The 57,671-nt window shown below is 65.8% G+C and carries 46 protein-coding genes, 1 tRNA gene and 2 riboswitches (2 of these 49 only partly in view); of the genes, 32 read left to right on the top strand and 15 right to left on the bottom strand.

Annotated features, from left to right (window positions below):
* The 3 genes from EA795_RS00265 to EA795_RS00275 all read left to right on the top strand — a co-directional run.
* Positions 1–615: the 3' portion of a FecR domain-containing protein gene (locus EA795_RS00265; RefSeq protein ID WP_014854621.1), read on the top strand. 342 nt of this gene lie to the left of the window's left edge; 615 of the gene's 957 nt are visible here — the last part of the coding sequence; its start codon lies beyond the left edge, outside the window; its stop codon occupies positions 613–615.
* Between the two features lie 110 nt (positions 616–725).
* Positions 726–3,215 (top strand): TonB-dependent siderophore receptor, encoded by a 2,490-nt coding sequence (locus EA795_RS00270; RefSeq protein ID WP_122074929.1) that lies wholly within the window; start codon positions 726–728, stop codon positions 3,213–3,215.
* A gap of 69 nt (positions 3,216–3,284) precedes the next feature.
* Positions 3,285–4,466: a PepSY-associated TM helix domain-containing protein gene (locus EA795_RS00275; RefSeq protein WP_014854619.1), complete on the top strand. Its 1,182-nt coding sequence runs from the start codon at positions 3,285–3,287 to the stop codon at positions 4,464–4,466.
* Positions 4,467–4,648: 182 nt separating this feature from the next.
* On the opposite strand, the gene EA795_RS00280 is transcribed toward EA795_RS00275, so the two are convergent.
* The 3 genes from EA795_RS00280 to EA795_RS00290 form a co-directional block, all read right to left on the bottom strand.
* Complete coding sequence (locus EA795_RS00280) at positions 4,649–5,038, bottom strand: DUF1850 domain-containing protein (RefSeq protein ID WP_014854618.1); 390 nt, start codon at positions 5,036–5,038, stop codon at positions 4,649–4,651.
* The gene (locus EA795_RS00285; RefSeq protein ID WP_014854617.1) at positions 5,035–7,059 is read right to left on the bottom strand and encodes a TRAP transporter permease; all 2,025 of its coding nucleotides are present in this window, start codon (positions 7,057–7,059) and stop codon (positions 5,035–5,037) included. Before EA795_RS00285 ends, EA795_RS00280 begins: the two co-directional genes overlap by 4 nt.
* Positions 7,060–7,199: 140 nt before the next feature.
* Positions 7,200–8,153, bottom strand: a complete 954-nt coding sequence (locus tag EA795_RS00290; protein WP_058077782.1) for a TAXI family TRAP transporter solute-binding subunit — start codon at positions 8,151–8,153, stop codon at positions 7,200–7,202.
* A 373-nt stretch (positions 8,154–8,526) separates the two neighbouring features.
* Here EA795_RS00290 and EA795_RS00295 point away from each other — a divergent pair, with 373 nt between their 5' ends.
* The 3 genes from EA795_RS00295 (at position 8,527) to EA795_RS00305 (ending at position 10,089) form a co-directional block, all read left to right on the top strand.
* Positions 8,527–8,763, top strand: a complete 237-nt coding sequence (locus tag EA795_RS00295) for a hypothetical protein (protein WP_014854615.1) — start codon at positions 8,527–8,529, stop codon at positions 8,761–8,763.
* Between the two features lie 50 nt (positions 8,764–8,813).
* Complete coding sequence (locus EA795_RS00300) at positions 8,814–9,578, top strand: SDR family oxidoreductase (RefSeq protein ID WP_058073753.1); 765 nt, start codon at positions 8,814–8,816, stop codon at positions 9,576–9,578.
* Between the two features lie 73 nt (positions 9,579–9,651).
* Positions 9,652–10,089, top strand: coding sequence for a YqaA family protein (locus EA795_RS00305; protein WP_115028490.1), 438 nt, complete (start codon positions 9,652–9,654; stop codon positions 10,087–10,089).
* On the opposite strand, the gene EA795_RS00310 is transcribed toward EA795_RS00305, so the two are convergent.
* A complete protein-coding gene (locus EA795_RS00310) occupies positions 10,050–13,208 on the bottom strand; it encodes a transglycosylase domain-containing protein (protein ID WP_122074931.1) in 3,159 nt (1,052 codons plus the stop codon). The two genes, EA795_RS00305 and EA795_RS00310, sit on opposite strands and share 40 nt — an antisense overlap.
* Positions 13,209–13,406: 198 nt before the next feature.
* Positions 13,407–13,501, top strand: a riboswitch (glycine riboswitch).
* Between the two features lie 4 nt (positions 13,502–13,505).
* Positions 13,506–13,601, top strand: a riboswitch (glycine riboswitch).
* 62 nt (positions 13,602–13,663) lie between these two features.
* Here EA795_RS00310 and EA795_RS00315 point away from each other — a divergent pair.
* A complete protein-coding gene (locus EA795_RS00315; protein ID WP_058073756.1) occupies positions 13,664–14,926 on the top strand; it encodes a D-amino acid dehydrogenase in 1,263 nt (420 codons plus the stop codon).
* 86 nt (positions 14,927–15,012) lie between these two features.
* On the opposite strand, the gene EA795_RS00320 is transcribed toward EA795_RS00315, so the two are convergent.
* Both EA795_RS00320 and EA795_RS00325 read right to left on the bottom strand, forming a co-directional pair.
* Positions 15,013–15,357 carry a con-10 family general stress protein gene (locus EA795_RS00320; RefSeq protein WP_122074933.1) on the bottom strand — a complete coding sequence of 115 codons (345 nt, stop codon included), beginning with the start codon at positions 15,355–15,357 and terminating at the stop codon, positions 15,013–15,015.
* A 207-nt stretch (positions 15,358–15,564) separates the two neighbouring features.
* Positions 15,565–16,689 (bottom strand): DUF1615 domain-containing protein, encoded by a 1,125-nt coding sequence (locus EA795_RS00325; protein WP_122075276.1) that lies wholly within the window; start codon positions 16,687–16,689, stop codon positions 15,565–15,567.
* A 218-nt stretch (positions 16,690–16,907) separates the two neighbouring features.
* On the opposite strand from EA795_RS00325, the gene mdcA reads away from it, so the two are divergent.
* The 11 genes from mdcA to EA795_RS00380 all read left to right on the top strand — a co-directional run bounded on the left by mdcA (position 16,908) and on the right by EA795_RS00380 (position 28,178).
* Complete coding sequence (gene mdcA / locus EA795_RS00330) at positions 16,908–18,569, top strand: malonate decarboxylase subunit alpha (RefSeq protein ID WP_122074935.1); 1,662 nt, start codon at positions 16,908–16,910, stop codon at positions 18,567–18,569.
* Positions 18,569–19,438 (top strand): triphosphoribosyl-dephospho-CoA synthase, encoded by an 870-nt coding sequence (locus tag EA795_RS00335; RefSeq protein ID WP_122074937.1) that lies wholly within the window; start codon positions 18,569–18,571, stop codon positions 19,436–19,438. Before mdcA ends, EA795_RS00335 begins: the two co-directional genes overlap by 1 nt.
* 2 nt (positions 19,439–19,440) lie before the next feature.
* The gene (locus tag EA795_RS00340; protein ID WP_058077775.1) at positions 19,441–19,740 is read left to right on the top strand and encodes a malonate decarboxylase subunit delta; all 300 of its coding nucleotides are present in this window, start codon (positions 19,441–19,443) and stop codon (positions 19,738–19,740) included.
* A complete protein-coding gene (locus EA795_RS00345; protein WP_122074939.1) occupies positions 19,733–20,599 on the top strand; it encodes a biotin-independent malonate decarboxylase subunit beta in 867 nt (288 codons plus the stop codon). Before EA795_RS00340 ends, EA795_RS00345 begins: the two co-directional genes overlap by 8 nt.
* Positions 20,596–21,381 carry a biotin-independent malonate decarboxylase subunit gamma gene (gene mdcE, locus EA795_RS00350; protein WP_122074941.1) on the top strand — a complete coding sequence of 262 codons (786 nt, stop codon included), beginning with the start codon at positions 20,596–20,598 and terminating at the stop codon, positions 21,379–21,381. The genes EA795_RS00345 and mdcE overlap by 4 nt, the downstream gene beginning before the upstream one ends.
* 105 nt (positions 21,382–21,486) lie before the next feature.
* A complete protein-coding gene (locus EA795_RS00355; RefSeq protein ID WP_122074943.1) occupies positions 21,487–22,107 on the top strand; it encodes a malonate decarboxylase holo-ACP synthase in 621 nt (206 codons plus the stop codon).
* Positions 22,104–23,039, top strand: coding sequence for a malonate decarboxylase subunit epsilon (gene mdcH / locus EA795_RS00360; protein ID WP_122074945.1), 936 nt, complete (start codon positions 22,104–22,106; stop codon positions 23,037–23,039). Before EA795_RS00355 ends, mdcH begins: the two co-directional genes overlap by 4 nt.
* 115 nt (positions 23,040–23,154) lie before the next feature.
* On the top strand, positions 23,155–23,550 hold the full coding sequence (madL, locus tag EA795_RS00365; RefSeq protein WP_058073764.1) for a malonate transporter subunit MadL: 396 nt from the start codon (positions 23,155–23,157) through the stop codon (positions 23,548–23,550).
* 3 nt (positions 23,551–23,553) lie between these two features.
* Positions 23,554–24,318: a malonate transporter subunit MadM gene (gene madM, locus EA795_RS00370; protein ID WP_014854600.1), complete on the top strand. Its 765-nt coding sequence runs from the start codon at positions 23,554–23,556 to the stop codon at positions 24,316–24,318.
* A 72-nt stretch (positions 24,319–24,390) separates the two neighbouring features.
* The gene (locus EA795_RS00375) at positions 24,391–26,307 is read left to right on the top strand and encodes a methyl-accepting chemotaxis protein (RefSeq protein ID WP_122075278.1); all 1,917 of its coding nucleotides are present in this window, start codon (positions 24,391–24,393) and stop codon (positions 26,305–26,307) included.
* Positions 26,308–26,711: 404 nt separating this feature from the next.
* Positions 26,712–28,178 (top strand): carbon starvation CstA family protein, encoded by a 1,467-nt coding sequence (locus tag EA795_RS00380; RefSeq protein WP_058073765.1) that lies wholly within the window; start codon positions 26,712–26,714, stop codon positions 28,176–28,178.
* Positions 28,179–29,036: 858 nt separating this feature from the next.
* Here the strand turns inward: EA795_RS00380 and EA795_RS00390 are convergent.
* From EA795_RS00390 to EA795_RS00405, 4 genes are all read right to left on the bottom strand, one after another.
* Entirely contained in the window at positions 29,037–30,353 is a 1,317-nt protein-coding gene (locus EA795_RS00390; protein ID WP_122074947.1) for a TRAP transporter large permease, read from the bottom strand.
* Positions 30,350–30,919 carry a TRAP transporter small permease subunit gene (locus EA795_RS00395; RefSeq protein ID WP_058073767.1) on the bottom strand — a complete coding sequence of 190 codons (570 nt, stop codon included), beginning with the start codon at positions 30,917–30,919 and terminating at the stop codon, positions 30,350–30,352. The genes EA795_RS00390 and EA795_RS00395 overlap by 4 nt, the downstream gene beginning before the upstream one ends.
* 92 nt (positions 30,920–31,011) lie before the next feature.
* Positions 31,012–32,004, bottom strand: coding sequence for a TRAP transporter substrate-binding protein (locus tag EA795_RS00400; protein WP_058073768.1), 993 nt, complete (start codon positions 32,002–32,004; stop codon positions 31,012–31,014).
* Positions 32,005–32,177: 173 nt separating this feature from the next.
* The gene (locus EA795_RS00405) at positions 32,178–33,119 is read right to left on the bottom strand and encodes a LysR family transcriptional regulator (protein ID WP_058077767.1); all 942 of its coding nucleotides are present in this window, start codon (positions 33,117–33,119) and stop codon (positions 32,178–32,180) included.
* 178 nt (positions 33,120–33,297) lie between these two features.
* Between EA795_RS00405 and recC the strand changes: the two genes are divergently transcribed.
* The 5 genes from recC (at position 33,298) to EA795_RS00430 (ending at position 43,830) form a co-directional block, all read left to right on the top strand.
* Positions 33,298–36,741 (top strand): exodeoxyribonuclease V subunit gamma, encoded by a 3,444-nt coding sequence (recC, locus tag EA795_RS00410; protein ID WP_122074949.1) that lies wholly within the window; start codon positions 33,298–33,300, stop codon positions 36,739–36,741.
* Entirely contained in the window at positions 36,738–40,394 is a 3,657-nt protein-coding gene (gene recB, locus EA795_RS00415; protein ID WP_122074951.1) for an exodeoxyribonuclease V subunit beta, read from the top strand. Before recC ends, recB begins: the two co-directional genes overlap by 4 nt.
* Positions 40,391–42,487, top strand: a complete 2,097-nt coding sequence (gene recD, locus EA795_RS00420; RefSeq protein WP_122074953.1) for an exodeoxyribonuclease V subunit alpha — start codon at positions 40,391–40,393, stop codon at positions 42,485–42,487. Before recB ends, recD begins: the two co-directional genes overlap by 4 nt.
* On the top strand, positions 42,472–43,266 hold the full coding sequence (locus tag EA795_RS00425) for a hypothetical protein (protein ID WP_240644973.1): 795 nt from the start codon (positions 42,472–42,474) through the stop codon (positions 43,264–43,266). Before recD ends, EA795_RS00425 begins: the two co-directional genes overlap by 16 nt.
* 171 nt (positions 43,267–43,437) lie before the next feature.
* Complete coding sequence (locus tag EA795_RS00430; protein WP_065984613.1) at positions 43,438–43,830, top strand: hypothetical protein; 393 nt, start codon at positions 43,438–43,440, stop codon at positions 43,828–43,830.
* Between the two features lie 87 nt (positions 43,831–43,917).
* Here EA795_RS00430 and EA795_RS00435 read toward each other — a convergent pair.
* Positions 43,918–43,994, bottom strand: a tRNA-Arg gene (locus tag EA795_RS00435).
* Between the two features lie 212 nt (positions 43,995–44,206).
* On the opposite strand from EA795_RS00435, the gene EA795_RS00440 reads away from it, so the two are divergent.
* Positions 44,207–44,902: a cytochrome b/b6 domain-containing protein gene (locus tag EA795_RS00440; protein WP_058073771.1), complete on the top strand. Its 696-nt coding sequence runs from the start codon at positions 44,207–44,209 to the stop codon at positions 44,900–44,902.
* A 34-nt stretch (positions 44,903–44,936) separates the two neighbouring features.
* Here EA795_RS00440 and EA795_RS00445 read toward each other — a convergent pair whose 3' ends face one another.
* On the bottom strand, positions 44,937–45,392 hold the full coding sequence (locus tag EA795_RS00445; RefSeq protein WP_177331124.1) for a c-type cytochrome: 456 nt from the start codon (positions 45,390–45,392) through the stop codon (positions 44,937–44,939).
* 309 nt (positions 45,393–45,701) lie between these two features.
* Between EA795_RS00445 and gabD the strand changes: the two genes are divergently transcribed.
* The 5 genes from gabD (at position 45,702) to EA795_RS00470 (ending at position 53,218) form a co-directional block, all read left to right on the top strand.
* The gene (gene gabD / locus EA795_RS00450; protein WP_122074957.1) at positions 45,702–47,150 is read left to right on the top strand and encodes an NADP-dependent succinate-semialdehyde dehydrogenase; all 1,449 of its coding nucleotides are present in this window, start codon (positions 45,702–45,704) and stop codon (positions 47,148–47,150) included.
* 204 nt (positions 47,151–47,354) lie between these two features.
* Positions 47,355–48,557, top strand: a complete 1,203-nt coding sequence (locus EA795_RS00455) for an HDOD domain-containing protein (protein WP_122074959.1) — start codon at positions 47,355–47,357, stop codon at positions 48,555–48,557.
* Between the two features lie 180 nt (positions 48,558–48,737).
* Positions 48,738–50,849 carry a 3-hydroxyacyl-CoA dehydrogenase NAD-binding domain-containing protein gene (locus EA795_RS00460; RefSeq protein ID WP_122074961.1) on the top strand — a complete coding sequence of 704 codons (2,112 nt, stop codon included), beginning with the start codon at positions 48,738–48,740 and terminating at the stop codon, positions 50,847–50,849.
* Between the two features lie 17 nt (positions 50,850–50,866).
* Positions 50,867–52,063 carry an acyl-CoA dehydrogenase family protein gene (locus tag EA795_RS00465; RefSeq protein ID WP_115028472.1) on the top strand — a complete coding sequence of 399 codons (1,197 nt, stop codon included), beginning with the start codon at positions 50,867–50,869 and terminating at the stop codon, positions 52,061–52,063.
* Positions 52,064–52,075: 12 nt separating this feature from the next.
* A complete protein-coding gene (locus EA795_RS00470; RefSeq protein WP_122074963.1) occupies positions 52,076–53,218 on the top strand; it encodes an acyl-CoA dehydrogenase family protein in 1,143 nt (380 codons plus the stop codon).
* Positions 53,219–53,319: 101 nt separating this feature from the next.
* On the opposite strand, the gene EA795_RS00475 is transcribed toward EA795_RS00470, so the two are convergent.
* Positions 53,320–54,183: an alpha/beta hydrolase family protein gene (locus tag EA795_RS00475; RefSeq protein ID WP_014854581.1), complete on the bottom strand. Its 864-nt coding sequence runs from the start codon at positions 54,181–54,183 to the stop codon at positions 53,320–53,322.
* 95 nt (positions 54,184–54,278) lie between these two features.
* On the opposite strand from EA795_RS00475, the gene EA795_RS00480 reads away from it, so the two are divergent.
* Positions 54,279–54,860: a TetR/AcrR family transcriptional regulator gene (locus tag EA795_RS00480; RefSeq protein WP_058073778.1), complete on the top strand. Its 582-nt coding sequence runs from the start codon at positions 54,279–54,281 to the stop codon at positions 54,858–54,860.
* A gap of 178 nt (positions 54,861–55,038) precedes the next feature.
* On the opposite strand, the gene EA795_RS00485 is transcribed toward EA795_RS00480, so the two are convergent.
* Complete coding sequence (locus EA795_RS00485) at positions 55,039–55,821, bottom strand: IclR family transcriptional regulator (RefSeq protein ID WP_014854579.1); 783 nt, start codon at positions 55,819–55,821, stop codon at positions 55,039–55,041.
* 378 nt (positions 55,822–56,199) lie between these two features.
* Between EA795_RS00485 and rpmB the strand changes: the two genes are divergently transcribed.
* Together rpmB and rpmG are read left to right on the top strand one after the other, a co-directional pair.
* Complete coding sequence (gene rpmB / locus EA795_RS00490; protein WP_014854578.1) at positions 56,200–56,436, top strand: 50S ribosomal protein L28; 237 nt, start codon at positions 56,200–56,202, stop codon at positions 56,434–56,436.
* A gap of 11 nt (positions 56,437–56,447) precedes the next feature.
* Positions 56,448–56,603 (top strand): 50S ribosomal protein L33, encoded by a 156-nt coding sequence (gene rpmG, locus EA795_RS00495; protein ID WP_014854577.1) that lies wholly within the window; start codon positions 56,448–56,450, stop codon positions 56,601–56,603.
* A 131-nt stretch (positions 56,604–56,734) separates the two neighbouring features.
* Here the strand turns inward: rpmG and aptA are convergent, their stop codons facing one another.
* Positions 56,735–57,671 carry the 3' portion of an omega-aminotransferase AptA gene (gene aptA / locus EA795_RS00500; RefSeq protein WP_122074965.1) on the bottom strand. The gene runs 380 nt beyond the window's last position, so the window shows 937 of its 1,317 coding nt (coding positions 381–1,317); its start codon lies beyond the right edge, outside the window; it ends in the stop codon at positions 56,735–56,737.

A 57,671-nucleotide genomic window follows, 5' to 3' on the forward strand; every position in this document is an offset into this window, starting at 1 on the left:
GTCCGCGATCTGCGCCTGGCGGACGGCTCGCAGCTGTGGCTGAACACCGACAGCGCGGTGGACGTGGCTTTCGATCGGCATGTTCGCCAGCTGTCGCTGTACCGCGGCGAGCTGCTGCTCGATATCCCCGATGAGTCTCGTCCCTTGCGGCTGCTCACGGCCGAAGGCCGCCTGCAGGCCCGTCAGCACGCGCGTTTCGCGGTGCGCCAATACCATGGGCTGACCCAGCTCAACGTCTTTGCCGGTGCGGTGGAGATTCAGCCGACCAGCCTCGGCGCGTCGCAGACGATCGCCTCGGGGCAGCAGACCAGCTTCGGCAGCGACTTCGTTCAACCGGCGCAAGCCGTTCAGGCTGCCAGCCAGGCGTGGGCCGACGGCGTGCTGCTGGCCGACAACCAGCGCCTCGAAGACTTCGTGGCCGAACTGGGCCGCTATCGTCGCGGCTACATCGGCTGCGATCCGCGCATCGCCGACTTGCGGGTGGTGGGCGCCTTTCCGCTGGCGGATACCGAACGGGTGCTGGATGCGCTGGCAAGCACCTTGCCGCTGCGCATCAACCGGCGCCTGCCCTGGTGGATCAGCCTCGAACCCTCGGGGCGAACAGGCGACGCCTGAGTTCGCCCTTAACGCGAATAAAAAAGATTCCTGTTCGGGTTCCCTTTTTGCGAGCTGGGCGGGCATAGGGTCACTGACCGTGAATTTGCCCTCCGCAAAAAGGATCACTCATGCCCTTCCAAGATCGTCCGTATCACCGTTCGCGTCCCCTGGCGCAGGCCATTCGCGCCGCGCTGTTCTGCCTGCCACTGGCGACCCTCGTCGCTGCGCCTGCCGCGATGGCGCAGTCCGCCGTCAGCGAGCAATCGGTTCGCAGTTATGAAATTCCCGCAGGCCCGCTGTCCAGCGCCCTCAGCCGCTTCGCCGGTGAGGCGGGCGTCATGCTCTCGGTGGATGGCAGCCTGCTCGAGGGTCGCCAGTCGGGCGGCCTGAGCGGGCAGTACGGTGTGGACGAAGGTTTCGATGCGCTGCTGCAGGGCAGCGGCCTGCAGGCGGTACGCAACGCGCAGGGCACCTATTCGCTGGCGCCGCGTGCCGAACAGGCCAGCACGGTCGAGCTCAAGCCGATGGTGGTCGAAGGCTTCGCCCTGGGTAACGCGCTGGGCGAGGTGGAAGGCTACAACGCCACCCACAGCAGCGTGGCGACCAAGACCAGCATGCCGTTGGTGGAAACCTCGCAGACCGTGTCGGTGGTGACCCGCCAGCAGATCGAGGATCAGGGTTCGCGCTCGATCGCCCAGGCGGTGCGCTACACCCCGGGACTGATGAGCTCGCCCTATGGTGCGACGACCCGTTACGACTATGTCGCCATGCGCGGCATCAACGACGGCTCGGTGGACAATCTCTATCTCGATGGCCAGAAGCTGCTGGGCGACAGCGGCACCTACAGCAGCCTGCAGGTCGATCCGTACTTCGTCGAACGCATCGACATTCTCAAGGGTCCGTCCTCGGTGCTCTACGGTCGCAGTCTGCCGGGCGGGCTGGTGGCGATGACCACCAAGAAGCCGCAGTACGAGACCCGCCGCCAGTTGCAGCTTTCCTATGGCAGCAACGATTACAAGCAGGTCGCATTCGACCTCACCGGGCCGCTGGAGGACGAGCGGATCGCCTACCGCCTCGTCGGTGTGGCCAAGGATGCCGACAACCAGGTCGATGGCATCGAGGAAAAGCGCTATGCGGTCATGCCGTCGCTGAGCATCGATTTCACCGAAGATACCCGCCTGACTTTGCTGGCCATGCTGCAGCACGACCCGGAGAGCGGTTACCACGGTGGGCTGCCGGCAGTAGGTTCGGTGAGTTCCTTCAATGGTCAGCGAATCTCTCGTAGCTTCTTTGAAGGTGAAGAGGAACACGAGCAATTCGAACGCGATCAGCAGATGATCGGTTATCAGTTTGAGCACCGTTTCAACGATGTGGTGTCCGCTCGGCAGAACTTCCAGTATCTCGATTCACGTGTCGAGTCGGAGCAGGTCTATCAGTATGGCTATACCACCAACGGATTGCCTGGCGACTTATATCGCGAATACACCGGAGCGGACGAAGCGTTGCATGCCTGGAGCATCGACAACCAGCTGCAGTTTCTCTTCGATACCGGTGCTCTCAGTCACACTCTCGTTACCGGTCTCGACTATCAGAGACGTAAGACGAAAGTTAGCTATGACGGGGGTTATGTAAGCAGTGTTAACCCATACACAGGTGCGCGTCCGACGGCCAGCTACAGCTTCTATCACCAGTACGACGAATCTCGGAAGTTGGAGCAGACCGGGCTCTACGTTCAGGATCTGATTGGCCTCGGAAACTGGCGTTTCTCTCTCGGTGCTCGTCAGGACTGGGTGGATGTATCCTTTGATCACGTCGATGATGCGACATACGGATCTCACAAAGACGAGGCCAAGCTAGAGCAATTCACCGGGCGTATCGGTGTGCTGTACGCGTTTGAAAATGGTGTTTCGCCGTATGTGAGTTATTCCGAGTCGTTCAACCCGAACACAAGTAGTGCTTATAACCTCACCGCCAATGGCTGGGATATCTCTCTTCTAGACCCGACTGAAGGCGAGCAGATCGAGGCCGGTATCAAGTATCAGCCGCTGGGAACCGATGATCTTTACACAATCTCCTTCTTCGATCTGAAACAGTCGAATCTATCAAGCAAGGATTCCAGCGAATACTTCTTCCGTTCGGTGGGTGAAATCACTTCCAAAGGTGTTGAATTCGAAGCTCGTGTCAGCCCTATGGAAAATTTGAATGTGCTGGCCAGTTACACCTACATGGATGTCGAATACAGCAAGGACTATGTTGGTCGTCCGGGAATCAACAATCGCGGCAATACACCCAACGCAGTGGCCCGCAACATGGCTTCGCTGTGGGCCGACTACACCTTCGCCCAGGGACCGCTCGCCGGCCTGCAGATTGGTGGCGGTGCGCGCTATTTCGGCAAGAGCTGGGTCGATGCGGAGAATACCCTGCGCATTCCGTCCTACACGCTGTACGACGCCATGCTCGGCTACGACCTGTCGCGCGTGGGCCTGCAGGGTGTCGGCGTGCGTCTGAACCTCAACAACCTCACCGACGAGAAGTACGTGGCCGCCTGTAACAGCCTGAGCCAGTGCTACTACGGCGAGGCGCGCAATGTCATGGCGACCCTGACCTACGACTTCTGAGTCGTCACCGTGCCGCCGGCCTTCACGGGTCGGCGGCTTCGTGCTTTCTGAATCAACGGAAAACCGACGATGCGTTCTATCCTCGTTCTCCTGCACCGCTACATCGGCCTGGCCACAGCGTTGTTCCTGTTCCTGGCGGGCATCACCGGCAGCATCCTGGCCTTCCATCACGAGCTGGACGAGTGGCTGAATCCCGAGTTCTACCACACCACCAGCGAGGGGCCGGTGCTGGCGCCGGGCGATCTGGTCGAGCGGATCGAGGCGGCCAATCCGCGCATGCAGGTCTGGTACATGGAGTTCCCCGACGAGCCGGGCCATGCCGCGTTGATGGCGCTGGTGCCACGCAAGGACCCCGCGACCGGCAAGCCTTTCGATATCAGGCCCGTGGTGCATTACCTCGACGCGGTGACCGGCGAGCCGGTCGGCACACGCTATTGGGGCGAATGCTGTTTCTCGCGCAAGAACTTCGTGCCCTTCATGCTCGAGTTCCACTACAACCTGTCGCTGCCGGGCAACTGGGGGCTGTGGCTGATGGGCATCGTGGCGATCGCCTGGGTGATCGACTGCTTCGTCTCGCTGCTGCTGACGTTCCCGCGGGGGCGGCCGTTCTTCGGCAAGTGGTGGACGTCGTGGAAGATCAAGCGCCAGCGCATGAATCATGACGTGCACCGCGCGGGCGGCCTGTGGCTTTGGCTGCTGCTGCTACCGGTGGCCGTGAGCAGCGTGGCCATGAACCTGCCTGAACAGGTGTTCAAGCCGGTGGTGTCGCTGGTATCCAAGGTGGAGCCGAGCGTCTACGAAGCCCGTGGCCGGCTGCCGGCCGAGCAGTTGGGCACCACCGCCTACGATTTCCACCAGGCCTACGACTACGCCATGCAGCATGCGGCCGATCTCGGTCTGAGCGAGCCCATCGGCGAGCTGTACTACAGCTTCGAATACAACTTCTACGGCGCCGGCTTCGGCGACCACGACAGCAACCAGGGCAATGCCTGGCTGTTCTTCCACGGCACCGATGGGAGCCAGTTGCTGGGCCAGGAAATACCGGGGCAGGGCACCCTGGGCCAGCAATTCCACATGCTGCAGCCGGCGATCCATGGCGGACGCATCCTCGGCATGCCGGGGCGCATCCTGATCGCGGTGCTGGGCGTGGCGATTGCGGTGCTGTCGGTGACCGGCGTGGTGATCTGGTGGCGCAAGCTGCGCGCGAGGAGGGCGGCAGCGCTCAGGCGGGAGGTGGAGCTGGCGGTGTGATTGAGTTGTGCATGTGATCGTGCCCACGCTCCCGCGTGGGCGGTTTGCGTCTCGATCAAAGGCGTCGGGTTGGGGATTCCCACGCAGGAGCGTGGGAACCATCGGACCATCAGGGAAGAGAATCGTCTGCGTAGGGTGGATCACGCTTCACCGATCCACCGTGCGGTGGTCGTGGCGTGCGTTCAGTCCGCCTGGGCGCAGCTCCACAGCTCCAGTGCGGGCCGCTCCGCCGTCGGCGGGCCGAGCCATTCGCTCAGCGCGTGGCAAGTACCTTCGAAGCACAGCTGGTAATCCCCGGCTTCGGGGGTGCGCCCTACGCGCAGTGGCTGCATCGGTGGCAGCTGGCGCCGGTAGTGCCAGCTGCCGTCGCGCAGTTCGGCGTCGTCCGGGGCATCCATTCCGGCGCCGCTGCCCTTGATCCGCGCTTCGCCGAGCAGCAGGCCGTCCGGCGTCACGCGGTAGTCTTCTTCCCAGCGGATCTTCTCGATCGTATGGTTCCAGGCCAGGGTGAAGGTAGGTGTGGGCACCTGAGCCCACACCACGCCCGCCAACCCCAGGCAGAGCCCGATCACGCCACCGCCGGCTCGGCACGACGGGCGCGCCAGATGTGCTGTGCGACCAGGGCGATGCCCAGTACGAAGCCGATTTCATCGCTGATCGGCAGCGCCAGGATCAGCGCGACGCCAGCGGCGAAGGCCCACAGGCGTTCCCAGATCGGCATGCGCAGGTTCAGGTGGCCGGTCACCGCCATGCCCCACAGGCACACCGCAAAGACCGTCTTGACCACCATGTACGCCGTGGCCAGCCAGCTATCGCCCTGCATCATCAGCGCCGGGTCGTAGACCGCCATGAACGGCACGACGAAGCCAGCGGCGGCGATGCGGATCGCCCAGAGGCTGATCTTGAAGCCGTTCTCCCGTGCGATCGGCGCCGCGGCGAAGCAGGCCAGCGCCACTGGCGGCGTCAGGTCGGCCATCAGTCCGAAGTAGAAGACGAACATGTGCGAGACGATCAGCGGCACACCCAGCTGCTCCAGTGCCGGTGCGGCGATGGCGCTGGTGATGATGTAGTTGGGGATGGTCGGGATGCCCATGCCCAGCACCAGGCAGGTGATCATGGTCAGCACCAGCGAGAGGAACAGGTTGTTCTCGCCGATGGCCAGGATGTAGCCGGCAAAGGTACTGGCGATGCCGGTCAGCGAGACGATGCCGATGATCACCCCCACCAGCACGCAGGCGATACCCACCGGGATCGCATGGCGTGCGCCTTCCACCAGGGCGAACAGGCAGGCGCGCAGGGTGTCACGGCCGCCCTTGATGAACCAGCAGGCCACCACCAGTGCGCCGATGACGCCGAAGATCACCCCGATCCCGAGCTGGAAGAAGCCGGCGCAGAGCACGCCCAGCGCGACCCAGAAGGCGCCGCGCAACCAGAAGCTGCTGGCCTTGAGGATGATCGCCGAGCCGAGGATGACGATGGCGGTCAACGCCAGGCCCACAGTACCGGAGAACATCGGCGTGCGGCCGGAGAACAGCAGGTAGACCAGCACGAACAGCGGGATCAGCAGATACCAGCGCGCCTTCACCGCACTCCAGGCGCTCGGGCACTGGTCCTTCGGCAGGCCCTTGAGGTTCTTGCTGCGTGCTTCCAGGTGCACGATCCAGAACACCGCGAAGAAATACAGCATCGCCGGGATCAGCGCCGCCTTGGCCACCTCGACGTAGGGTACGTTGATGGTTTCGGCCATGATGAAGGCCACCGCGCCCATCACCGGCGGCATGATCTGCCCGCCCATGCTCGCGGTGGCTTCCACCGCGCCGGCGAAGGCCGGACGGTAGCCGAAGCGCTTCATCAGCGGGATGGTGAACTGCCCGGTGGTGACCACGTTGGCGACGCCGGAGCCGGTGATGGTGCCCATCAGCGCCGATGACACCACAGATACCTTGGCCGGGCCGCCGGTCTTGTGGCCGAACATGCCCATGGCGAAATCGGTGAACAGCTTGATCATCCCGGCCTGCTCTAGGAAAGAGCCGAACAGGATGAAGAGGAAAATATAGGTCGCCGAGACATAGGTCGGCGTGCCGTAGAAGCCTTCGGTGCCGAACGACAGCTGGTTGATGATCTGGTCGAAGCCGTAGCCGCGATGGGCGAAGTCGCCCGGCAGGTATTCACCGAACAGGCCGTACACAAGGAAGATCGCGCAGATGGTCGGCAGCGCGATACCCATCACCCGGCGCCCGGCTTCGAACACCAGCACAGCGAGGACAATACCGACGATCATGTCGGCGCCGGTCAGATCGCCCGAGCGCTGGACCAGGTCGCCTTCGAAATACCACTGGTAGAACGCCGTCGCCATGCCGGCCAGGCCGAGCAGCCACGCCAGCGGTTGCCAGGGTCGGCCATTGCCCTTCGCCGGGTAGCAGAGAAACACCATCAGCAGCAGGAAGCCGACGTGGCCCGCGCGTAGCACCTGGCTGGATACCGGATGGAAGGCGGCAGTGATGATCTGGTACGTGGAAAACAGCAGGGCGACGTAGAACAACGTCTTCGGCCATTCGCTGGGACTGCTGTGCAGCCCTTGGGTCTCGCTCATGGGATGGCTCTCTCGGAAAGGTTGAAGCGTCGCGCCAGTGCAGAGCATGGGCGTTCTTCGCGATGGCCCGGGATGCGGGCCATCAGGCTATGCAGTCTTAAGGCAAGCCGGGCGGGTATCAGGCCCGCCCGGCCCGGCGGTCACTTGAGGACGCCGGCTTCCTTGTAGTAGCGCTCGGCGCCCGGATGCAGCGGGATCGGCAGACCTTCGGTCGCGGTTTCCAGCTTGATGTCCTTGGCCGCGGAGTGGGCGCTGGACAGGCGATCGAGGTTCTCGAAGATCAGCTTGGTCATCTGGTAGGCGACGTCGTCGGAGACCTTCTCGTGGCTGACCAGGATGTTGGTGATGGCGGCAGTGGGGATGTCCGCGTCCTGACCGTCATAGGTGCCGGCCGGAATCACCTTCGACTGGTAGGCGGCGCTGCCGATCTTGGTCACCACGTCCTCGGGTACCGCGACGAAGGTGATCGGGACCATGGCTGCCAGGTCGCGAATCGCCGCCATGCCGAGGCCCGAGGACTGCAGGGTGGCATCCAGCTGGCGGTTCTTGATCAGTTCGACCGACTCGGCATAAGGCATGAACTCCACGCGACCCATGTCCTCGTAGGTCAGGCCGGCGGCCTTGAAGATCGCGCGGGCGTTGAGCTCGGTACCGGATTTCGGCGCGCCGACGGAGATGCGCTTGCCCTTGAGGTCTTCCAGGGTCTTGATCCCGGATTCCTTGCTGGCAACGATGTGAATGTAGTTCGGGTAGGTCGCCGCGATGGCGCGCAGACGCTTGAGGGGTGCCTTGAAGCCGGCATCTTCGACGCCGTTCCAGGCATCATCCACCGAGTCGCCCAGGGAGAAGGCCAGCTCGCCACGACCCGCTTGCAGCAGGTTGAGGTTTTCTACCGATGCCTTGGTGGCCTGAACGGAGGTCTTGGCACCATCGATCTTGTTGTACTGCTGCGACAGGGCTACGCCGATCGGGTAGTAAACGCCGCTGGTACCGCCAGTGAGGATGTTGATGAAGGTCGGCGCCGCGACGGCTGCAGTGCTGGCTGTGAAGGCTGCGGCGGCAGCGAGCAGGCCAAAGCGTTTGGTCAGTCTCATGGATGTCTCCGTTTCATTGTTATAGGTGGAGCTGTGACGATAAACGATCGCCCTGCTGAAAGGCAGGCATACGACGAGAAAGAAAGGCGCCGGTAAGGCAGGGTATCGGTAGCCGCTGTTCTTCTTGTCGTTGTCGTTACATCGAAGCAAGGGTTCCATCAGCATTAACCGTGCCAAAGGCTATCGACGCCTGCTTGAGCGGTGTTCCGGCGTTTGGCATGCGAGCATCGGCAAAAAACCGCCTATTGCGCGCCAGCTCTGAGCAAGATATTGCCGATGGCTCTTCGCTCGGCCTGCTGCTCACCCAAGGCAAGGGTTGCGCAATGCGAAGGGCTCGTTACAGTGACGCCATTCCGATACGTGAAGCCTGCCCATGCGCCTGGTCGTTCTCGCCTTCCTGCTGCCGTTGCTGGCCGATGCCGCACCGGCGCCGTACTACCTGTGGCAGAGCAAGCTCGACGGCACCGTCATCTGCCGACAGAGTTCGCCTGGCCAGGGCTGGGAGCGCCTCGACGGGCGTGCCTTCCGTGACCTCAACTGCACGCTGCCGGCGGCACGTGTGGAGCGGCCCACGGGTGTACCGGGCTTTCGCTCCCAGCCGGGGCGCTGATTTCCGACCGGGCCATTTTCCGAAACTGCAGAGCAACCAGAGAGGACAGCATGAACCGCAAGATCGCTTTCATTACCGGAGCCACCTCGGGCTTCGGCCGCGCCACCGCTCGCCGTTTCGCCGAAGCCGGCTGGGCACTGGTTCTGACCGGCCGCCGCAGCGAACGCCTGCAGGCCCTCGAGGAAGAACTGGCGAGCCAGGTACCGGTGCATGTGGCGACGCTCGACGTGCGCGATGCCGAAGCCGTGAAGACCCTGGTCGCCGGGTTGCCCGAAGGCTTCCGCACCATCCGCTGCCTGGTCAACAACGCCGGCCTGGCGCTGGCGCCGGAGCCCGCGCAGAAGGTCGATCTGCAGGACTGGCACACCATGATCGACACCAACATCACCGGCCTGGTCAACGTCACCCACGCGCTGCTGCCGACGCTGATCGAGACCGGCAAGGGCGCCAGCATCGTCAACATCGGCTCGGTGGCCGGCCAGTGGCCCTATCCGGGCGGGCATGTCTACGGCGCCAGCAAGGCCTTCGTCCAGCAGTTCACCTACAACCTGCGCTGCGACCTGCAGGGCACCGGCGTGCGCGTCACCGATATCGCGCCGGGCCTGGCCGAGACCGAGTTCACCCTGGTGCGCACCAAGGGCAACCAGGCGGCTTCCGATGCGCTGTACCGGGGCACCACGCCCTTGAGCGCCGAAGACATCGCCGAGCAGATCTTCTACGTGGCGACGCTGCCCGATCACATCAACATCAACCGTCTGGAAGTGATGCCGACCCGCCAGGCCTGGTCGGCGTTCAATATCGACCGCGACAAGTAACCACTCGATACGACCGCCGGCCCCGCGATAACCGCCGCGCCACAGACTGAACGGGGCCGTACGCGGCAGACGAATGCTGGATATTTCCGCCTACCTCGGCCTCTTCCTGGCCGCCTTGCTGGCGGCCACCATCCTGCCGCTGCAATCGGAGGCGGCGCTGGTCGGCCTGCTGCTGTCCGATGCCTTCGCGCCGTGGGCGCTGCTGCTGGTCGCTACCACGGGGAACGTACTGGGTTCGGTAATCAACTGGCTGCTGGGGCGCTCGCTGGAGCGCTTCCGCGATCGCCGCTGGTTTCCCGTCAGCGCCTCCGGGCTGGCCAGGGCCCAGCGCGGTTACCAGCGGTACGGGCGCTGGTCGTTGCTGCTCAGCTGGGTGCCGCTGATCGGCGATCCGCTGACGGTGATCGCCGGCACCCTGCGCGAGCCGCTGTGGAGCTTCCTGCTGCTGGTGACCCTGGCCAAGGGCGCGCGTTACCTGGTGCTGGCGGCGCTGACCCTGGGCTGGTTCTGAGTCAACGAAGTCGTGGCGGTGTCCGGCTCCGCGCTGGCCTGCTGCCAGCCTTCGCGAGGCTGGCAGAGGCTTTCGCCACGCAGATAGGGCTGCAGAATCGGCTGCATGCCCTTGAGCGCCTGAACCGGTAGCGCCGAGGTGAAGCGGAAGTTGTCCGCCGCCTGCCCCGGAACGTAGGCAGTCAGGGTGCCGAAGTGGTTCGGGCCCAGGTAGAAGACGAAGGTGGCGGTGCGGTTGAGCGCGCGCGAGCTGATCAGCCGGCCGCTGGCGGTCACGCTCTGTAGCCGGTTGTCGCCGGTGCCGGTCTTGCCTCCCATGGCCAGTACGCTGCCGTCGACCTGGGTGAAACTGTCCTGCAGGCGCCGCGCGGTACCGCCTTCCACCACGTTGGCCAGGGCTTCGCGCAGGGTCTGCGCGACTTCCCGTGGCAGTACCCGTTCGCCGGACCCGGTGGCGATGCCGAGGTGGGTCTCGTAGGGCGTGTCGCTGGCGAAGCGCAGGTGATCGATGCGTATGCTGGGCAGGCGCACACCATCGTTGAGGATGATGCCCATCAGCTCGGCCAGTGCCGCCGGCTGGTCGCCGGAGCTGCCCAGGGCAGTGGCGAGCGAGGGCACCAGGTGTTCGAACGGATAACCCAGGCGCTGCCAGCGGCGGTGGATATCGGTGAAGGCCTCGACCTCCAGCATGATGCGGATGCGGCTGTCGCGGGCGCTCTTGTGGCGACTGCGCAGCAGCCAGCCGTAGACCTCCTGGCGCTGCTCGGCGCTGGCGTCGACGATCTCCTTCAGCCCTGCGTCGGGATGGGCGATCAGGTAGCCCAGCAGCCACAGGTCCAGCGGATGCACCCGGGCGATATAGCCCTGATCCGGCAGGCTGTACTGGCCACGGGCATAGCGCTGATAGAGCGCCTCGCGCTCATCGTCATCGAACTCGGACGCGGGCAGGCGTTCGTCCAGGAACCGCGCGAAGCGGGCGCGATCGGCCTCGGGCATTACATAGCGGTGCACCGCGGCAAGGCGGGCAGGGGTGGGCTGGATGCCGTCGAGCAGCACCTCGATGCGCTGCTCGGTGTTCTTGCCGCGGTACTTCCTCCAGAAGCGCTGCAGGAACACCACGCCCTCGCGATCGGCGAAGCGCGCCAGGTATTCCAGCCGTTCGGGGTTGTCGTCGTCGCCGAGCAATGCGGCGCGATCGCTCAGTTGGTGGCTGCTGTAGCTGACCAGGTCGCGCAACAGCCGCACGAACGGCAGGTTGATCGATTCGCGCAGAGCCTCGCGCAGCGTCGGCAGGCGATGGTCGTCCTGATGGCGGAAGTTGCTGAAACGGTGCATTCCCGCGCCGGTGAAGAACCGCTCGGCGGGGCTCGCCGAGTAGCGCCGCTCCATCGCCGCGTCGAGCATGGCCGTCAGGCTGCGGTCTTCGTTACGGGCCAGGTAGTCCAGTGCCCAGCGGCTCAGCGGGTCCTCGGCCTTGACCTGACGCAGCGCCTGGCGTTCGAGCAGCGCATGGCGCTGATGCAGCTCGGCGATCACTTCCAGATAGGTGGTGAGCACCCGCAGCTTGGCGGTGGAGCCCAGCTCCAGCTTGCTGCCCTGGTTGATGTCGAACGGCTGGTCGGTGCTGTCGGTCTGCACCCTTACCTGGAAGCCCTGCTCGTCGCGCTCGAGCAGGGTGAAGCTGTAGCGCACCTCGGCGGTCTTTTCCGGCGACAGCATGCGGTCGCCGAACAATCCCACCTCCTCGGCGAAAGCCGGATCGGCCAGGCGCCGCAGGTATTCGCCGACCTGCCGTTGCAGGGGGCCGTGCAGTGGCGTGGTAGCGGTGAGGTCGAGGCGGTCGAGGTCGTACAGCGACAGCCCCAGCAGGCTGGCCAGACGCGTACGGGCGATGCTGACGCCCTTGGCGATCTCGATCGCCTGCGTGGCCGGCTCGCGGCTGAAATCGCGCAGTTCGGCGCGCCGGGCAAGGGCAGCATCGCGCAGCGACAGCGGGATCAGGCCATCGCGGGCGAGCAGTCGCAGGTGACTGTCGGTGAGCGCCGTCAGCTCGTCGCGCCCGGCACCGAGATAGTGGGTCGGACGGCGCTGGGCGATCAGCAGCGACAGCACCTGGCGCAGCGCCAGGCCCTGGGCGGCCAGGCTGCTGCCGGCGTTGTGGCGCGAATCGAGCAGGCGGTTGACCTCGGCGAAGTCCGCGCCGAACCAGAGGCGCAGGCCATCGGCAAGGCCGTGTACCTCGCCATGCCCCGGCACGGCGGCCAGCGGCACGCTGTTGAGGTAGGCCAGGACGATGTGCTGCCGGCTGGCGAGGGTCTGTGGTCCTTCGCGATAGGTGCGCACGCTGGCCGAGACCATCTGCCGCAGCTTCTCCTCGGGGCTGTCGGTGCGTCCGTAGGGTGAATGGCGGTACTTCTCCGCCTGGGTCGCCAGGGTGCTGCCGCCGGCTGCCTGGCCGGACAGCCCCAGGTTCTTCTCGATCTGGCTGAGCGCCGCCATGGTCAGGCGTGGCCAGTCGACGGCCGGGTTGGCCCGTGGCCGGCCGGCGTCCAGCAGGCCGCGGTCCTCGATGAACAGCAGGCTCTGCGCCACCAGCGGCGGGATGCTCTCGAAGTCCGCATAAAGCTGCTCGGGGTAGCGATTGGCGTACAGCACCGCGGCGGTGCAGTCCTCGAGGGTCAGGCCGGCATGCGGCTTCTCCGGGTAGGGCACGAAGAAGCCGCGACTGGAATATTCCAGCAGGGCCGGCGAGAAGCGAGCCTGTGCCTCGATACGGAAGCCCTGGCGAAGCAGGCGCTCGGCGAAGCGCGGGATGTCGACGTAACCCAGGCGGCGGTCGAAGGGCCCGTCGTCGGGGAAGAGCACCTGCTCGCTGGCACCGGGCTCGATCCGGTAGTCGAGGCTTGCGGCGTAGCGGCTCAGCCAGCGTGCCTGCAACTCCGAGGTCTGCATCTCGTGCCAGCCGGCATAGCCGCCGCCGGCCAGCAACGAGACGGTAGTCAGCAGCACGAATCGACGAGCCAGAGGACGGCCGCGCTTGGGCGGGGGGGTGCCGCTGGTCGGTGGGTCAGGCTGGTCCGGCGCTGACCCGATGCGATTGGCTTGCCATACTGCGCCCATGATCTCCGGCCTGGCTTCCTGTGAACTCCTTCACAAGCTTAGCCTGCGCGGGGGGCTTGGCTGCATCGAGCGGATGAACGGAGCGGCGCCGATCAGCGGTGCATCTAATCAGAAAGTTGGAGGTTACAGCCGCGGATTTTTCTGGCAGGGTAGCCCCTACGATTGTGCGACAGCTCGCCGCAGGCGGCTGTGCGAATCGGTGTGATATCGGGAGAGACTGCCGGTGTGATCGCCGCAGCGCCGAAGGAGCAACCGCCCCGGAAACTCTCAGGCAAAAGGACCGTTATCACCGGTGAACTCTGAAGAGCCGCCCGACCATCGTCGCCGGGCGCACCGAAGGAGCAAGCGGCTGCGCTCTGGCGCAGGCGTGAAACTCTCAGGTCCAGGACAGAGGGGGCGCCCGCCGCGCATTGTGCGCACGGGCTTCAACCCCTGACGTCTCTGGAGCTACAACAATGAAAACAATCGCTGTCATTGGTGGCGGAATCACCGGCGTTACCACCGCTTATGCCCTGGCCAAGCGCGGCTTCGCGGTCACCCTGTTCGAAAAGCATCGCTATGCCGCCATGGAAACCTCGTTCGCCAACGGGGGCCAGCTGTCGGCCTCCAACGCCGAGGTCTGGAACCACAGGTCGACCATCGTCAAGGGCCTGAAGTGGATGCTCAAGAACGATGCGCCGCTGCTGGTCAATCCCAAGCCCAGCTGGCACAAGCTTTCCTGGTTCGCCGAGTTCATCGGCTCGATCCCCAACTACGACAAGAACACCGTCGAAACCGCGCGCCTGGCGATCGCCGCGCGTGAGCACCTGTTCGCCTGGGCCGACGAGGAAGGCATCGACTTCGACCTGAAGAAGAAAGGCATCCTGCACATCTACCGCGACAAGGCCGGCTTCGAGCACGCCGGCAAGGTGTCCCGGTTACTGGCCGAAGGCGGCCTGCCGCGGCGCAGCGTGACGCCTGAGGAAATGCGCGACATCGAGCCGACCCTGGCCGGCAAGTACTACGGCGGCTATTTCACCGAGTGCGACTCCACCGGCGACATCCACAAGTTCACCAATGGCCTGGCGGCGGCGATCGATCGCCTGGGCGTTCGCTGCCTCTACGGTGAGGATGTGAAGGCGGTCTCCAGCGATGGCAAGCGCGCCAGCGTGACCCTCGGCAGCAGCGCCGGCGACGAGGTGCTGCAGTTCGACGGCCTGGTGGTCTGCGCCGGCACCGCCAGCCGCGATCTGGCCGCGCAACTGGGCGATCGGGTGAACATCTATCCGGTCAAGGGCTACTCGATCACGGTCAACCTGAACGACGAGCTCAGCCGCGTCTCGGCCCCCACCGTCAGCCTGCTGGACGACGAGACCAAGCTGGTGACCAGCCGCCTGGGCGACGATCGCTTCCGGGTCGCCGGCACCGCCGAGTTCAACGGCTACAACCGCGACATCCGCGCCGACCGCATTCGCCCGCTGGTGGAATGGGTGAACCAGTGCTTCCCCGGCGTCAACACCCGCAGCGTGGTGCCTTGGGCCGGCCTGCGGCCGATGCTGCCGAACATGATGCCCAAGGTCGGGCGCGGCAAATCGCCCTGCGTGTTCTACAACACCGGCCACGGCCACCTGGGTTGGACCCTGAGCGCCGTCACCGCGGACATGATCGGCGATGTGGTGGGGCAGGCGCTGGGCGGCACCACTGCTCCGGTGGCATCGGCGCAAGCGGTTTGCGCGTAGCCTGAAACGACCGCGAGGCCTGAATGAGGCCTCGCGGTCTTTGTTTGAAACCTGAGGCGGAAGGCAGCGCTTCCGCCGATCTCGTATCAGTTGTTACGGCCACCGCCGTGGCTGTTCTGGCCACCTTTCTGGCCTGCTTCGGACGCCTTCTGGCGATCGTTGGCGAAGTTGCCGCCGCTGTTCTGGCCGCCTTTCTGCCCGGCTTCGGAGGCACGCTGAGGGTCGTTGGCGAAGTTGCCACCGCTGTTCTGTCCGCCTTTCTGTCCGGCTTCCGAGGCGCGCTGAGGATCGTTGGCGAAATTGCCGCCACTGTTCTGCCCGCCCTTGCTACCCATATCCTGGTAATGCTCCTTGTCGTGAGTCGCCGAGGTCGCTTCGCCGCCTTTACGCCCTGCTTCGTTTACGCTCATGCCGTCTCTTTCGTTAGCCATGGGAAACCTCCTGCACGGTTGTGAAATCGCGTGATTGAACTGGGCGTCTGGCGCTGTGGCATTCCGTCCGCCTCACTGTTGTGAAAGGGATCGGGGTGGGGAGTTCAACACTTGCGCGACTGCCTGATGAGTGGCGTAAGTAACTGACGCAACGGCATTTTTTCGTTTCCTCGAGGCAAGCGGGCGCCGGCTGCGACGAAGGCTTGATCACAGTTGCGAGGCGCGCACCATGCAGCGCTGATGACGCTCGTCGACACGCTTGGCGAACCATGCGGTGGTGAGGTTGCGCGTGATCTTCGGGCTCTGCAGGGTGATGCCCGGCAAGGCCTCGCGTGGCAAGGGTTGGCCATCGATGTGCTGCGCCAGGTCGAATACCCGCTCGTAGAGCCGCGTCTCCTCGAATTCGAAGCGATCGCCCTGTTCCAGTGCTTCGCGGATCGCGGCGTCGCTCATGCGCAAGCGTTTACCCAGCGAACGGGCCGCCAGCTCCGTGGCGCCGGCCTTGCGGCTGCCATGGATGATCAGGTCACCGTCGAGCGCCAGGTCGATGCCCGATGCCAGGCTGAGCGCTTTCTGGAAGGCCGCGTTGCGGCTGGCGTACCAACCGGCGTTGAAGTCGGCGAAACGATACAGCGGACGGCTGTAGTTCGCCGGATAGTCCAGCAGATGGGCGATGCCGAAATACATGCCGCCACGGCGGCTGAAGACCTCGTCGCGAATGCTGCCTTCGTAGGCATAGGGGTAATCGCTCGCACGCGCCTCGGCGAAGGCGATGCTGACCTGCATCGGCCCGCCGGTTCGCACCGGATTGAGCATGCCGAACAACTGCCGGCCCAGGGGCACCAGGCCGAGGAAGTCGTCGAAGATCTCACTCAACTCCTTCTCGGTACGCACCCTGGCCAGCCGTTGCTCGTAGGTCTTGCCGTCGGGCGACTCGAGGCGCAGCGCGGCGTTCACCAGAAAACGCGGAACATGCAGGCGATCTGCGCGCCGCTGGATTTCCTGCCGGGCGATCTTCGCCAGGCCGGGCACCGGCGGCGCGGCCTGGAAGGTCGATTCCTGCACCGTCACGGCCAGCACGGCACAGAGGTTTTCGTCGCTGGGCGGAATCGCCAGGGTGCTGAACGCCGTCTGGATATCCGCCGCCCAGCCATTGCGATCCGGAATGTCGGCCGGCATCAGCCGGGCGATCTTCGCGCGTACTTCGTTCGGGTGCGGCGGCGGGGCCACGGGCTGCCTGGCACAACCGGCAAATGCCAGCAGCGTGACCAGCAGAATGCCCGACGGAAGGCGCCACCAGCCTGTGGAGAGATGTTGAAGGAGATTGTTCATGCGGTTCATCGGCTTGTTCTGGTCAGGGTTCGACCATGATTTCGCTCAGGCGGCTGCGCAACGCCGCGGAACGACGCAATCAGGTCGGCGTCGGCTTGGGGCGGACGATCACGCTTTATCATTACGATTTGGGTAACGTTCGCCCCTCCAGCTTGATTGATGACCCAGGGGGCACTGCCTACTGTGAGCTCCACATCGCGGAAACCTGTGGAGTCGTCATGACAACAACAATGTCCCCACCGCCGCAGTGGTCGCGTCGTCGTGCCGAAAAGGCCCGGCGTCTCGATCAGGCGCGTCGCCTCGCCGATGGCGTGGTGCTGCCCAGCGAGCGGATCGTCGAGGCCCTGGAAATGCTGATCGCACCCGGCGATCGCGTGGTACTCGAAGGCAACAACCAGAAACAGGCGGATTTCCTCTCCCGCTCGCTGGCCCAGGTCGATCCCGGCAAGCTGCACGACCTGCACATGATCATGCCCAGCGTCAGCCGCGCCGAGCATCTGGACCTGTTCGAGCGGCAGATCGCGCGCAAGCTCGACTTCTCCTTCGCCGGTCCGCAGAGCCTGCGCATCAGCCAGTTGCTGGAAGACGGCCTGCTGGAAGTCGGCGCCATCCATACCTACATCGAGCTCTATTCGCGCCTGCTGGTGGACCTGATCCCCAATGTCGCGCTGGTGGCCGGCTTCACCGCCGATCGCGAGGGCAACATCTACACCGGCCCGAGCACCGAGGACACCCCGGCGCTGGTCGAACCCACGGCCTTCTCCGACGGCATCGTCATCGTCCAGGTCAACCAGATCGTCGACGACCCGCGCGACCTGCCGCGCGTGGACATCCCGGCCAGCTGGGTCGACTTCGTGGTGCAGGCCGACAAGCCGTTCTACATCGAGCCACTGTTCACCCGCGACCCGCGCCACATCAAGCCGGTGCACGTGCTGATGGCGATGATGGCGATCCGCGGCATCTACGAAAAACACAAGGTGCAGTCGCTCAACCATGGCATCGGCTTCAACACCGCCGCCATCGAGCTGATCCTGCCGACCTACGGCGAATCCCTGGGTCTGAAGGGCAAGATCTGCCGCAACTGGACGCTCAACCCGCACCCGACGCTGATCCCGGCGATCGAGACCGGCTGGGTCGAGAGCGTGCACTGCTTCGGCACCGAGCTGGGCATGGAGAACTACATCGCCCAGCGTCCGGACGTGTTCTTCACCGGCCGCGATGGCTCGATGCGTTCCAACCGCATGATGTGCCAGCTGGCCGGCCAGTACGCGGTGGACCTGTTCATCGGCGCGACCCTGCAAGTGGATGGCGACGGGCATTCTTCGACTGTGACGCGGGGCCGACTGGCCGGTTTCGGCGGCGCGCCGAACATGGGTCACGATCCGCGCGGTCGCCGCCATGCCACCCCGGCCTGGCTCGACATGACCGAGCCTGTGACCATGCTCGAGCGCGGCAAGAAGCTCGTTGTGCAGATGGTCGAGACCTTCCAGGAAGGCGGCAAGCCCACCTTCGTCGAGCAGCTCGATGCGGTCCAGGTGGCGAAGAAGAGCGGCATGCCGCTGGCGCCGATCATGATCTACGGCGACGACGTCACCCACCTGCTCACCGAGGAAGGCATCGCCTACCTGTACAAGGCGCGCTCGCTGGAAGAGCGCCAGGCGATGATCGCGGCGGTGGCCGGCGTCACCAGCATCGGCCTGCGCCATGATCCCAAGGACACCGAGCGCATGCGCCGCGAAGGATTGATCGCGCTGCCGGAAGATCTCGGCATCCGCCGCAACGACGCCAGCCGCGAGCTGCTCGCTGCCAAGAGCATCGCCGAGCTGGTGGAATGGTCCGGCGGCCTCTACAACCCGCCCGCCAAGTTCAGGAGCTGGTGATGAGCGCGCTCATTGCAACACGGCCGTCGCCGGCCGAGCGTCTGGCGGACCTGGCGGTGCAGGCACTGATCGACGAGGCCGACCTGTCGCCCAAGCCGGGGCTGGTGGACCGGCGCGGCAGCGGTGCGCACAGTGATCTGCACCTGGGCCTGATGCACGCATCGGCGCAATCGCTGTGGCCGGCGTTCGCCGCCATGGCTGACGCGGCGCGCGCCGAAGGCGAGGTCAGCCAGGCGTTGCGCGAGACGCTCGGCCGGCTGGGCCGCGACGGCGAAGCGGAGATGCTGCGCGTCACCGCCGGGGTCAATACCCATCGCGGCGCGATCTGGGCGCTGGGCTTGCTCAGTGCCTCCGCGACGCTGGAACCGGGTGCCGCGGCCGACGAGATCGCCATGACCGCCGCTGCCCTGGCCCGGCTGGAAGACCCCGCCGCGCCACGCAACCCGGACAGCCATGGCGCACGGGTCTGTCGCCGCTACGGTGTGCTCGGCGCCCGCGAACAGGCGCAGCACGGCTTTCCCGCCGTCATCGAGCACGGTCTGCCGCAGCTCAACGCCAGCCGTCGCGCCGGCGCTGGCGAGCAGAACGCCAGGCTCGACGCGCTGCTGGCGATCATGAGCCAGCTGACCGACACCTGCGTGCTGCATCGCGCCGGGCTGGAAGGCCTGGAGCGCATGCAGCAGGGCGCCCGCACCGTACTCGCCGCCGGTGGCGCCGCCAGCCTCGCCGGGCGTCGCCAGTTGCGCGCGCTGGACCACGCCATGCTGGCGCTCAATGCCTCGCCGGGCGGTGCCGCCGACCTGCTGGCCGCCACTCTTTTCCTCGACCGTCTGGCGCCTGCCGCGCCGGCGCCGATTGGGAGCAATTGATCATGGAAACCCTGTCTTTCGAATTCGCCGCCGGGCAACCCGCTCGCGGCAAGGCCCTGGTCGGCGTGGTCGGCTCGGGCGATCTGGAAGTGCTGCTCGAACCCGGCCAGGCCGGCAAGCTGGCGATCCAGGTGGTCACCTCGGTCAACGGCGCCGAGCAACGCTGGCAGCAACTGTTCGAGCGGATGTTCCGCGAGCAGACGCTACCGGCGCTGAACATCGACATCCACGACTTCGGCGCCACACCCGGCGTGGTGCGCCTGCGCCTGGAACAGGGACTGGAGGAGGTCGGCCATGACTGATGCTTCCGCAAACAACGTGACCCGTCTGCTGCAATCGCGCAGCTTCGTCGAACTCGGCGCCCGCGAGCGCGCCCGCGCACTGCTGGATGCAGGCAGCTTCCGCGAACTGCTCGATCCGTTCGACCGCGTCACCTCGCCCTGGCTGCCGAAGCAGGGCATCGTCACCCAGGCCGACGACGGCGTGGTGGTGGCCAAGGGCACCATTGACGGCCAGCCGGCGGTGATCGCCGCCATCGAAGGCGCCTTCCAGGGCGGCAGCATGGGCGAGGTCGGCGGCGCGAAGATCGCAGGCAGCCTGGAGCTGGCCGCCGAGGACAACCGCAACGGCATTCCCACCCGCGCCGTGCTGCTGCTGGAAACCGGCGGCGTGCGCCTGCAGGAAGCCAACCTGGGCCTGGCCGCCATCGCCGAGATCCAGGCGGCCATCGTCGAGCTGCGCGAGCACCAGCCGGTGATCGGCGTGGTGGCGGGTTCGGTCGGCTGCTTCGGCGGCATGGGCATCGCTGCCGGGCTGTGCAGCTACCTGGTGGCGACCCGCGAGGCGCGCATCGGGCTCAACGGCCCGCAGGTGATCGAGCAGGAAGCCGGCATCGAGGAATACGACTCGCGCGACCGTCCGTTCATCTGGAGCCTGACCGGCGGCGAGCAGCGCCATGCCAGCGGCCTGGTGGACAGCTACGTCGCAGACGACAGCGATGCTATCCGTGCCGAACTGCACAAGCTGTTCGCCCAGGGCAAGCCGGCGCAGCCGCGCAGTCGGCGGCATGCCTGGTTCCTGCAACGCCTGACCGACGCCGATACCCGTGAGCAGCTCGATGCCGCGGGGGTGCGCGCCCTCTACCAAGGAGATGCCCAATGAGCCGTGGACTGAACTGGTTGCAAGCCCTGGCCGGTGGCCAGGCCCTGGCCGGCTATCCGGCCTCGGTGAAGGTCGTCGATGGTGAACTCGAAGGCCGTGCCGCGCGCTATATCGCCGTGGTGCCCGATGCCCAGAGCCCCTTCCCGCGCGCGCGCAACGGCGAGGTCGGCCTGCTCGAAGGCTGGGCCCTGGGCCAGGCCGTGGACGAGGTGATCGAGGCCGATCGCGACAAGGCCGACAAGCGCGTGCTGGTCGCCGTGGTCGACGTACCGAGCCAGGCCTACGGCCGCCGCGAGGAGGCCCTGGGCATCCACCAGGCGCTGGCCGGTGCGGTGGACGGCTATGCCCGTGCGCGGCTGGCCGGGCATCCGGTGGTGGCGCTGCTGGTGGGCAAGGCCATGTCCGGCGCCTTCCTCGCCCACGGCTACCAGGCCCAGCGGATCATCGCCCTGCGCGATCCGGGGGTGATGGTGCACGCCATGGGCAAGGCCGCCGCCGCGCGCATCACCCTGCGCAGCGTCGAGGAACTGGAGGCGCTGGCCGAATCGGTGCCGCCGATGGCCTACGACATCGACAACTACGCGACCCTCGGCCTGCTCTGGGAAACCCTCTCGGTGGACAACATCGAGCAGCCGGCCGCCGCCGACCTGGCGCGGGTGCGCGATTGCCTGCGCATGGCCGTCGAGGACATCGGCACCAGCTCCGACCTGAGCGGTCGCCTTGGCGCGGCCAATCGCGAGGCCTCGTCGCGGGTCCGGGAAAAACTGCGCGCGCAGTGGTGAGCTTTTCCCCCTCGCCCGCTGGGGAGAGGGGTCGGGGGTGAGAAGCTAGCGCCCCCGCTGCCACCAAACCCACCCTCCCCAACGACAACCATGAGGAGGCTGCAGATGATCGACAGATTACGTCCCCACGACCTGCTCTGGGGCCTGACACCGGCACAGCTGCCCGCCGACGCGCCGGCCTGGGTGCGGCAGGTGCTCGCCGCTGGCCAGCCGGTGGTGGTCCGCCGTGCGCTGGTAGCCAGCGGGCAGGTTGCGGTGGGCGTGCGCGGTGCCAGCCGCGATCAGCGCTTCGCCACCACGTTGGAGGTGAGCAGGGTGTTGCGTCGAGTGGGCCCGGAGCAACTGGTTGAGCGATTGCCGGCCGGGGTGTTGCCTGCCTTCAAGGCGCTGGCCTTGCTCAAGCCGTTTCTCGACGAGCTGGGTCTCGTCTGGGGCGTCACCGGATCGGTCGGCTACCAACTGGCCAGCGGCGTCGAGGCGGCGCATGTCGAAAGCGATCTCGATCTGCTGCTGCGGACCCCGCAACCCTTGTCCCGCCAACTGGCAGGCGAACTGCAACGGCTGCTGGACGAGGCGCCCTGTGCCGTCGACCTGCAACTGGAGACGCCCTCGGGTGGCGTCGCCCTGCGCGAGTGGGCCGGCGACTCGGCGCGCGTCCTGCTCAAGTGCGCCACGGGCGCGCGGCTGATCGAGGACCCCTGGGCGGCCAGGGAGCTGGCGGCATGAGCAGCCTGTTCGCCTTCCCCGGCCAGGGTGCGCAGAAGCCCGGCATGCTGCATCGGCTGCCGGACGAACCGCAGATCGCCGCCGCACTGGCCGAGGCCAGCGAGGTGCTCGGCGAGGATGCGCTGGCGCTGGATTCGGCCGAGGCGCTGCAGTCCACCCGGGCCGTGCAACTCTGCCTGCTGATCGCCGGCGTGGCCGGGGCCCGGCTGCTGATGCGTGACGGCTTGCGCCCCGACTATGTTGCCGGCCTGTCCATCGGCGCCTATGCCGCGGCGGTCGCCGCCGGGGCGCTGAACTATGCCGATGCCTTGCGCCTGGTGGCGCTGCGCGGCGAGCTGATGCAGAACGCCTATCCCGAAGGCTTCGGCATGACCGCCGTCCTCGGCCTCGATATCGGCCAGGTCGAAAGTTTGCTGGCGCAGGTCAGCGGCCCGGATAGCCCTGTGCACCTGGCCAACATCAACGCCGACAACCAGCTCGTCGTGGCCGGCAGCGATGCCGCCATGGCGGCGGTGGCACAACGGGCCAAGGCGCTGGGGGCCTCCTGTGCAAGGCGCCTGGCGGTCAGCGTGCCGTCCCACAGTGCGCTGTTGGACGCGCCTGCCGCGCAGCTGGCCGAGGCGTTCGCGACGGTCAGCCTGCGCGCGCCGCGCCTGCGCTATCTGAGCGGCACCACGGCACGGCCCATCGCCGATCCCGAGCGCCTGCGCGACGACCTGGCCTTCAACATGTGCCGCGTCGTCGACTGGCACGGCACCCTGCGCACCGCCTACGAGCGCGGTGTGCGGCTGCACGTCGAACTGCCGCCAGGCTCGGTACTGACCGGGCTGGCACGACGGGTTTTCGAACAAGGTACGCTGGTCGCCTTCGATGGCGCCCGGCTCGATACGCTGGATGCCTTGCTGCGTCGGGAGGTAGGTCGAGCCGAGTAGAGCTGTAAGGATGGCCGTTGGCGCCATCCACCTGAACGATGAATAACTACAACTCACTTCGTAATACGCGCCGGCCGGCTTGCAGGCACGAGCGCAACCCAAGAGGACAATAACAATGATTATCTTCGGTGTGGCCTTCCTGGCCTTGTGCACCCTGACGGGCATTTTCATCGGCGAACTGCTGGGCAAGGCCATCGGCGTACCGGCCAACGTCGGCGGCGTCGGCATCGCCATGGTGCTGCTCATTCTCATAGGCAGCTACCTGAAGAATCGCGGCCTGTTCAGCATGGAGTCGGAGCAGGGCGTCAGGTTCTGGAGTGCCGTCTACATCCCCATCGTCGTTGCCATGGCTGCCCAGCAGAACGTCTACGGCGCGCTGAGCGGTGGCCCGATGGCCATCCTTGCCGGCGTCGCGGCCGTCGTCATCGCCTTCGCACTGGTTCCGGTGCTGAGTGGGATCGGCCAAAAAAAGTCTGATGCCTCCACCGCCACGCTGATCACCGAGGGCTGACCTGTGTACGAATCGCTTCTCAAGGTTGTATCCGGCTACGGCATGGTCAGTGGTTTCGCCATCATCGGCGCCACCATGTGGTTGTCCTACTGGCTCTCGGACAAGCTGACCAAGGGCCGCCTGCATGGCTCGGCCGTGGCCATCCTGATCGGCCTGCTGCTGTCCTACATCGGTGGCGTGGTCACCGGTGGGCAGAAAGGCCTGGTGGACATCGCGCTGTTCTCCGGCATCGGCCTGCTCGGCGGCGCCATGCTGCGTGATTTCGCCATCGTCGCCACCGGCTTCGGCGTCAGCGTGGAAGAGCTCAAGCGCGCCGGTTTCGTCGGCGTACTGGCGCTGTTCATCGGCGTGTTCTCGTCCTTCGTGGCCGGCGTGGGGGTGGCGGTGGCCTTCGGCTACACCGATGCGGTGAGTCTGACAACCATTGGCACCGGTGCGGTGACCTACATCGTCGGACCTGTGACCGGCGCAGCGATCGGCGCCAGCTCCGAGGTGATGGCGCTGTCCATCGCGGCGGGCCTGGTCAAGGCGATCCTGGTGATGGTGGCGACGCCCTTCGTCGCGCCGCTGATCGGGCTGAACAACCCGCGCTCGGCGGTGATCTTTGGCGGCCTGATCGGCACCTCCAGCGGCGTCGCCGGCGGCCTGGCGGCCACCGATCCGAAACTGGTGCCGTACGGCTGTCTGACCGCGGCGTTCTACACTGCACTGGGCTGCCTGCTCGGACCCTCGCTGCTGTTCTTCATCATGCGCGGGCTGCTTGGCTGAGGCCACTGACACTCAACGTAAACCACAGCGCGCCCACCAGGGCGCGTCTGCGTTATCGAGGAATTACGGATGATGAACCTTCTCAAGGTGAGCCACAAACTGGCGCTGGGTTTTGCAGCGATTCTCGTACTGACCGTCGCCGTCGCCCTTATCGGTAGCTTCGGCATGGATGCATTGATCTCGCGCAGCGACAAGGCGCAGGACGCGTCGATGCTGCTCGACGAGGCCAATCGGATTCGCTTCGCACAAGTCAGCTTCGAAACCCGAGGCGATCCGCAGTACGTGGAAATGGTGGAACAGGCGGTGGCGCGGATCGTCCAGCTCGTGCAGGAGCAGAAGGCCGATTTCATCGACCCGCAGGATCTGCAACGGCTGGATGCCATCGCCAGCGAGGCGCAGCGTTACCAGCAGCACTTCCGGGAGCTGGCGGCGCTGTGGGCGCTCAAGGTGAAAACCCGCAGCGGCTGGGTCGAGGCTGGCAACACCTCGGATGCGCTGATCGCGGAATTGGAAAGACGCTGGGCGGGTACGCCGGACGATCCGGTGATGCATGAAAGCCCGCGCACAGCCACCATCGGCCTGCTGGCCGGCGAGGTCTCCAAGCACAATCGGATGGTCCGTTTCATGGTGCGCGGCTACCTGATGACCGAGACCGAGCAGTCGCTGCAGCAGCTGCAGCAGCAATTCAAGACGCTGCAGGCGGCGGTGGAGCGGCTCGATGAGCACCTGGCTGGCGCCGAGAACCTGCAGCCATTGCACGACTCGGTCGGGACCTATATCAGCCAGTTCGCCAAATTGCCGCCGATCGTCGCCGATCAGGTGCGGGCGCGGCAGGATATGCAGACGATTTTCGACAATATCTACCGCAACACCAGCGAAATCGTGCAGTCCCAGACGGACAAGCGTGGCGCCGACGCGGTCGGCAAGAAAACGCTGTTGCTTGCGATCACCTTGCTGGCGATGGCGCTTGGGCTGCTCATCAGCTGGCTGATCGTGCGGCAAATCACCAACCCGCTGTCCCAGGCCGTGCGCGTCGCCGAGCGTATCGGCGCAGGCGACATGACTGAACAGCCGCGGCAGCGGCGCAGCGACGAATTCGGCCAACTGCTCGACGCGCTGGAGCGTACGCGCGGCAACCTGCGCGACATGCTCGGTCAGATGAGCGGCATTACCAGCCAGCTGGCCTCGGCCGCCGAGGAACTCTCCGCCGTGACCGAGCAGACCAGCGCCGGTATCCAGAGCCAGCGCCAGGAGACCGATCAGGTCGCCACGGCCATGCATGAGATGGCGGCGACCGTGCAGGAGGTGGCGCGCAATGCCGATGAGGCCGCCAGCGCCGCTCAGCATGCCGATCGCCAGGCGGTCCAGGGCAATGCCGTGGTGCAGCGGGCGCTGGCGCAGATAGACAGTCTGTCGTCGCAGGTAGGCCTGTCGGCCGAAGCCATGGAGCAGCTCAACAGCGAAGCCACGGGCATCAGCACCGTGCTCACGGTGATCAACGGCATCGCCGAGCAGACCAACCTGCTGGCCCTGAATGCGGCGATCGAAGCGGCCAGGGCGGGGGAAGCCGGACGCGGTTTCGCCGTGGTGGCCGATGAGGTTCGCGGCCTGGCGCAACGCACCCAGCAGTCGACGGCGCAGATCGAGGAGTTGATTAGCAAGTTGCAGAAGGGCGCGCTGAACGCTTCATCGCTGATGGGCAGCAGCCGCGACCTGGCTGCCGAGACGGTGAGTCTGGCGCGTGACGTCGGTGAAGAGCTGCAGGCGATCACCCGCAGCATCTCCACCATCCAGGCGATGAACCAGCAGATCGCCACGGCTTCGGAAGAGCAGAGCTCGGTGGCCGAGGACATCAACCGCAGCGTGCTCAATGTGCGTGACGTGGCGGACCAGTCGGCAGCCGCGGCAGAGCAGACCGCTGCCTCGACGGTGGCGCTGGCGAGGATGGGCAACGAACTGCAGGGCCTGGCTGCGCGTTTCCGCGTCTGAATCGCTTCGGTTCGATCCTTCCAGGCTGCACGGGCGGCATCCGGCGGGGAGCGTTCCCCGCCTCTTGGCAGGCCGCATCGTGCCGCCTGAGCCGAAACTGGTACCCTACGGCCGCCTGATGGCGGCTTTCCCTGCCGCTCCGGGCTGCGTGCCCGGGCCGTCGCCGCTGTCGCTCGTCATGTGCGCTGCGCCTGGCTGAACAGCTTTCGAGGTCCTGGTGTTTCGCAGCGTGTCGTTGCCGGCGTGCTGTCTTCTTGCGTGAATCGAACGACGGGCACCTGCACGGTTGCCGTCATCGGCTCCTGGGTTCTACTAAAGTACCCTGCGCTTTTCGACCCGGTGACGCGGCGGGCGCTTTAAGATGGGTTCCATAAAACCTTGAAAAATAAAGAGGAACTTGCTCCATGCTGCTTTTCTTCATCAGCCTTGCGATACTTTTTCTCGGATACAAGCTCTACGGCCCGTTCGTTGAAAAACAGGCCGGCATAGACCCGACTGCCATCACCCCTCAGGAGCGTCTGCGCGATGGCGTGGACTATGTGCCAATCAGCCCCGCGCGGGCTTTCCTGATTCAGTTTCTCAACGTTGCCGGTGTCGGCCCCATCTTCGGCCCCATCCTGGGGGCGCTGTATGGCCCGATCGCGCTCGTCTGGATCGTGCTCGGCAACGTGATCGGCGGCGCGGTGCATGACTACTTCTCCGGTGTCATGAGCCTGAAGGAGGATGGCAAGAGCCTGCCGGAAATCGCCGGCCACTATTACAATGTGGTGTTCAAGGGCTGCATGCTGATATTCACCGCCATGCTGCTGTTCTTCGTCGGTGTGGTGTTCATCATGAGCCCGGCCGGGCTGCTGAGTAACCTGTCGTTTTTCGAGGGCACCATTCTGGGTGGCAACACCTTCTGGGTACTGGTGATCCTGGGCTACTACTTCCTCGCCACCTTGTTGCCCATCGACAAGATCATCACCAAGCTGTATCCGGCGTTTGGCTTGCTGATGATCGTGATGACCACCCTGGTCGCCGTGGCGTTGCTGCTGGAAGCGCCTCACCTGCCGCAGGTGTCGGGTATTTTCGATTTCTTCCTGCATAACCATCAGGAGCATGACTTCCTCACGCCGAACCCTGACGGCCTGCCCGTATGGCCCTTGCTGTTCGTGACGATCACCTGTGGCGCCATCAGTGGCTTCCACTCCACCCAGTCACCGATGATCGCCCGTTGCCTGACCAACGAGAAATACGCCCGCCCGGTGTTCTATGGCGCCATGACCTGCGAAGGCATCGTCGCCTGCGTCTGGGCGCTGGCGGGCATCGCGGCCTTCCCCGGCGGCTATGCCGAACTGAAGGCCATGCTGGACCAGGGCGGCCCCGGCCTGGTGGTCAACCATGTCGCCACCAGCTACCTGGGCGTGTTCGGCGGTGTGATGGCGATTCTCGCGGTTGCGGTTTTCCCGATCACTTCCGGCGACACGGCCTTCCGCTCGCTGCGCCTGACCATCATGGATGCGTTCAAGATTTCGCAAACGACCCTCAACCGGTTGGCCCTGGCCGTACCGCTGCTGGGTGTGGCCTATCTGATGACCTTCCTGGACTTCTCGCTGATCTGGCGTTACTTCGCGTTCTCCAACATGTTGCTGTCGACCAGCGTGCTGTGGCTGGCGACCAAGTACCTGTTCGACAGGGGTGCCTTCCACTGGATTACCAGTATCCCGGCGGTGATAGGTACGGCCATTACGGTGGCTTACATCGCAACGGCGGCCATCGGTCTGAACCTGCCGATGGAATACAGCAGGCCGATCGGTATTGCGGTGGCAGTGGTGTGCTTGATCGGTCTGGTGTTCAAGAACAACAGACGCACTGCAGAGGCCGTGTGAAGCCTGGGCCAGAGTGGCGAACTGCGCTGCTCTGGTCCCGATTCATCGTGCTTTTTCGATGAAGGAAAAGGCTGGCGCCGGACTGGCAATTTTGTGTGCTGAATGAAAGTTTCGCTTTCGTGAGCGTTTGTCGAGTTGCTTGATGGCGTGGGTTTCGCCCTGCTGGGCGAGTCACTTTTTTCAGTCGCGAAAAAAGTAACCAAAAACGCTTGCCCCTACATACGGCCCTGCGCTTCGCGCAGGGTTCGTTCGCTCCACCGCTGCTCCAGGGGCCGGCTTACAAGGGCCGTCCCTGGCCCTTTAAGCCTCTCGCCGCATCCCTGCGGCTCGCTCCCTTACACAACGGTTCCACTCACCCTCCTGAAAGGGGCGGTTGGTGTCGCCTGATGGTTTGTGCGTCGGGCCAAAAAAGCCGAAGCAAACTCTCGATCTTCCAGGCGACTCGGACCCGTTCCCCGTCAGGAGGCCGAGTGGAGGTGTTGCGCAGGGGGACGCGAGGCATGGACGCCGAGCGAGGAGCGAAGGGACAGGGATGTCCCTTCGTGACGGCCCCCGGAGCGACACCGGAGCGAGGGAACCCCGGCGTAGCCGGGGCCGGATGTCGGGCGCGCTTTCTCTTTGGTTACTTTCTCTTTCGCGCGAGCAAAGAGAAAGTGACTCGGCCGGGGGGCCGAAACCAGAGGTGTCAGCATACTCGGTAAGCGCCGTTATCACCGAAGTGCAACTCTGCCGCAACATCCAATATTGCCAGTCCGGTGCCAAGCACCCATGTCCCCATGAATATCAAAAGCGATAAAAAAGCGGGCTTCCGAGGAAGCCCGCCAAATCGGCCTACGGCCAATGGCCAACATCTGAAACCTAGATCGCTTCGCCCATCACGTAGTCCGGCAGGACGGTAGCGATCTGCGGGAACAGGCACAGGATGATGATCGCCAGCACCATCACCAGCGCGTACGGGAGGGCTCCCCAGAGGATTTCCCGCGTCGGCACCTGCGGTGCGATCCCGTTGATGACGAACAGGTTCAGCCCCAGCGGCGGCGTGATCAGGCCGATCTCCATGTTGATGGTCAGCACCACCGCGAACCAGTAGGGGTCGAAGCCGGCCTGCACCACAATGGGGAACAGCAGCGGCGCGGACATCACGATCACCGCCACCGGCGGCAGGAACATCCCGGCCACCAGCAGGAACACGTTGATCACACCCATCAGCACCCAGCGGTTGACCTCCAGACTGGCGATCGCCTCGGCCAGCGACTGGGTGATGTACAGCGACGACAGGGCGAAGGCGAAGAGCTCGGCGGAGGCCAGGATCATCATGATCATGACGCTTTCGCGCATGCCGGAGCCGAAGATGTCGCGGAAGGTACCCATCTTGAACAGCCGATAGGCCAGCACCACCACCACCAGCGTGAGCATGGCGCCTGCGCCAGCGGCTTCGGAAGGCGTGGCCACGCCACCATAGAGCACATAGAGCACGCCGAGGATGATCAGCATCAGCGGCAGTATCCGCGGCAACGCCGCCAGCTTGTCGCGCAGGCTGAAGTGCACCCCGGCGGCGCCGAAGTGGAAGCCCTTGCGGCGGGCATCGAGCATCGCCCAACCCATGAACATGACCGTCAGCATCAGGCCGGGCAACACGCCGGCGAGGAACAGCCGGCCGATGGAGGTTTCCGTGGCGATGCCGTAGATGATCATCGTCACCGAGGGTGGCAGCAGAATGCCGAGCGTGCCGCCTGCGGCGATCGAGCCGGTCGCCACTGAGGACGGGTAGCCGCGGTTGATCATTTCCGGGATGCCCAGCTTGCCGATCGCCGCGCAGGTCGCCGGGCTGGAGCCGGTCATGCCGGAAAATACCGCGCAGGCACCGATGTTCGACAGCACCAGGCCGCCCGGCACCTTGTACATCCAGCGATCCAGCGCGCGGTACAGGTCGGCGCCGGCGGGCGTGCCGGCGACGATGGCGCCCATCAGCACGAACATCGGGATCGAGACGAAAGCCAGGTTGCCGATGCCGGCGAACATGGTTTCCGCCACCACGCCGATGACCTCCGGGCCCATCGCCATGAACAGCCCGCCCATGGCCGCCAGGCCGAGGGCGAAAGCGATCGGCATGCCGGTGGCGAGGAACAGCAGCAAGGCACAGATCAGCAGTACACCTGCAAGGGTCGGAGTCATGGTGTTTCTCCCAGGCGCTGATGGCTGTGCATGATGGTTTCGACCTTCTGGCCTTCAGCGTTTCGTTGAGGCGAGATGGCCAGTTCCGGGCGAATCATCTTCATCAGCTCCACCACGTATTGCAGGCACAGCAAGGCGAAGCCCACCAGCATGGGCGTTGCGGGAATCCACAGCGGAATGGCGGCGATGGTCGGGGTGGTCCAGCCGCCTTCCCAGGCCTCGTAGACGTAGATGCCGCTGGCCACGCTCATCAGCACGCAGAACATCAGGCCCAGCACGGCGCCAAGACACTGCATGCGCCGGCGGTTGGGTGCCGACAGCATCAGTTCTATCACGTCGACGCCGACGTGCCCCTTCTTCATCAGCACATAGGGCGCGCCAATGAAGATCGCGGCGGTAGCGGCGAACACCACCACCTCGGTCTGCCAGATCGTGGGGGCTCTGAACAGGTAACGCATGAGGATCATCTGGCACATCACGACCATGGCGATGATCAGCAGGAAAACCGCGCTGACACCACCCAGGCGCGACAGGGCCTCGATGGCACTAATAAAACGTCTGGACATAAAGAACTCCTGGAGGCCCGCGCCGTACTGCAAGCCACGGGGTGGGCTCGAACGCAGTGAAAGGCCGCCGGGGAAGCGGCCGTGATGGGGCATCACTGCACGGCGAGTGCCTTGTCCAGAAGATCCTTGCCGCCTTTGACCTTCTCGGCGAAGTACTGGTAGGAGGATTCGCGAGCGACCTGCATCCAGGCGTCGTGCTCTTCCTTGCTCAGGCTGACCACTTCCACGCCGGCCTTGGAGAAGGTTTCGTTCATGCGCTTCTCGCCCTTGGGACCTTCCTCGGCGAAGTAGGCCTCGGCCTTCTTGGCGGCGGCCAGCATCGCTTCCTGCTGTTCCGGGGTCAGGCGCTCGAAGCTGCGCTTGGAGATCAGCACGGGTTCGTACATGAACCACAGGGCGTTTTCACCCGGCGCGGTCAGGCATTTCACCTGTTCGTAGAGGCGGTACGAGACGAAGCTGTCGTTCGAGGTGTTGGCGGCGTCCAGCACGCCGGTCTGCATGCCGGTGTAGATTTCCGACGACGGCATCGACGAGATCGAGGCGCCGGCGGCGGCGAGCATGTTTTCGAAGGCTGGCCCGGCAGCGCGGATGACCTGTCCCTTGATGGTCTCGGGCGAGGTGATGCAGCGCTCCTTGGAGGCGAAGCCGCCGGCCAGCCAGGCGTCGGCGAGGATGATTGCGCCGTTCTTCTCGGCCAGCGCGTGGATTTCCTTCATGAAATCGGACTGGTTCAGGCGCTGGGCATGTTCGTAGTTCTTGACCAGCCCGGGCATCAGCGTGGCGGAGAACTGCGGCACGCGGCCGGAAGCGTAGTCCAGCGGCAGGGCCGTCATGTCGAGCTGGCCACGGGTCATGGCGCCCCATTGCTCGTTGGCCTTGTACAGCGAGGAGGCGGGGTAGATCTGGACCTTCAGGCCGACGTTGGCGGCGGCGACTTCGCGCGCGATGATCTGCACCATTTCATCGCGGGGATCGCCCTGGTTGCCGGGGAACTGGTGGGACGCGCGCAGTACGGTTTCGGCGAAGCTGGGAATGCTGGCGACCAGCAGAGCAGCCGCGACCGAGGTACGGAGTAGGGCTTTCATTGGAATCTCCTGGATTGACACTTCAGAACCGCGGTACGCGATTCATAGTTATTTTTATTACGTCACAGAGAATTTCTTCTTGTTGTCCGAGCTTCCATGCCCGAGTCAAGTGCAGGCTAGCGTGCGCGGAAGAGCGGAACAATTAAGACTGTCCCATCATCGTTACGGGAAAGTTAACGATCCGTCAGCCGCTCCGACTGAGGACGATACCTGGCACTGTACATCCGGCATTCCGCGACCAGCGCGAGCAGGTTGGGGTCGCGCTCCTTGGCTTTCAGGAAGACCACGCCGATCTGTTGCTGCAGGCGATAACGAGCCTGCAGCGGGATCAGGCGGATGCGGTTCTCGTACACCGCCGCGACCCGCCCGGGAAGCAGGGCGTAGCCGACGCCGGAGCTGACCATGCTCAGCAGCGTGAAGATGTCGTTGACCTGCATGCCCACATTCGGCTCGAAGCCGGCCTGGCCGAATACCCGGGCACTGTCGCGGTGGGTGGCGAAACCCTGGGTGAGGGTGATGAAGGTGGCATCGCGCAGGTCGGCCAGATCCACCTCTGCCTGTTCGGCGAAGGGCGAATCGGCGGGTACCGCGAGAAAGATGTCGTCGGCGAACAGCAGCAACTGCTCGCAGTCGGGGTTGATCAGGCTGTCGTCGAGGGAGATCAGGATGGCGTCCAGCTCCATGTTCTTCAGCTTGTAGAGCAGGTCGACGTTGGAACCGAGGATCAGGTCGATGTTGAGCTCGCTGCGGCGCAGCTTGAGTCCCATGATCAGCTGCGGCACGGTCTTCACTGTCAGCGAATAGAGCGCGCCGAGCTTGAACCGCTCCGCCGAGAAGCCGGCTGCTTCGCGCGTCTGGCGCACGGTTTCGACCACGTCCTTGACCAGCAGCTGGGCCCGTTCCTCCAGCACGAAGGCGCTTTCCAGCGGGATCAGATTGCGTCCCTCGCGCTTGAACAGCGGGCAGCGCAGCGCGCTTTCCAGCGAATGGATGGCGCGGTGCACGCTGACATTGCTGGTGTTCAGCTCGGCAGCCGCCTTGCTCAGGCTGCCACTGCGCATGAAGGCCAGAAACACCTCCAGCTTCTTCAGGGTCAGTTCTTCGTCGATCTGCATGGGCGGTCGCTCGAGTCGATGGCCCTCGATTATGACCCAATCGAACCCGCAGTCCGGAAGCCCATCGCGGTTCTGGCCGCCGTCCACCCATGCTTGTGCCGCGAGAATTCGTCTGACGCGACGCAGTCTGACGCCGAATGTACGACAATGGCCCACCCCAGCCGCCGAGACGAGCCCCATGCGCGACGAGCAGACCCTGACCCCCGGAATGATGGTGGTGCACGGCAACCGCCTGGAGGAGTTGCGCGAGCTGGCGGTGGCCTGGATGCAGCGCCATCCGCTGGCGCCACTGGAGAACGAGGTGGTGCTGGTGCAGAGCAACGGCATCGCCCAGTGGCTCAAGCTGGCGCTGGCCGAACAGTCCGGTTGTGGCATCGCCGCGGCGATCCAGCTGGAGCTGCCGGCGCGCTTTCTCTGGCAGAGCTACCGAGCGGTGCTGGGCAGCGACGAGATTCCCCAGCAGTCGCCGCTGGACAAGGCGCCGCTGACCTGGCGCCTGGTGCGGCTGCTGCCCGCATTGCTGCAGGACCAGGCCTTCGCCCCGCTGCGGCGCTTTCTCGCCGACGACGCCGACCTGCGCAAGCGCCACCAGTTGGCCGAGCGCCTGGCAGATCTGTTCGACCAGTACCAGGTCTATCGCGCCGACTGGCTGGCCGACTGGGCCGAAGGCCGCGACCAGCTGCGTACCTCGCGCGACGGCGCGCGGCCGCTGGACGAGTCGGTGCGCTGGCAGCCGGCGCTGTGGCGCGCGCTGCTGGAAGATGTCGGCGCCGAGCAGCTGGCCGGCAGCCGCGCCGGGGTACATCCGCGCTTCGTCGAGCGCCTGCGCCAGATGGAGGCGCGCCCGGCCGGGCTGCCGCGGCGGGTGGTGGTGTTCGGCATTTCCTCGCTGCCGGCCCAGGCCGTGGAGGCGCTGGCAGCCATGGCGCGCTTCACCCAGGTGCTGCTCTGCGTGCACAACCCCTGTCGCCATCACTGGGGCGATATCGTTCCCGACCAGGACCTGCTGCGCCACCAGTACCGCCGCCAGCAGCGCAAGGGCGGCATGGCGCCGGGGCTGTCCAGCGAGGCGCTGCACCAGCACGCCCACCCATTGCTGGCGGCCTGGGGCAAGCAGGGCCGCGATTACATCAACCTGCTGGACATGTACGACGAACCGGAGCATTACCGCGAGCGCTTCGCGGCGGCCGGCCAGCGCATCGACCTGTTCGGCGAAGGTGATACCCGGCATCTGCTCGGCCAGCTGCAGGACGACATCCTCGACCTGCGCCCGCTGGCCGAGACGCGTGCCAGCTGGCCGCCGGTCGAACCGGCTGAGGATCGGTCGATCCGCTTCCACATCGCCCACAGCGCCCAGCGCGAGGTGGAGATCCTGCACGACCAGCTGCTGGCGCATTTCAGCCGCGACGCCAGCCTGCGCCCGCGGGAAATCATCGTCATGGTGCCGGACATCAACCGCTACGCACCGCATATCCAGGCGGTGTTCGGCCAGTTCGCCCAGGACGACCCGCGCTACATCCCCTTCACCCTCGCCGACCAGGGTCAGCGCGGCCGCGAGCCGCTGCTGATCGCCCTGGAGCATCTGCTCAAGCTGCCGGAGGGCCGCCTGACCGTCAGCGAGGTGCTCGACCTGCTCGACGTGCCGGCCCTGCGTGCGCGCTTCGGCATCGAGCAAAACGATTTGCCGACGCTGCACCGCTGGATCGAGGGCGCCGGCATCCGCTGGGGCCTGGACGGCGAACGCCGCGCGGCCTTCGGCCTGGACCCGAGCCTGGAGCAGAACACCTGGCGCTTCGGCCTGCGACGCATGCTGCTCGGCTATGCGGTGGGCCGCGGCGAAGCCTGCGCCGGCATCGAGCCCTACGACGAGATCGGCGGCCTGGACGCCGCGCTGATCGGTCCGCTGGTGCGCCTGCTGGACGCGCTCGATCAACTGCATCGGCAACTCGATCAGGCCGTGAGCCCGGCCCGCTGGGGCAAAATCCTGCGCGAGCTGCTGGCGGCCTTCTTCCTCCCCTGCGGCGAACGCGACGAGGTGCTGCTGGGCCAGCTGAACGACGGCCTGGAAACCTGGCTGGAGCTCTGCGCCGAGGTGATGCTGGAAGAGCCGCTGCCGCTCACCGTGGTGCGCGAGGCCTGGCTCGGCGCGCTCGACCAGGGTCGCCTGAGCCAGCGCTTCCTGACCGGCGCGGTGAATTTCTGCACGCTGATGCCGATGCGCGCGATTCCCTTCCGGCTGGTCTGCCTGCTGGGCATGAACGACGGCGACTACCCGCGCAGTGTGCCGCCGGTGGACTTCGATCTGATGGCCGGCGATTACCGGCCCGGCGACCGCTCGCGGCGCGAGGACGACCGCTACCTGCTGCTCGAGGCGCTGCTGTCCGCCCGCGACCAGCTCTACGTCAGCTGGGTCGGCCGCAGCATCCGCGACAACAGCGAGCGGCCCGCGTCGGTGCTGCTCGGCCAGTTGCGCGATCACCTGGCGGCGGGCTGGCGCCTGGCCGGCGAGGGTGAGCTGCTGTCGGCGCTGACCACCGAGCACCCGCTGCAACCCTTCAGCCGCCGCTATTTCGAAGGCGACGGGGCGCTGTTCAGCTATGCCCACGAATGGGCGCGGTTGCATCAGCCGGCCGCGCTGCCATCGACCGCAGCGGCACTGCCGCCATTCGAGCCGGACGATGCACTGAGCCTGGAAAGCCTGATGGGGTTCCTGCGCTATCCGGTGCGGCACTTCTTCACCCAGCGGCTCAAGGTGCACCTGGACGAGGAGGTGCAGGAGCAGCTCGACGAGGAGCCCTTCGGCATCGACGGCTTGCAGCGCTACGGCTTGCAACAGGCGCTGCTGGCCGACGCCAGCCTGGCGCTGGAAGGCGGTGCCGATATCGAACAGGCGCTGCAGGCCGGCGCGCGGCGCCTGCAACGCAGCGGTCGGTTGCCACTGGCCGGCTTTGGCGAGCGCCTGCGCGATGAGGTGCTGGCGCCGCTGCCGGAGCAGATGCAGCGCTACCAGGCCTTCTGTGAGCTGTGGCCGGAGCGCCTGGATTCTCCCGCGGCGCTGGCCTTCGAGCATGCCGGCGTCGAGTTGCAGGGCTGGCTCGGCGGCTTGCGCCGACGCCCCGGCGATTCGCAACTGCTGCGCCTGGAACTGCAGCCCGGCGGCCTCAAGCGCGGCGAGAGCTGGAAGTGGCATCGCCTGCTGCGGCCCTGGGTGGTGCAGGTGACGGCGGCGGCCTGCGGGCTGCCGCTGACCACGGTGCTGATCGGCGAGGACGTGAGCGTGCAGTTCGAGCCGGTCGAGCCGGAGCAGGCCCGCGCCATCCTGCGCGGCTGGCTGGAGGCCTGGCGCGCCGGGATGAACGCGCCGTTGCCGGTGGCGCTGAACACCGCCATCGCCTGGCTGAGCGCCGAGGATGAGGAAAAAGCCGAAAAGGCCGCTCGCGACACCTTTGAGGGCAGCTACAACCGCAGCGGCGAAGTGACCGGCTGCGCCAGCCTGGCGCGGCAGTTCCCGGATCTCGCCAACCTGCTGGCCGACGGCGATTTCACCGAATGGGCCCACGTGCTCTACCAATCACTGCTCAGCGCCCGATTCGCCGCGCTCAAGGAGCAAGCCCAGGCATGAACGCAGACACCCGTCCCCTGGCATTGCGCTTCCCGCTGCACGGCAGCCGCCTGATCGAGGCCAGCGCCGGTACCGGCAAGACCTTCACCATCTCTGCGCTTTATTTGCGCCTGGTGCTCGGTCACGGCGGCGAGCAGGCTTTCGCCCGCGAACTGCTGCCGCCGGAAATCCTCGTGGTGACCTTCACCGACGCCGCCACCCGCGAGCTGCGCGACCGCATCCGTGCGCGGCTGGTGGAGGCGGCGCGGGTCTTTCGCGAGGAAGCGGAGGGCGACGACCTGCTGCGCCAGTTGCGCGCCGACTTCCCGCCCGAGCGCTGGCCGGCCTGCGCCTGCCGCCTGGACATCGCCGCGCAGTGGATGGACGAGGCCGCCGTTTCCACCATCCACGGCTGGTGCCAGCGCATGCTGCGCGAGCACGCCTTCGACAGCGGCAGCCTGTTCACCCTGACCCTGGAAACCGACCACAGCGAACTGCTCGCCCAGGTGGCGCGCGACTACTGGCGGCTGCACTGCTATCCGCTGCAGGGCGATGCACTGAGCTGGGTGATGAACCGCTGGGGCCATCCCGACAACCTGCTGCGCAGCGTGCGGCCGCTGTTCGGCGAGCGCGCCGCAGCCGGCGAAACCAGCCTGGCGACGTTGCTGGATGCCGCCCTGCAGGAACAGGCGCGGGCGCTCAAGGCGCTCAAGGAAGGCTGGTGCGAATGGGCCGACGAGATCCGCCAGTTGCTGGATCAGGCGGTGGCGGACAAGGTCGTCGACGGGCGCAAGATCCAGGCGCGCTATTACCAGAACTGGTGCGAGAAGCTGCGCCACTGGTCGCTGGGCGACGAAGCCGCGCTGGACCTGGGCACCGGTTTCACCCGACTGACCCCCGAGGGCCTGGCCGAATGCTGGAAGCAGGGCTCGCCGCCACGGCACCCGGCGCTGGAGGCGATGTGCGAGCTGCCCAGGCGCCTCAGGCAACTGGCCGGCCCCGACGAGGCGGCGCGCCGCCATGCCGCCGCCTGGATCTGCCAGCGCTTCGAGCAGGAGAAGCGCCAGCGCGCCGAGATGGGCTTCGACGACATGCTCACCCGCCTCGACGCCGCGCTGCAGAGCGACAACGGCGAGCGCCTGGCCCAGGTGATCCGCACGCAGTTCCCGGTGGCCCTGATCGACGAATTCCAGGACACCGACCCGCTGCAATACCGCATCTTCGACCGCATCTACGCCATCGAGGACAACCGTCCCGACTGCGGCCTGTTCCTGATCGGCGATCCCAAGCAGGCGATCTATGCCTTCCGCGGCGCCGACATCCACACCTACCTGCGCGCGCGGCGGGCGATGACCGGCCGGCTGGACGACCTGGACACCAACTTCCGCTCCAGCCAGCCGATGGTCGATGCGGTCAACCGGCTGTTCCAGCAAGCCGAGGCGCGCAGCGAAGGGCAGGGCGCCTTCCTCTTCCGCGAGGGTGCGGACAATCCGCTGCCTTTCTCCCGCGTCAAGGCGCGTGGGCGCGAGGAGCGCTGGCAGGTCGCGGGGCAGACACCGCCGGCCCTGACGCTCTGGCAGTTGCCGAGCGCCGAGCCACTGGCCAATACCTTCTATCGCCGCGAGATGGCCGCGCGTGCCGCCAGTGAGATCACCCGCCTGCTGGTGCTCGGCCAGCAGGGCGAGGCAGGTTTCGCCAGGGCGGGTGAACTCGCCCCGCTCAAGCCCAGCGATATCGCCGTGCTGGTGCGCGACGGCAGCGAAGCCCAGGCGATCCGCGGCGAGCTGGCCCGGTGCGGGGTGCGCAGCGTCTACCTGTCCGACAAGGATTCGGTGCTTGCCAGCCAGGAGGCCCGCGACCTCCTGCTGTGGCTGCGCGCCTGCGCCGAGCCGGACGTCGACCGCCGCCTGCGTGCGGCGCTGGCTAGCCGCAGCCTGGGCCTGGAACTGGCCGAGCTGGAGCAGCTGAACCAGAACGAACGCGTCTGGGAACGCCGGGTCATGCAGTTTCGCGACTACCACCAGCGCTGGCAGCGCCAGGGCGTGCTGCCGATGCTGCGCCAGCTACTGCATGACTTCGGCCTGCCGCAGCGACTGATGCAGCGCAGCGACGGCGAGCGCGCCCTGACCAACCTGCTGCACCTGGCCGAGCTGCTGCAGCAAGCCGCCGCCGAGCTGGACGGCGAACAGGCGCTGATCCGCCATCTCGCCGCCCTGCTGGCGGGCGAGGGTGCGGCGGCCGAGGAACAGGTGCTGCGTCTGGAAAGCGATGCCGCGCTGGTGCGCGTGGTGACCATCCACAAATCCAAGGGCCTGGAATACCCGCTGGTGTTCCTGCCGTTCATCTGCAGCTTCCGCCCCGCCGAGGGCGGCCGGCCGCTGCAGCTGCAGGACGGCGACAGCCGGCGGCTGGTGCTGGAACCGGACGAGGAGGATATCGAGCGGGCCGACCGCGAGCGCCTCGGCGAGGACCTGCGCCTGCTCTACGTCGCCTTGACCCGTGCCCGCCACGCCTGCTGGCTGGGCATCGCCGACCTGAAGAAGGGCAACGCCAAGGCCTCGCTGCTGCACCGTTCGGCGCTGGGCTACCTGCTCGGCGGCGGCCAGCCATTGAGTGCCAGCGGCTTGCTCGCCAGCTGGCTCGAACCCCTGGAAAAACCCGGCGAATGCCTGCTGCGGCCGGCCCCGGAAGCGAACGACTCAAGCTACCGGGAAGCGACGCTGGAGCAGGCCGAGCCATCCTGGCCGACGCCTGCCCGGCGCGCCGCCGAGCACTGGTGGATCGCCTCCTACAGTGCCCTGCGCACCGGCGACAGCCTGGAGTCGCCGATCGAGCGTTTCGATGATGCCGCGCCGGAAAACCCGGCCGCGCAGAAGGCCGCCGACGACGAGCGCGAGAGTGCGCCCGTGGTGGGGCCGGTCGGCCTGGCCGGCAGCCTGCACCTGTTCCCGCGCGGGCCGAACCCCGGCACCTTCCTCCACGGTCTGCTGGAAATGGCCGGCCGCGACGGCTTCGCCCAGGTCGCCAGCGATCCCGCCGCGCTGCGCGAACAGATCGCCCGACGCTGCCAGCGGCGTGGGCTGGATGCCTGGATCGAGCCCCTGAACAGCTGGCTCGGCAGCTTGCTGACCACGCCGCTGAAGCTGGAAGGCGACGCGCGCGTGTCGCTCGCCGAGCTCACCGTCTACCAACCGGAGCTGGAATTCTGGTTCGAGACCCAGCGCGTCGACGTACGCCAGATCGATACCCTGGTACAGCGCCACGTGCTGCTCGGCGTGCCACGCCCGGCGCTGCTGCCGGACCGGCTCAACGGCATGTTCAAGGGCTTCATCGATCTGGTGTTCGAGCACCAGGGGCGCTACTACGTGGTGGACTACAAGTCCAACTGGCTGGGCGAGGGCGACGCCGCCTATACCGACGAGGCCATGCAGGCCACGGTCGCCAGCCATCGCTACGACCTGCAATACGTGCTCTACCTGCTGGCGCTGCACCGCCAGCTGCAACTGCGCCTGCCCGATTACGATTACGAGCGTCACGTGGGCGGCGCGCTCTACCTGTTCCTGCGCGGCAGCCGCGCGCCGGGGCAGGGCATCCACCGGGCGCGGCCGCCGCGCGAACTGATCGAGGCCCTCGATGCGCTGTTCAAGGGCCAGATGCTGGAGGTGAGCGCATGAGCGAACAACTGTCCCTGCTGGACCAGCCGCCTGCGCCTATGCCTGAACTGCAGAATGCCGCGAGCCTGTTGGCATTGCTCGACGCCTGGGTCGAGCATGGCTGGCTGCGGGCGCTGGATCGTGCGCTGGCGGGCTTCTGCTTGGAACTGGATGGCAACAGCTCGCCGCTGGTGCTGCTCTCCGCAGCGCTGGTTAGCCATCAACTGGGCCATGGTCACGTCTGCCTGGACCTGGCCGTCACCCTCGCCAGCCCGGATTTCGCCTTATCGCTGCCGCCCGAGGGCGACGAAGGCAGTCGCGCACGCCTGCCGTCGGAACTGCTCGCCAGCGTCGAACTGGCCGACTGGCGTGCGGCATTGGCCGGTAGCGCGCTGGTGGCGAGCGGCGGCGATGACGGCATCGAGGCGCCGCTGGTGCTGCACGGCGAGCGCCTTTACCTGCGCCGTTACTGGAATTACGAGCGCGCCGTGGCCACGGCCATCGGCATGCGCCTCGACGATATCCAGACCGTGCCGGTCGACCTGTCCCAGGCGCTGCAACGGCTGTTCCCCGCGCCGCCGGTGATCGACGGCCAGCGCCAGATCGACTGGCAGAAACTCGCCTGCGCCCTGGCCGCCCGGGGCAGCTTCAGCCTGATCACCGGCGGCCCCGGCACCGGCAAGACCACCACCGTGGTGCGCCTGCTGGCGCTGCTGCAGGAGCCGGCGCTGACCGCGGGCCAGCCGCTGCGCATCCGCCTCGCGGCGCCCACCGGCAAGGCGGCGGCACGGCTGACCGAATCCATTGGCGGGCAGGTCGCCTCGCTGCCGGTGGCCGAGGCGGTCAAGCAGGAAATCCCCAGCGAAGTCACCACCCTGCACCGCCTGCTCGGCAGCCGCCCGGACAGCAGGCACTTCCGCCACCACGCCGGCAATCCGCTGGCGCTGGACGTGCTGGTGGTGGACGAAGCCTCGATGATCGACCTGGAAATGATGGCCTGCCTGCTCGACGCCCTGCCGCGTCACGCCCGGCTGATCCTGCTCGGCGACAAGGACCAGCTCGCCTCGGTGGAAGCCGGCGGCCTGCTCGGCGACCTGTGCCGCGATGCCGAGGGCGGTTTCTACGATTCTCAGACCCGCGCCTGGCTCGAAGAGGTGGGCGGCGAATGCCTCGCCGAGGCCGGCCTGCAACCCGGCGACGGCCGCCAGCCCCTGGCCCAGCGCACCGTGATGCTGCGCCACTCGCGGCGGTTCGGCAGCGCCTCGGGCATCGGTCGCCTGGCCCGCGCGGTCAACGCCCGTGCCGCAACCCAGGCGCGCGAAGTGTTCGGCGACGGCTTCGCCGACCTCAACCTGCTGCGCCTGCGTGGCGAGCAGGACGGCGCGCTGGAGCGATTGCTGCTGGACGGCTTCGGTGAAGCCCGCGGCTACGCCCATTACCTGCAAAAGCTGCACGCCACCCGCCCCGATGCGAACTGCCCGGTCGAGGACTCTGCCTGGCAAACCTGGGCCGCCGGTGTGCTCGAGGCGTTCGACAGCTTCCAGCTGCTCTGCGCCGTGCGCAGAGGCCCCTGGGGCGTGGAAGGGCTCAACCCGCGTATTGCCGGGATGCTCCAGCGGCGCGGTCTGCTGGAAGCCGACTCCGGCTGGTACGAAGGCCGCCCGGTGTTGGTGGTGCGCAACGACTACAGCCTGGGCCTGATGAACGGCGACATCGGCATTGCCCTGCGCCTGCCCGAACCCGCCGAAGCGCCCGGTGCCGCGCCCAATCAGGTATTACGCGTAGCCTTCCCGCGCAACGACGGCTCCGGCACGCTGCGCTTTATCCTGCCCAGCCGCCTCAACGCCGTGGAAACGGTGTTCGCCATGACCGTACACAAATCCCAGGGCTCGGAATTCGCCCACACCGCGCTGATCCTGCCCGACACCCTCAACCCGGTCCTGACCAAGGAACTGCTCTACACCGGCATCACCCGCGCCCGCCACTGGTTCAGCCTGATCGAAACCCGCCCGGGCATCTTCGACGAAGCCGTGCAGCGGCAGGTGGCGCGACGGAGTGGGTTGATGGATGGGTTGAGCCAGAGGGCGGAAGCCGCGGTATGGACCATCGGCTAATGGCGATTGAATGTCACAGGTTTATCCGCGAGCATATGCAGCTTCTGCTGCGACGCGTGCAGGCAGCAGGAAAGATGTCGTCTGTTAATTGGAATGGAAGCCTTATGTCTCGTCTCGTTGCACTCGCAATCGCTTTTGTTTTGCTTACCGGTTGTGCCTACGGCCGAAAGATAGATTACGCGCACAGCTACCCGGCCCTGCCAGCCGCGCTGACCCAGGCGGTGGAAGTGCAAGTCGTGGACATGCGGCCATATGTGCTCTCGGGTAACAAAAACGGCACCTTCGTTGGCCTAACGCGCGGTAGTTATTACATCCCCTACGACGTGAATACCCGCTCGGGCCAGCCGCTGGCGAACGATTTGAGAGCTGCGCTGCTCGGCGGGTTCGAGCGCAAGGGTGTACCGGCGCAGGGAGCCAAGGCAGGTGCGACGGCGGCGTCGAAACCAGATGCCTTGCTGCTCGCTGTCTCCGTTCATGAGTGGAAAAGCGAAGCCGCAATCGGCGAGATTCTGACTTATTCCCTGCGGGCCGAACTGATCGATGAGGCCGGGCAGCGGCTGGCAACAGCACAGGCCAGAGGGTCCGATCGTGTATACGATCATGGTCAGGCCGGTCAGTCGGCCCTGACTTCGCTGCTGGCGCAGCCAACGCTCGTGCGAGCGTTCGGAGGCGAAGTGGAGATCGATACGGCCCAGAACGAACCCGCCCAGGATGCTCCGGTGCGCAAGGCAGCTGCCGAGCTGTTCATCCCCCGCCTCGGGCGCGATGGCGTTTATTGAATGGGGTCGGAGCCGGTGCTACCGGCCGGCTCAGTCAACCAACATGAAAAACTCTACATGCACCGCTGCTCTGCCGCGCGATTGGCCGAAACGGCCAATCGCGTAGCCGTGTGGACACAAGCGATTCGGCGGCACCGCCACTCTTTTTCGTTCCCTCATAAAGGATTGCCCATGAAAGCCCACTTGACTCTGCTCTTCCCTCTCACCCTGCTGATGGCTGGCTGCTCGACAGGTGCCTGGTTCAAGTTGCCGGAAGACACCCGGTTGGTAGTCAACGAGAGACCCGCCAGCTTCGATGAGGGGCTTGTGCGCAGCCGTCCATTTTCCTGGGGCGCGGCTGGTGGCATTCCTTATCGTCTGGTGGATCAGCAGTCGGCGACGGTCAGCAGCGGTAAATTGCGCAGTCGCTTCCGAGTGGCCTCGATTTTCTGGCCGCCAGTGGGCATCGCTTATTGGCCGATGGGTTATGGGCAGCGTTGCTATGACCTGACCGGCAGCGAGCCGCGCACCTGCACCTACGAGGATTTCCGCCAGCTGCGACTGAACGAGCGCATGCGCCGCTGACCTCATCTAGGGCGAGAAGGGATCCATCGATAAACGAGACCCCAAAACAAAAAGGCCCCAGGTTTTCACCTGGGGCCTTTTCATATCTGGCGCATCCGGCGGGATTCGAACCCACGACCCCTGCCTTCGGAGGGCAGTACTCTATCCAGCTGAGCTACGGATGCGTTGCGGGGGGCAATCATACGCATGTCGTTGGCGGGCGTCCATGCTGGCGGTGCGTATGGTCTGGCGGTGGTGCGGGCGTCGTTCGGGGCGGGTTCGCGTGCGGCAAGCCCTCTGCTGCGGCCTTTTGAGTCGTGTCAGCGAAAGGGCCGGCTGTTACCCTTTGCGGTTGCTGTGGCCTCTGGCCGGGTTCGGAAGTGATCGAGGAGAGGGGATGTCGAGCCATATCAAGCTCTGGGATGCACCGCTGCGGGTGTTTCATTGGTTATTCGGCGTGGCGGTGATCGCGTCCATGGTGACGGGCTGGCTGGGCGGCGGCCTGATGGTCTGGCATGGCCGGCTGGGGCTGCTGGTGCTGGGGTTGCTGGTGTTCCGGCTACTGTGGGGGTTCGTCGGTTCCACTTATGCGCGCTGGTCACGGATTCTGGGTGCGGCCTGCGGGGTGAAAAGCTATCTGCAAGGCAACTGGCGGGAAGCGGGGCATAACCCGCTGGGTGCGCTCTCGGTGCTGGCGATGCTGGGGCTGGTGGGCTTTCAGGTGGTCAGCGGCTTGCTGGCGACCGACGATATCGCTTTCCAGGGACCGCTGTTCGCGCTGGTTTCGAGCGATACCAGTGACTGGCTGACAGGGCTGCATCGGCAGGCGAAGTGGTTGCTGGTGGCTGTGATCGGCCTGCATCTGGCGGCCATCGCCTGGTACACGCTGGTCAGGCGCAAGTCGCTGGTGCGCGCGATGATCGCGGGGCGGGCGAAACGTGAACACCCCGGCCAGCAGGATGCGCAAGGTGGGCCGCTGGTGGCGGCGGTGCTGGTTCTGGCGCTGGCGGTCGGTACCGTGTGGGGCGTGCAGTCGGTTGCCGGCTGGATGGCGCCACCGCCGGCTGCGCCGGCACCCACGCTGGACTGGTAGCGAAGCCGACCGGTGCAGGCCGGCTTCGAGGGGCTTAGCGTTCGGCGCGGAAATTGTCGTGGCAGGACTTGCACGAACCGCCGACGTCACCGAAGGCCTTCTTGATGGCGGCTTGGTCGCCCGAAGCGGCAACGCTGGCGAGCTGGTTGGCGGCGGCGCTGAAGTCGCGGCCGATCTGCCCGGCTTTTTCCAGGTTCTGGAAGAACTCCGGCTTCAGGCGGGTCTTGTTGCCCAACTGCTCGGTGGTGGTTTCCGGGCTGTACAGGGCGCCCATGCCGGAGTTGGCGATGGCGGCGATGGTGTTGGCGGCCGCGGCGACCTTGGCCTGGTCGTAGGCCTCCTTGCCGTCGATGACCTGTGCCTTGATCTTGCCCATGTTCCAGGCCATGAACTGGTAGCCGGCCTGGCGGGTTTCCACCATTTCTTCCGGTTTCATTTGCGCTTGCGCAGCAGTGCTTGCCAGCAGGGCCGCCGCCATAGCGCCCATCAACAGTGCTTTCACGTTAACTCCTTGATAATCCATCAGTCGGGACGGCCGGGGCCGCCGCGCGAGACTATACCTTGCGCGTTGCCGTCCGGGTGGTGACCTGTAACAAGGGTTGACGAAGCGTTCGCCGCCGGGCTTGGCATCAGGCTGATCTATGCTCCGACAACGCCACGATCCATGAGCTTGCCGGGTCGCCGATCAGGGTCATAGGATGGTCTTCATCACTTGGCAGGCGGCTGAACCGCGTCGGGTCCGGCGGTTCAGATAGTAGTCGCGCACATCTATTCAATGACGCGGATTTAGGAGAGCGCCATGCAACTGAAAGATTCTTCCCTGTTCCGCCAGCAGGCCTATGTCGATGGCGCCTGGCTCGATGCCGACGGCGGACAGACGCTCGAGGTGAACAACCCAGCCGGTGGTGAAGTCCTCGGTACGGTGCCGAAGATGGGCGCCGCCGAGACTCGCCGTGCCATCGAGGCGGCCGAGCGCGCGTTGCCGGCCTGGCGCGACCTTACGGCCAAGGAGCGTTCGCAGACGCTGCGCCGCTGGTTCGAGCTGATCATGCAGAACCAGGAAGACCTGGCCCGGCTGATGACCCTGGAGCAGGGCAAGCCGCTGACCGAGTCGCGCGGTGAGATCGCCTACGCCGCGTCCTTCATCGAGTGGTTCGCCGAGGAAGCCAAGCGCATCTACGGCGATACCATTCCAGGGCACCAGAAAGACAAGCGCATCATCGTAATCAAGCAGCCGATCGGCGTCACCGCCGCGATCACGCCGTGGAATTTCCCGGCGGCGATGATCACCCGCAAGGCCGGTCCGGCGCTGGCCGCCGGCTGCACCATGGTGGTCAAGCCCGCCAGCCAGACGCCGTTCTCCGCTCTGGCGCTGGCCGAGCTGGCCGAGCGCGCCGGCATCCCCAAAGGCGTGTTCAGCGTGGTGACCGGCTCGGCGGGCGATATCGGCAACGAGCTGACCGCTAACCCCATCGTGCGCAAGATCACTTTCACCGGGTCCACCGAAGTCGGCGCCAAGCTGATGGAGCAGTGCGCGCCAGGCATCAAGAAGGTTTCGCTGGAGCTGGGCGGCAACGCGCCCTTCCTGGTGTTCGACGATGCCGACCTGGACGAGGCGGTGAAGGGCGCCATGCAGTCCAAGTACCGCAACGCCGGGCAGACCTGTGTGTGCGTCAACCGTATCTACGTGCAGGACGGCGTGTACGATGCCTTCGCGCAGAAATTCCAGGCGGCGGTTGAGAAGCTGAAGATCGGCAACGGCCTGGACGATGGCGTCGATGTCGGCCCGCTGATCGACGATCGCGCCGCGGCCAAGGTCAAGGAACATATCGAGGACGCCGTGGCCAACGGCGCCCGGGTGGTCACCGGCGGCAACGCGCACAGCCTGGGCGGCAGCTATTTCGAACCGACCCTGATGATCAACGTGCCGCACACGGCCAAGGTGGCCAAGGAAGAAACCTTCGGCCCGCTGGCGCCGCTGTTCCGCTTCAAGGACGAGGCCGAAGCCATCGCTTTGGCCAACGACACCGAGTTCGGCCTGGCCGCGTACTTCTATGCGCGCGACCTGGGCCGCGTGTTCCGTGTGGCCGAAGCGCTGGAGTCGGGCATGGTGGGCGTCAACACCGGGATGATCTCCACCGAGGTGGCACCCTTCGGCGGCGTGAAATCCTCCGGCCTCGGGCGCGAAGGCTCCAAGTACGGCATCGAGGATTACCTGGAGATCAAGTACCTCTGCCTGGGGCTGTGAGATTCGGACCTGCTCCGTTTCGTAAGGCTGCAACGCGTGCAGCGAGCGTCACCGGAATGTCGCCGATGATTTCCGGTGCGCCCGTCGTCATCCTGAGGTGGCCGGTATGGCTGCGACGAAACGGCGACCGTGCCGTCGGGGAAACAAGGAGCGTCTGACTCCCATTCGGTTCCCCCGGTCGTTTCGGTTCTGTCGAGCAGGTCCATGCCCCTCCTTTCCCAGGTTTCCTTCGTCCTGATCGCCTACAGTGAGCCCTGGCGCGCCGACCAGCTGTGCCAGTTGGTGAACGAACTGCGTCCGGGCATGCGGGTGGCATCCTTCAGCGATGGTCGCTCGGCACTGGCAGCCTGTCGGCGCCAGGTGCCGAGCCTGCTGATTCTCGACGGCGAGCTGGAAGGGCTCGACGGCATAGCCCTGCTGCGTGAACTGCGCCAGCACGGGCCGACCCAGCGCCTGCCGTGCGTGCTCATCAGCGAGCGTACCGATGCCATCAGCGTGCGGGCCGTGTTACCGCTGGCGCCGGCCGCTTACCTCGGCAAACCTTATGACCTCGACAATATCCGCCAGCGGTTGGACAAGTTGCTGCCCCGTTCGGCCGGCGGCATCGGGCGTGCCCGACAGGTCGATGCCAGCCTCGACAGCTTTCTCGAACGCATGCGGCTCAACAATCGCGGTGCGCCGCTGAGCGAGGCAGCCCATGCTGCGATCGAAAGCCTGTTGGCCGGGCAGAGCGACCTGGCCGAGGAACACGCGGCGCTGGTGTGCGATCCGCAGGTCACCGCCCGCGTGATCAGTTTTGTCAACAGTCATGGGCCACAGCAGGACCAGCCCAGCCAGACCCTGGAGCAGGCATTGCTGCGCCTGGGCAACAAGCGCAGCCAGGAACTGCTCGGCCAGTTGGCCAGTCAGCGCAATGCGCGTCTGGCCGACCCACGCCTGGCTGCGCAGGCCGTGAAGCTGACGAACCAGGCGCTCTATGGCGCCGAGCTGGCCGCCTGGCTGGCGCGCCGGCTGCAGCTCGATGCCAGGCTCTGCTACACCGCCGGGCTGTTGCAGAACATCGGCGAGCTGGCCTTGCTGCGTACCTTGCAGGACTGGCTCGATGGCGGTGGCGAGCTGGACGAGGCCGAGCTGCAACGTCATCTGGCCGAGCGTGCTGCCGGCTACGGCTCGGCGTTGCGCGCCCGCTGGCGTCTGCCGCTTGGCCTGCGCCAATTGATCGGTGCCTACTATGCGCTGGGCGCCGGCGCATTGAGCCGCGAGGCGCTGGTGCTCAACCTCGTACGGTTGCTGATGGAACTGCCGCCCGAAACGCCGCCCGCCCACCTGGCCGAGTCCCGGCCGGCACGGCTGCTGCGGCTGGACCCGACCCTGCTCGAACAGGCCCCGCTCGCCGCCGAGCGCTGATTCCCCTTCCTTCCCGCACCCTGCCGCATACCTGCAGCAGGGTGCCTCCACGTGCATTCATCACCGAGGCTCATGCCGCGCTATCAGTCGGGGCGGGTCGACACCTGACAGTGACTTTCGTATTCTGCTGTGCGAAACAAGATTCCGTGAATAATAAATTTCAATGCAACGGAGGTCTGAATGTCGGAGCTCGTACGACTGCAACGGCGCGACGAAATCGCGCTGATCATTGCTGACAACCCGCCGGTCAATGCGCTGGGCCAGGCGCTGCGCCAGGGCCTGCTGCAAGCCTTTCAGGCGGCCGAAGCGGACTCGCGGGTGCGTGCCGTGGTGCTGGTCTGCGAGGGCAGCACCTTCTTTGCCGGGGCCGACATCAAGGAATTCGGCAAGCCGCCCGTGGCGCCGAGCCTGCCGGAAGTGATCGATGTCATCGAGGGCTGCAGCAAGCCCAGCGTTGCCGTCATCCACGGCACGGCCCTGGGTGGCGGGCTGGAAGTGGCGCTGGGCTGCCATTACCGCATCGCCCGCGCTGATGCCAGGGTCGGGCTGCCGGAAGTGAAGCTCGGCCTGTTGCCCGGCGCCGGCGGCACCCAGCGGCTGCCGCGGCTGGCCGGCGTGGCCAAGGCGCTGGAGATGATCCTCGGCGGCGCGCCTGTCGAGGCAGGCGAAGCCTGCGAGTACCACATCGTCGACGAACTGTTCGAGGGCGACCTGACGGATGCCGGCCTCGCCTATGCGCGGCGTCTGTTGCAGGAAGGCCGCGGCGTACGCCGTAGTGGCGAGCAGACGCGTGGCCTGGAAGGCACCGACAACGCCGCGCTGATCGCCGCCAGGCATGCCGAGGTGGTCAAGCGCAGCCCCGGGCTGTTTTCGCCGCTGCGCTGCATCGCCGCCGTGGAAGCCGCGACACGCCTGCCACTGGCCGAGGGGCTCGAGCGCGAGCGCGAACTCTTCCTCGAATGCTTGAATTCGCCGCAGCGCGCGGCGCTGGTGCACACCTTCTTCGCCGAGCGTCAGGCCGCCAAGATCGCCGACCTGCCCGTCGATACACGCCCGCGCGAGATTCGAACGGCGGCGGTGATCGGCGGCGGCGCCATGGGCGTCGGCATCGCCCTGTGCTTCGCCAATGCCGGCGTGCCGGTGAAACTGCTGGAAGTCGGCGACGAGGCGCTGCAACGCGCCTTGCAGCGTGCCCGTGACACCTATGCGACGAGCGTCAAACGCGGCAGCCTGAGCGAAGCGGCCATGGTCCAGCGGCTGGCGCTGATCGAAGGCATCACCGACTACGCGGCGCTGGCCGATGTCGACCTGGTGGTCGAAGCGGTATTCGAAGACATGGCCGTCAAGCAACAGGTCTTCGAGCGTCTGGATGCGGTGTGCAAACCTGGCGCGATTCTCGCATCCAATACTTCGTCGCTGGATCTGAACGCCATCGCCGCCTTCACCCGGCACCCTGAGGATGTGGTTGGTCTGCATTTCTTCAGCCCCGCCAACGTCATGCGTCTGCTGGAAGTGGTGCGCGGCGCACGGACCAGCCACGAAGTGCTGGCCAGCGCCATGGCCATCGGCCGGAAGCTGAAGAAGGTCGCGGTGGTGGTGGGTGTCTGCGATGGCTTCGTCGGCAACCGGATGCTGTTCCAGTACGGCCGCGAGGCGGAGTTCCTGCTCGAGGAAGGCGCCACGCCGCAGCAGGTCGATGCTGCGCTGCGCAATTTCGGCATGGCCATGGGGCCCTTCGCCGTGCGCGATCTGGCCGGCCTCGACATCGGCCAGGCGATTCGCAAGCGCCAGCGCGCGATCTTGCCGGCGCACCTGGAATTTCCCACCGTGGCCGACCGCCTCTGCGCCGCCGGCATGCTCGGGCAGAAGACCGGTGTCGGATACTACCGCTACGAGCCGGGCAACCGCACGCCGCTGGAAAACCCCGAGCTGGCGCCGATGCTTGCCGCCGCCTCGCGCGAGAAGGGCATCGAGCGTCGCGAGCTGGAAGAGCGGTACATCGTCGAACGCACCATCTACTCGCTGGTCAACGAGGGCGCAAAGATCCTCGAAGAGGGCATCGCCCAACGCTCCAGCGATATCGACCTCATCTACCTGAACGGCTATGGCTTCCCCGCTTGGCGCGGTGGGCCGATGTTCTATGCCGACAGCGTCGGCCTGGACAAGGTACTGGCGACGATTCGCGAGCTGCACGCACGCTGCGGCGAGTGGTGGAAGCCGGCACCGTTGCTGGAAAAACTGGCCGCTGAAGGTCGGACATTTTCGGGCTGGCAGCCCGACCGAGCAGGCTGATTTCTTGGAGGATCACCATGAACGTCAATTACACAGCTGAAGAGCTCGCCTTCCGCGATGAAGTGCGCGCCTTCCTGAAAAGCGAACTGCCGGCGGACATCGCCGCCAAGACCCGGCTCGGCAAGCACCTGAGCAAGGAAGACCACCAGCGCTGGCAGCAGATCCTGGTCAGGCGCGGCTGGTACGCGCCGGGCTGGCCGGTGGAGCTGGGCGGTACCACCTGGGGCCCGGTGGAGAAACACATCTTCGATGAGGAATGCGCCGCCTTCGGCGCGCCGCGCACCGTGCCGTTCGGCGTCAACATGGTCGCGCCGGTGATCCTCAAGTTCGGTACCCAGCAGCAAATCGATCACTACCTGCCGCGCATCCTCTCCGGCGAGGACTGGTGGTGCCAGGGTTATTCCGAACCCGGCGCCGGCTCCGACCTGGCCAGCCTGAAGACCCGCGCCGTGCGCGACGGCGATCACTACATCGTCAACGGCCAGAAGACCTGGACCACCCTCGGCCAGCACGCCGACATGATCTTCTGCCTGGTGCGCACCGACCCTGAGGCCCAGCAGCAGCGCGGCATCAGCTTCCTGCTGATCGACATGCGCACGCCGGGCATCAGCGTGCGGCCGATCATCACCCTGGACGGCGACCACGAGGTCAACGAGGTGTTCTTCGACAACGTGCGCGTGCCGGTGGAGAACCTCGTCGGCGAGGAGAACCAGGGCTGGACCTGCGCCAAGTACCTGCTGACCCACGAGCGCACGGGCCTGGCCGGTATCGGCGCCTCGAAGGCGGCGCTGGCGCACTTGAAGCGCATCGCGATGAAGGAGGTCTGCGACGGTCGGCCGATGCTGGAAGACCCGCTGTTCCGCGCCCAGGTCGCCGAGGTGGAGATGCAACTGATGGCCATCGAGATGAGCACCCTGCGCATCCTCGCCGCGGCCAGGGAGGGCGGTGTGCCCGGTGCCGAATCTTCGATCCTGAAGATCAAGGGCACCGAGATCCGCCAGGCCATCACCCACCTGCTGCGCAAGGTCATCGGCCCCTATGCGCTACCGTTCCTCGAAGAAGAGCTGCAGCTGGACTACGACGGCGAGCCGTTGCACGCCGACTACAGTGCAGCGCTGGCCGGCGACTACTTCAACATGCGCAAGCTGTCGATCTTCGGCGGCTCCAACGAAATCCAGAAGAACATCGTCTCGAAGATGATTCTCGAGCTGTAAGGAGGCACCGCCATGGACTTCAAACTGAGTGAAGAGCAGCAGATGCTGCAGGACACTGCGGCGCGCCTGGTGCGCGACGCCTACCCGTTCGAGCAGCGCGAGAAATTCAGCGAGTCCGAACTGGGCTTTTCCGCCGAGTTCTGGGCGCAGCTGGGTGAGCTGGGGCTGACCGCCGTGCCGTTCGCCGAGGATTTCGGCGGCTTCGGTGGCAGCGGCGTGGAAACCATGCTGGTGATGACCGAGCTGGGCCGCGGCCTGACGCTGGAGCCCTACCTGCAATCGGTGATCTTCGCCGGCGGGCTGATCGACCAGCTCGGCAGCGAGGCGCAGAAGGCGGAGCTGCTGCCACAGGTCGCGGCCGGCTCGCTGCAACTGGCCGTCGCCCTCGACGAGCCGCAGAGCCACTACAACCTTCATGATGTGCAGACCCGTGCCGAGGCGGTCGACGGTGGTTATCGGCTGAGTGGGCGCAAGGCGGTGGTGATCGGTGGGCACAGCGCCGGCGGGATCATCGTTTCGGCGCGTACCTCAGGTGGTAGTCGCGACGAGACCGGTATCAGCCTGTACCTCGTCGATCCGAATGCCGAAGGGGTCAGCCGCCGGGTGTACCCGACCATCGACGGGCGCAAGGGTTGCGAGCTGTTCCTCGACAACGTGCAGGTCGGTGCCGATGCGCTACTCGGCGAAGCCGGCAACGCTTTGCCGGCGCTGCGCTACCAGCAGGGCCGCGCCATCTCCGCGCAATGCGCCGACGCGCTGGGCAGCATGCAGGAGGCCTGCAAGCTGACCCTCGACTACCTGAAGACGCGCAGGCAGTTCGGCGTGCCGATCGGCAAGTTCCAGGTCTTGCAGCACCGCATGGTCGACATGCAGACCGAGCTGGAGCAGGCCACCAGCATGGCGATCCTCGCCGCCACCGTCGCCGATGCCGAGGACAGCGACGACCGTAGCCGCACCCTGGCCGCGGCCAAGTACATCTGCACCCGCGCCGCGCGCAAGATCGCCGAGGAAGCCATCCAGCTGCACGGCGGTATCGGCATGACCTGGGAGTACAACCTCGCCCACCACGCCAAACGCCTGGTGATGATCGCCCACCAGTTCGGCGACGACGACCATCATCTGCAGGCCTATGCGCGGTTGATGCAGGTGGCTTGAAGCCCTACCGGCGCAGGGTGGGAAAACTCGCGCCGCGATTTTCCATGCATGGCCTCGGCTTTGCAGTTCAACGGTGGAAAAGCCTTTCGGCGTTTTCCACCCTACGATTGCAGCTCGGGCAGTACCAGCGGCTCCCAGAGGTTGGCCTGGAAGTGCTTGCGGAAGAAGCCGAAGTGGCCGATGCGCTCCACGCCGACTTCGCTCGGAGTCATGCGCCGCATGGTCTTCGGTGCAGAGGTGTAGAAGCCGTGCAGCGCCTCGGTGCTGCGGGCGGACATCATCTCGTCGTCGGTGAAGGAGAGCGACACCAGCGGGGTTTTCACGGCGTCGAAGGCGCGTTGTATCGGCTCGCCCTCGACGCCTAGCAGGTAGTCCGGATGCAGACACCAGCGCCGCCACTGGCGAATCACCCCGGCCGGCAGGTCGCCCACCGCGCCGATGCGTTCGCCGGGAAAATAACCGGCCACGGCGGTGAGCACGGGGGCCAGGCCATGCCAGAGCAGCCAGGCCTGCTTGCGGATCTGCGGGCTGTTCTCGCGCCAGTAGCCGCTGCCGGCGGCAATGGTGACGATGCGCGCCAGACGCTCGTGGCCCTGCACCAGTGGCAACACCTGCGCGCCCAGGCTGTGGCCGATCCAGTACAGGGGCGCGCCGTTGGCGGCGTCGGCGAGGCGGTCGAGCATGACGCTGCAGTCGTGGCGGGCCCAGTCGAGGATGTCGACTTTCAGCGCACGCAGGGAGGTGCGTCGTGACTGACCGATACCGACGTAATCGAAAGTCACCGCCAGGTAGCCCCGGGTGGCCAGCCAGTTGGCAAAATCAGCATAGAAGCGCTGCTTGACGCCGATCGCTGGCGCGATCAGCACCGCACCGCGCAACTCGCCCGCAGGGCGATACCAGTGGCTGGCCAGCAGATGGCCGTTGCCATTGTCGATGGTCAGGGCTTCGGGTTCGGGGATCCGCATTTTTGTTCTCCGCGCTTCATGGATCGCTTGTGACGATGCAGTATACGAGCACGAGAAATTAATTCTAGAAAATTATTCTAGTAACCGGAGCGCGAATGGCCCGCAGCACCCGTAAGCAGGAAATACTCCAGGCAGCGCTGGCCTGTTTCACCGAGCTTGGCGTGGAAGGCACCACCATCGAGATGATCCGTGATCGCTCGGGCGCCAGCATCGGCAGCCTCTATCACCATTTCGGCAACCGCGAGGGCATCATCGCCGCGCTCTATCTGGAGGGCATCGGCGAATACGCCGCGCTGCTGGAAGCCGGTCTGGTGTGCACGCTGGAGGCCGAGGCCTGCGTGAAGCTGTTCGTCACCTGCTACGTCGACTGGGTAGTGGCCAATCCGGACTGGGCGCGTTTCGTCCTGCACAACCGGGGGCGGGTGGAGGCGGGCGAATGCGGTGATCGCCTGCGCGAAGCTAATCGCGCCCATGGCCAGCGCATTGGCGCGGTGCTCAAGCGCCACCGCGAGGCGGGCGCGTTCCGGCGCATGCCGGGGGACTGTTTCGTCTCGGTGGTGATCGGCCCGGTCCACGACATGGCGCGCAACTGGCTGGCCGGGCGCAGCGGCACGCCCCTGGCCGAGTGCCGCGAATTGCTGGCGGAGATTGCCTGGGACAGTGTCCGCGCCGGCTGACAGCTCTTTGACAACCGCCTGCGTTGCCGGTGTTGAAAGCAGACAGCCCGTAGACTCCACTTTTTCGCTGGTTTTGCGCAGAACGCTGCCTCGCCGACCTGCCAGGGGGCCGTAGGGCTGAACTTGTTCGGCCTGTAGAGGTGTCCTGGACCGAACAAGTTCGGCCCTACGAGTAGCCTCAGGCGCCGAGGCTCTCGATATCCCGCGCGAGCATGTCCAGTTGCTGGGCCAGCGAATTCTTCAGGGTGTCTTCGCTGAGCTGGAAGGAAGGCGCGCCGCAGGTCAGCACCATGATGCTGCCGTCGGCCAGGTGCAGCGGCACGCCGGCGGCCATCACGTTGCGGTCCCAGTCGCCCAGGGACAAGCAGAAGCCGCGCTGCTCGAACTCCTCGAAGGAGGCTTCCAGCGATGCCTGGATCGCCGGCCAGTCGTCGCCATACTTGGCGGCCAGCGCCGCCAGCAGGTGCTCGCGTTCCTGTGCCGGTGTGGCGGCGAGGAAGGCGCGGCCGGCGGCGGTGGTGGCCAGCGGCAGGCGCACGCCGGCATCCATGCGCAGGGTGGTGACTTCCGCCGGGCGGCAGTTCTCCACATAGATCATCGACAGCCGGTCGCGGCAGGTCAGCCCCACGGTGGTGTTGGTGCGCCGGGCGAACTCGTCCATGTAGGGCTTGGCCAGCTGGCGCACGCGCAGGTTGGAGACGTAGGCATAGCCGAGCGCCAGCACGCCGGAGTCCAGCTGGTACTTCTCGTGCTGCTGCGAGTAGCTGAGGTAGCCCAGCTTGGTCAATGTGTAGGTCATGCGCGATATCGTCGGCTTGGGCAGCCCGGTGATGCGCGCGATGTCCTGGTTGCCCAGCACCACCGAACCGTGGGTGAAGGCACGCAACACGTCCAGCCCGCGGGAAAGGGCCTCGACGAACTTGCGGTCCTTGGGGTTCTCGTTGTCTTCGATGTCGCTCATGCTGGGACGGTCGTTCCGGTAGTGGGCAGCGGGCGAACGATAGCAGATCGCCCGGCCGGTTATCGGGGGTATGTCATGCCGTCGGTGCTGCCATGCACCAGCGGCGCAGGCGACGAACGGCGGCGGCCTCCGGGCGCTTGCAGACTGCTGCGCAAGGGGCTTTCGAGGCGAGCGCTGATGAGCGGAAAAATCAATCCGCGCTTGTTGCTAGGGGGCCTTTCTGATATAAAGCAGCGCTCTTTTCTAGGGGCCCGGTTTCTTCGCTCGCTGCGTGGCCGGTAAGACCCCAACGAATCGTGGCGCTGAGCGCCGAACTGACAAGTGAATTCAAGCGGCCAACCCATGCCGGGTTGGGCATGTGGTTTAGAGGGCTGAGGCATGTCGAGAGTCTGTCAAGTTACCGGTAAGGGTCCGGTAACCGGGAACAACGTTTCCCACGCAATGAACAAAACCCGTCGTCGTTTCCTGCCGAACCTGCAGCATCATCGCTTCTGGGTCGAGTCGGAGAACCGCTTCGTCCGTCTGCGCCTGAGCGCCAAAGGCATGCGCATCATCGACAAGCGCGGCATCGATGCCGTTCTGGCTGAACTCCGCGCTCGCGGCGAAAAGGTTTAAGGAGAACTATCATGCGTGACCTGATCCGTTTGGTGTCCAGCGCCGGTACCGGCCACTTCTACACCACCGACAAGAACAAGCGCACCACGCCCGACAAGATCGAGATCAAGAAGTACGATCCGGTCGTGCGCAAGCACGTGATCTACAAGGAAGCCAAGATCAAGTAATTGATCGGCCCTTGATGGAAAAACCCGCCAATCGGCGGGTTTTTTCGTTTCTGGCGTTTCATTGTTGTTGTTGGGAGGGTTTCGCCCCGAGGGCGGGGCTCCCACGCAAAACGGTTTCGCTTCGGTGGCTGTCAGGCAGCCTTGCGAATCGCATCGGCCAGGCGTTCGACCATGGCGTCGATATGTGCGCGTTCCACGATCAGCGCCGGTGACAGCGCGATGGTGTCGCCACTGGCGCGGGCCAGCAGGCCATCCTCGAAACATTGGCGGAACACCTCGTAGCCGCGTCTGCCGACACTCTCGGCATGCGGCGCGAACTGGATGCCGGCGACCAGGCCCACGGTCCGGATGTCGGTCACGTTCGGCAGGCCCTGCAGGCTGAACAGCGCGTCCTGCCAGTAATCCTCCAGTTCGATGGCCTTCTGGAACAGGTTTTCCCGCTGATAGATTTCCTGGGTGGCCAGGGCGGCGGCGCAGGCCACCGGATGGCCCGAGTAGGTGTAGCCATGGAAGAACTCGATGGTGCTCTCGGGGCCGTGCATGAAGGCTTCATGGATCTGCTCGGAGACGAACACCGCGCCCATCGGCACCGCGCCGTTGGTCAGGCCCTTGGCACAGGTGAGGATGTCCGGGGTCACGCCCCAGCGCTGGGCGGCGAAGGCCTCGCCGACGCGCCCGAAGCCGGTGATCACCTCGTCGAAGATCAGCAGGATGCCGTGCTTCTTCGTGATCTCGCGCAGGCGCTGGAGGTAGCCCTGCGGCGGCAGGATCACACCGGCCGAGCCGGACATGGGCTCGACGATCACCGCCGCGATGTTTTCCGCCCCGTGCAGGGTCACCAGCCGCTCCAGCTCGTCGGCCAGCTCCACACCATGTTCCGGTAGCCCGCGTGTGAAGGCGTTGCGCTTCAGGTCCAGGGTATGTGGCAGGTGGTCGATGCCGGGTAGCAGCGAGCTGCCGAAGGCCTTGCGGTTGTTGCCCATGCCGCCGACCGAGATACCGCCGAAACCGACACCGTGATAGGCCAGCTCGCGCCCGATCAGGCGGGTGCGGCTACCCTGGCCGATG

This window comes from Stutzerimonas nitrititolerans, from assembly GCF_003696285.1.
Taxonomy (GTDB): domain Bacteria; phylum Pseudomonadota; class Gammaproteobacteria; order Pseudomonadales; family Pseudomonadaceae; genus Stutzerimonas; species Stutzerimonas nitrititolerans.

Excerpts from the sequence above, each read along its gene's own strand:
- EA795_RS00380 (WP_058073765.1), top strand. The coding sequence starts at position 26,712 with ATGCTGCTTTTCTTCATCAGCCTTGCGATACTTTTTCTCGGATACAAG.
- EA795_RS00345 (WP_122074939.1), top strand. The coding sequence starts at position 19,733 with ATGACTGATGCTTCCGCAAACAACGTGACCCGTCTGCTGCAATCGCGC.
- EA795_RS00325 (WP_122075276.1), bottom strand. The coding sequence starts at position 16,689 with ATGAACAATCTCCTTCAACATCTCTCCACAGGCTGGTGGCGCCTTCCG.
- EA795_RS00390 (WP_122074947.1), bottom strand. The coding sequence starts at position 30,353 with ATGACTCCGACCCTTGCAGGTGTACTGCTGATCTGTGCCTTGCTGCTG.
- EA795_RS00465 (WP_115028472.1), top strand. The coding sequence starts at position 50,867 with ATGAACGTCAATTACACAGCTGAAGAGCTCGCCTTCCGCGATGAAGTG.
- EA795_RS00470 (WP_122074963.1), top strand. The coding sequence starts at position 52,076 with ATGGACTTCAAACTGAGTGAAGAGCAGCAGATGCTGCAGGACACTGCG.
- EA795_RS00290 (WP_058077782.1), bottom strand. The coding sequence starts at position 8,153 with ATGAGACTGACCAAACGCTTTGGCCTGCTCGCTGCCGCCGCAGCCTTC.
- EA795_RS00315 (WP_058073756.1), top strand. The coding sequence starts at position 13,664 with ATGAAAACAATCGCTGTCATTGGTGGCGGAATCACCGGCGTTACCACC.
- rpmB (WP_014854578.1), top strand. The coding sequence starts at position 56,200 with ATGTCGAGAGTCTGTCAAGTTACCGGTAAGGGTCCGGTAACCGGGAAC.
- recC (WP_122074949.1), top strand. The coding sequence starts at position 33,298 with ATGCGCGACGAGCAGACCCTGACCCCCGGAATGATGGTGGTGCACGGC.
- EA795_RS00270 (WP_122074929.1), top strand. The coding sequence starts at position 726 with ATGCCCTTCCAAGATCGTCCGTATCACCGTTCGCGTCCCCTGGCGCAG.
- EA795_RS00335 (WP_122074937.1), top strand. The coding sequence starts at position 18,569 with ATGAGCGCGCTCATTGCAACACGGCCGTCGCCGGCCGAGCGTCTGGCG.
- EA795_RS00460 (WP_122074961.1), top strand. The coding sequence starts at position 48,738 with ATGTCGGAGCTCGTACGACTGCAACGGCGCGACGAAATCGCGCTGATC.
- EA795_RS00310 (WP_122074931.1), bottom strand. The coding sequence starts at position 13,208 with ATGGGCGCAGTATGGCAAGCCAATCGCATCGGGTCAGCGCCGGACCAG.
- EA795_RS00295 (WP_014854615.1), top strand. The coding sequence starts at position 8,527 with ATGCGCCTGGTCGTTCTCGCCTTCCTGCTGCCGTTGCTGGCCGATGCC.
- gabD (WP_122074957.1), top strand. The coding sequence starts at position 45,702 with ATGCAACTGAAAGATTCTTCCCTGTTCCGCCAGCAGGCCTATGTCGAT.
- recD (WP_122074953.1), top strand. The coding sequence starts at position 40,391 with ATGAGCGAACAACTGTCCCTGCTGGACCAGCCGCCTGCGCCTATGCCT.
- madL (WP_058073764.1), top strand. The coding sequence starts at position 23,155 with ATGATTATCTTCGGTGTGGCCTTCCTGGCCTTGTGCACCCTGACGGGC.
- EA795_RS00405 (WP_058077767.1), bottom strand. The coding sequence starts at position 33,119 with ATGCAGATCGACGAAGAACTGACCCTGAAGAAGCTGGAGGTGTTTCTG.
- mdcE (WP_122074941.1), top strand. The coding sequence starts at position 20,596 with ATGAGCCGTGGACTGAACTGGTTGCAAGCCCTGGCCGGTGGCCAGGCC.
- EA795_RS00455 (WP_122074959.1), top strand. The coding sequence starts at position 47,355 with ATGCCCCTCCTTTCCCAGGTTTCCTTCGTCCTGATCGCCTACAGTGAG.
- EA795_RS00480 (WP_058073778.1), top strand. The coding sequence starts at position 54,279 with ATGGCCCGCAGCACCCGTAAGCAGGAAATACTCCAGGCAGCGCTGGCC.
- rpmG (WP_014854577.1), top strand. The coding sequence starts at position 56,448 with ATGCGTGACCTGATCCGTTTGGTGTCCAGCGCCGGTACCGGCCACTTC.
- EA795_RS00485 (WP_014854579.1), bottom strand. The coding sequence starts at position 55,821 with ATGAGCGACATCGAAGACAACGAGAACCCCAAGGACCGCAAGTTCGTC.
- EA795_RS00305 (WP_115028490.1), top strand. The coding sequence starts at position 9,652 with ATGCTGGATATTTCCGCCTACCTCGGCCTCTTCCTGGCCGCCTTGCTG.
- EA795_RS00340 (WP_058077775.1), top strand. The coding sequence starts at position 19,441 with ATGGAAACCCTGTCTTTCGAATTCGCCGCCGGGCAACCCGCTCGCGGC.
- EA795_RS00375 (WP_122075278.1), top strand. The coding sequence starts at position 24,391 with ATGAACCTTCTCAAGGTGAGCCACAAACTGGCGCTGGGTTTTGCAGCG.
- EA795_RS00475 (WP_014854581.1), bottom strand. The coding sequence starts at position 54,183 with ATGCGGATCCCCGAACCCGAAGCCCTGACCATCGACAATGGCAACGGC.
- EA795_RS00430 (WP_065984613.1), top strand. The coding sequence starts at position 43,438 with ATGAAAGCCCACTTGACTCTGCTCTTCCCTCTCACCCTGCTGATGGCT.
- mdcH (WP_122074945.1), top strand. The coding sequence starts at position 22,104 with ATGAGCAGCCTGTTCGCCTTCCCCGGCCAGGGTGCGCAGAAGCCCGGC.
- EA795_RS00425 (WP_240644973.1), top strand. The coding sequence starts at position 42,472 with ATGGACCATCGGCTAATGGCGATTGAATGTCACAGGTTTATCCGCGAG.
- EA795_RS00285 (WP_014854617.1), bottom strand. The coding sequence starts at position 7,059 with ATGAGCGAGACCCAAGGGCTGCACAGCAGTCCCAGCGAATGGCCGAAG.
- EA795_RS00400 (WP_058073768.1), bottom strand. The coding sequence starts at position 32,004 with ATGAAAGCCCTACTCCGTACCTCGGTCGCGGCTGCTCTGCTGGTCGCC.
- EA795_RS00275 (WP_014854619.1), top strand. The coding sequence starts at position 3,285 with ATGCGTTCTATCCTCGTTCTCCTGCACCGCTACATCGGCCTGGCCACA.
- EA795_RS00320 (WP_122074933.1), bottom strand. The coding sequence starts at position 15,357 with ATGGCTAACGAAAGAGACGGCATGAGCGTAAACGAAGCAGGGCGTAAA.
- EA795_RS00300 (WP_058073753.1), top strand. The coding sequence starts at position 8,814 with ATGAACCGCAAGATCGCTTTCATTACCGGAGCCACCTCGGGCTTCGGC.
- mdcA (WP_122074935.1), top strand. The coding sequence starts at position 16,908 with ATGACAACAACAATGTCCCCACCGCCGCAGTGGTCGCGTCGTCGTGCC.
- EA795_RS00440 (WP_058073771.1), top strand. The coding sequence starts at position 44,207 with ATGTCGAGCCATATCAAGCTCTGGGATGCACCGCTGCGGGTGTTTCAT.
- recB (WP_122074951.1), top strand. The coding sequence starts at position 36,738 with ATGAACGCAGACACCCGTCCCCTGGCATTGCGCTTCCCGCTGCACGGC.
- EA795_RS00395 (WP_058073767.1), bottom strand. The coding sequence starts at position 30,919 with ATGTCCAGACGTTTTATTAGTGCCATCGAGGCCCTGTCGCGCCTGGGT.
- EA795_RS00355 (WP_122074943.1), top strand. The coding sequence starts at position 21,487 with ATGATCGACAGATTACGTCCCCACGACCTGCTCTGGGGCCTGACACCG.